This is a genomic window from Aquimixticola soesokkakensis (genome assembly GCF_900172375.1).
Taxonomy (GTDB): domain Bacteria; phylum Pseudomonadota; class Alphaproteobacteria; order Rhodobacterales; family Rhodobacteraceae; genus Aquimixticola; species Aquimixticola soesokkakensis.
This window is the reverse complement of record NZ_FWFS01000007.1, coordinates 170,281-225,501: the sequence shown is the minus strand read 5'-3', so window position 1 is coordinate 225,501 and position 55,221 is coordinate 170,281. Positions and strand designations below refer to the sequence as shown.

At 61.2% G+C, this 55,221-nt stretch carries 58 protein-coding genes (2 of these 58 cut by a window edge); 24 read left to right on the top strand and 34 right to left on the bottom strand.

Annotation, left to right across the window (positions count from 1 at the left end):
• Nucleotides 1-2,128: the 3' portion of a phosphoenolpyruvate--protein phosphotransferase gene (gene ptsP / locus AQS8620_RS10680; protein WP_085836873.1), read on the top strand. 137 nt of this gene lie to the left of the window's left edge; the window shows 2,128 of its 2,265 coding nt (coding positions 138-2,265); its start codon lies beyond the left edge, outside the window; it ends in the stop codon at nucleotides 2,126-2,128.
• Between the two features lie 114 nt (nucleotides 2,129-2,242).
• Here ptsP and AQS8620_RS10675 read toward each other — a convergent pair whose 3' ends face one another.
• Entirely contained in the window at nucleotides 2,243-3,061 is an 819-nt protein-coding gene (locus AQS8620_RS10675) for an EcsC family protein (RefSeq protein WP_234990450.1), read from the bottom strand.
• Between the two features lie 69 nt (nucleotides 3,062-3,130).
• Nucleotides 3,131-3,622 carry a GNAT family N-acetyltransferase gene (locus AQS8620_RS10670; RefSeq protein ID WP_085836872.1) on the bottom strand — a complete coding sequence of 164 codons (492 nt, stop codon included), beginning with the start codon at nucleotides 3,620-3,622 and terminating at the stop codon, nucleotides 3,131-3,133.
• Between the two features lie 94 nt (nucleotides 3,623-3,716).
• Here AQS8620_RS10670 and AQS8620_RS10665 point away from each other — a divergent pair, with 94 nt between their 5' ends.
• The gene (locus tag AQS8620_RS10665; RefSeq protein ID WP_085836871.1) at nucleotides 3,717-4,319 is read left to right on the top strand and encodes a flavin reductase family protein; all 603 of its coding nucleotides are present in this window, start codon (nucleotides 3,717-3,719) and stop codon (nucleotides 4,317-4,319) included.
• Between the two features lie 48 nt (nucleotides 4,320-4,367).
• Here the strand turns inward: AQS8620_RS10665 and phaR are convergent, their stop codons facing one another.
• From phaR to AQS8620_RS10650, 3 genes are all read right to left on the bottom strand, one after another.
• Entirely contained in the window at nucleotides 4,368-4,946 is a 579-nt protein-coding gene (gene phaR, locus AQS8620_RS10660) for a polyhydroxyalkanoate synthesis repressor PhaR (protein WP_085836870.1), read from the bottom strand.
• Nucleotides 4,947-5,210: 264 nt separating this feature from the next.
• Nucleotides 5,211-5,660, bottom strand: coding sequence for a phasin family protein (locus AQS8620_RS10655; protein WP_085836869.1), 450 nt, complete (start codon nucleotides 5,658-5,660; stop codon nucleotides 5,211-5,213).
• Nucleotides 5,661-5,883: 223 nt separating this feature from the next.
• Nucleotides 5,884-7,677 (bottom strand): PHA/PHB synthase family protein, encoded by a 1,794-nt coding sequence (locus tag AQS8620_RS10650; RefSeq protein WP_085836868.1) that lies wholly within the window; start codon nucleotides 7,675-7,677, stop codon nucleotides 5,884-5,886.
• A gap of 156 nt (nucleotides 7,678-7,833) precedes the next feature.
• Between AQS8620_RS10650 and phaZ the strand changes: the two genes are divergently transcribed.
• A complete protein-coding gene (gene phaZ, locus AQS8620_RS10645) occupies nucleotides 7,834-9,171 on the top strand; it encodes a polyhydroxyalkanoate depolymerase (protein ID WP_085836867.1) in 1,338 nt (445 codons plus the stop codon).
• 142 nt (nucleotides 9,172-9,313) lie between these two features.
• On the opposite strand, the gene AQS8620_RS10640 is transcribed toward phaZ, so the two are convergent.
• From AQS8620_RS10640 to AQS8620_RS10625, 4 genes are all read right to left on the bottom strand, one after another.
• Nucleotides 9,314-10,033: an alpha/beta fold hydrolase gene (locus AQS8620_RS10640; RefSeq protein WP_085836866.1), complete on the bottom strand. Its 720-nt coding sequence runs from the start codon at nucleotides 10,031-10,033 to the stop codon at nucleotides 9,314-9,316.
• Between the two features lie 88 nt (nucleotides 10,034-10,121).
• The gene (locus tag AQS8620_RS10635; RefSeq protein ID WP_085836865.1) at nucleotides 10,122-10,556 is read right to left on the bottom strand and encodes a VOC family protein; all 435 of its coding nucleotides are present in this window, start codon (nucleotides 10,554-10,556) and stop codon (nucleotides 10,122-10,124) included.
• Nucleotides 10,557-10,583: 27 nt separating this feature from the next.
• Nucleotides 10,584-11,330, bottom strand: a complete 747-nt coding sequence (locus AQS8620_RS10630) for an alpha/beta hydrolase (RefSeq protein ID WP_085836864.1) — start codon at nucleotides 11,328-11,330, stop codon at nucleotides 10,584-10,586.
• A gap of 67 nt (nucleotides 11,331-11,397) precedes the next feature.
• On the bottom strand, nucleotides 11,398-12,714 hold the full coding sequence (locus AQS8620_RS10625) for an MFS transporter (RefSeq protein ID WP_085836863.1): 1,317 nt from the start codon (nucleotides 12,712-12,714) through the stop codon (nucleotides 11,398-11,400).
• A gap of 110 nt (nucleotides 12,715-12,824) precedes the next feature.
• On the opposite strand from AQS8620_RS10625, the gene thrS reads away from it, so the two are divergent.
• On the top strand, nucleotides 12,825-14,771 hold the full coding sequence (gene thrS, locus AQS8620_RS10620) for a threonine--tRNA ligase (protein ID WP_085836910.1): 1,947 nt from the start codon (nucleotides 12,825-12,827) through the stop codon (nucleotides 14,769-14,771).
• 51 nt (nucleotides 14,772-14,822) lie between these two features.
• Here thrS and AQS8620_RS10615 read toward each other — a convergent pair whose 3' ends face one another.
• The 3 genes from AQS8620_RS10615 to AQS8620_RS10605 all read right to left on the bottom strand — a co-directional run bounded on the left by AQS8620_RS10615 (nucleotide 14,823) and on the right by AQS8620_RS10605 (nucleotide 16,396).
• Nucleotides 14,823-15,524 (bottom strand): HTTM domain-containing protein, encoded by a 702-nt coding sequence (locus AQS8620_RS10615; protein ID WP_085836862.1) that lies wholly within the window; start codon nucleotides 15,522-15,524, stop codon nucleotides 14,823-14,825.
• Nucleotides 15,521-16,009 carry a hypothetical protein gene (locus AQS8620_RS10610; RefSeq protein WP_143267499.1) on the bottom strand — a complete coding sequence of 163 codons (489 nt, stop codon included), beginning with the start codon at nucleotides 16,007-16,009 and terminating at the stop codon, nucleotides 15,521-15,523. The genes AQS8620_RS10615 and AQS8620_RS10610 overlap by 4 nt, the downstream gene beginning before the upstream one ends.
• 78 nt (nucleotides 16,010-16,087) lie before the next feature.
• Nucleotides 16,088-16,396 (bottom strand): arsenate reductase family protein, encoded by a 309-nt coding sequence (locus AQS8620_RS10605; RefSeq protein ID WP_085836860.1) that lies wholly within the window; start codon nucleotides 16,394-16,396, stop codon nucleotides 16,088-16,090.
• A gap of 209 nt (nucleotides 16,397-16,605) precedes the next feature.
• Between AQS8620_RS10605 and AQS8620_RS10600 the strand changes: the two genes are divergently transcribed.
• The gene (locus AQS8620_RS10600) at nucleotides 16,606-16,812 is read left to right on the top strand and encodes a cold-shock protein (protein WP_085836859.1); all 207 of its coding nucleotides are present in this window, start codon (nucleotides 16,606-16,608) and stop codon (nucleotides 16,810-16,812) included.
• 184 nt (nucleotides 16,813-16,996) lie between these two features.
• The gene (locus AQS8620_RS10595; protein WP_085836858.1) at nucleotides 16,997-17,644 is read left to right on the top strand and encodes a GDSL-type esterase/lipase family protein; all 648 of its coding nucleotides are present in this window, start codon (nucleotides 16,997-16,999) and stop codon (nucleotides 17,642-17,644) included.
• Here AQS8620_RS10595 and AQS8620_RS10590 read toward each other — a convergent pair.
• From AQS8620_RS10590 to AQS8620_RS10575, 4 genes are all read right to left on the bottom strand, one after another.
• Nucleotides 17,637-18,047, bottom strand: coding sequence for a DUF2177 family protein (locus tag AQS8620_RS10590; RefSeq protein ID WP_085836857.1), 411 nt, complete (start codon nucleotides 18,045-18,047; stop codon nucleotides 17,637-17,639). The two genes, AQS8620_RS10595 and AQS8620_RS10590, sit on opposite strands and share 8 nt — an antisense overlap.
• Nucleotides 18,048-18,119: 72 nt before the next feature.
• Entirely contained in the window at nucleotides 18,120-18,461 is a 342-nt protein-coding gene (locus tag AQS8620_RS10585; RefSeq protein ID WP_085836856.1) for a hypothetical protein, read from the bottom strand.
• A gap of 139 nt (nucleotides 18,462-18,600) precedes the next feature.
• Nucleotides 18,601-19,095, bottom strand: coding sequence for a dihydrofolate reductase (locus AQS8620_RS10580; protein WP_085836855.1), 495 nt, complete (start codon nucleotides 19,093-19,095; stop codon nucleotides 18,601-18,603).
• Between the two features lie 10 nt (nucleotides 19,096-19,105).
• Nucleotides 19,106-19,936: a thymidylate synthase gene (locus tag AQS8620_RS10575; RefSeq protein ID WP_085836854.1), complete on the bottom strand. Its 831-nt coding sequence runs from the start codon at nucleotides 19,934-19,936 to the stop codon at nucleotides 19,106-19,108.
• A 222-nt stretch (nucleotides 19,937-20,158) separates the two neighbouring features.
• On the opposite strand from AQS8620_RS10575, the gene AQS8620_RS10570 reads away from it, so the two are divergent.
• From AQS8620_RS10570 to AQS8620_RS10555, 4 genes are all read left to right on the top strand, one after another.
• Nucleotides 20,159-21,163 carry a hypothetical protein gene (locus AQS8620_RS10570; protein ID WP_085836853.1) on the top strand — a complete coding sequence of 335 codons (1,005 nt, stop codon included), beginning with the start codon at nucleotides 20,159-20,161 and terminating at the stop codon, nucleotides 21,161-21,163.
• A complete protein-coding gene (locus AQS8620_RS10565; protein ID WP_085836852.1) occupies nucleotides 21,144-22,571 on the top strand; it encodes a hypothetical protein in 1,428 nt (475 codons plus the stop codon). Before AQS8620_RS10570 ends, AQS8620_RS10565 begins: the two co-directional genes overlap by 20 nt.
• Nucleotides 22,572-22,632: 61 nt before the next feature.
• Nucleotides 22,633-23,061 carry a VOC family protein gene (locus AQS8620_RS10560; RefSeq protein ID WP_085836851.1) on the top strand — a complete coding sequence of 143 codons (429 nt, stop codon included), beginning with the start codon at nucleotides 22,633-22,635 and terminating at the stop codon, nucleotides 23,059-23,061.
• Entirely contained in the window at nucleotides 23,061-23,951 is an 891-nt protein-coding gene (locus AQS8620_RS10555) for a DUF1194 domain-containing protein (RefSeq protein ID WP_085836850.1), read from the top strand. Before AQS8620_RS10560 ends, AQS8620_RS10555 begins: the two co-directional genes overlap by 1 nt.
• Before the next feature lie 258 nt (nucleotides 23,952-24,209).
• Here the strand turns inward: AQS8620_RS10555 and AQS8620_RS10550 are convergent, their stop codons facing one another.
• Both AQS8620_RS10550 and AQS8620_RS10545 read right to left on the bottom strand, forming a co-directional pair.
• Nucleotides 24,210-24,707, bottom strand: coding sequence for a MarR family winged helix-turn-helix transcriptional regulator (locus AQS8620_RS10550; protein WP_085836909.1), 498 nt, complete (start codon nucleotides 24,705-24,707; stop codon nucleotides 24,210-24,212).
• Nucleotides 24,708-24,810: 103 nt separating this feature from the next.
• Nucleotides 24,811-25,098: a succinate dehydrogenase assembly factor 2 gene (locus AQS8620_RS10545; RefSeq protein WP_085836849.1), complete on the bottom strand. Its 288-nt coding sequence runs from the start codon at nucleotides 25,096-25,098 to the stop codon at nucleotides 24,811-24,813.
• 125 nt (nucleotides 25,099-25,223) lie between these two features.
• Here AQS8620_RS10545 and AQS8620_RS10540 point away from each other — a divergent pair, with 125 nt between their 5' ends.
• Together AQS8620_RS10540 and AQS8620_RS10535 are read left to right on the top strand one after the other, a co-directional pair.
• Nucleotides 25,224-26,426, top strand: coding sequence for a pyridoxal phosphate-dependent aminotransferase (locus AQS8620_RS10540; RefSeq protein ID WP_085836908.1), 1,203 nt, complete (start codon nucleotides 25,224-25,226; stop codon nucleotides 26,424-26,426).
• 47 nt (nucleotides 26,427-26,473) lie between these two features.
• Nucleotides 26,474-26,890, top strand: coding sequence for a hypothetical protein (locus AQS8620_RS10535; protein WP_085836848.1), 417 nt, complete (start codon nucleotides 26,474-26,476; stop codon nucleotides 26,888-26,890).
• Between the two features lie 58 nt (nucleotides 26,891-26,948).
• Here AQS8620_RS10535 and AQS8620_RS10530 read toward each other — a convergent pair whose 3' ends face one another.
• Both AQS8620_RS10530 and AQS8620_RS10525 read right to left on the bottom strand, forming a co-directional pair.
• Complete coding sequence (locus AQS8620_RS10530) at nucleotides 26,949-28,343, bottom strand: MATE family efflux transporter (RefSeq protein ID WP_085836847.1); 1,395 nt, start codon at nucleotides 28,341-28,343, stop codon at nucleotides 26,949-26,951.
• A 282-nt stretch (nucleotides 28,344-28,625) separates the two neighbouring features.
• On the bottom strand, nucleotides 28,626-29,429 hold the full coding sequence (locus AQS8620_RS10525) for a hypothetical protein (protein WP_085836846.1): 804 nt from the start codon (nucleotides 29,427-29,429) through the stop codon (nucleotides 28,626-28,628).
• Between the two features lie 209 nt (nucleotides 29,430-29,638).
• On the opposite strand from AQS8620_RS10525, the gene parE reads away from it, so the two are divergent.
• The 4 genes from parE to AQS8620_RS10510 all read left to right on the top strand — a co-directional run bounded on the left by parE (nucleotide 29,639) and on the right by AQS8620_RS10510 (nucleotide 32,819).
• Nucleotides 29,639-31,594: a DNA topoisomerase IV subunit B gene (gene parE / locus AQS8620_RS10520; RefSeq protein WP_085836845.1), complete on the top strand. Its 1,956-nt coding sequence runs from the start codon at nucleotides 29,639-29,641 to the stop codon at nucleotides 31,592-31,594.
• 32 nt (nucleotides 31,595-31,626) lie between these two features.
• Nucleotides 31,627-31,761 (top strand): hypothetical protein, encoded by a 135-nt coding sequence (locus tag AQS8620_RS17270; protein ID WP_268805438.1) that lies wholly within the window; start codon nucleotides 31,627-31,629, stop codon nucleotides 31,759-31,761.
• 88 nt (nucleotides 31,762-31,849) lie between these two features.
• Complete coding sequence (locus AQS8620_RS10515; protein ID WP_085836844.1) at nucleotides 31,850-32,356, top strand: restriction endonuclease; 507 nt, start codon at nucleotides 31,850-31,852, stop codon at nucleotides 32,354-32,356.
• 109 nt (nucleotides 32,357-32,465) lie between these two features.
• A complete protein-coding gene (locus AQS8620_RS10510; RefSeq protein ID WP_085836843.1) occupies nucleotides 32,466-32,819 on the top strand; it encodes an RcnB family protein in 354 nt (117 codons plus the stop codon).
• A 19-nt stretch (nucleotides 32,820-32,838) separates the two neighbouring features.
• Here the strand turns inward: AQS8620_RS10510 and AQS8620_RS10505 are convergent, their stop codons facing one another.
• The 4 genes from AQS8620_RS10505 to proS all read right to left on the bottom strand — a co-directional run bounded on the left by AQS8620_RS10505 (nucleotide 32,839) and on the right by proS (nucleotide 36,914).
• Nucleotides 32,839-33,519, bottom strand: coding sequence for an ABC transporter ATP-binding protein (locus AQS8620_RS10505; protein ID WP_085836842.1), 681 nt, complete (start codon nucleotides 33,517-33,519; stop codon nucleotides 32,839-32,841).
• A complete protein-coding gene (locus tag AQS8620_RS10500) occupies nucleotides 33,512-34,822 on the bottom strand; it encodes a lipoprotein-releasing ABC transporter permease subunit (RefSeq protein ID WP_085836907.1) in 1,311 nt (436 codons plus the stop codon). Before AQS8620_RS10500 ends, AQS8620_RS10505 begins: the two co-directional genes overlap by 8 nt.
• A gap of 132 nt (nucleotides 34,823-34,954) precedes the next feature.
• Nucleotides 34,955-35,479, bottom strand: coding sequence for a DUF2937 family protein (locus tag AQS8620_RS10495; protein WP_085836841.1), 525 nt, complete (start codon nucleotides 35,477-35,479; stop codon nucleotides 34,955-34,957).
• A 97-nt stretch (nucleotides 35,480-35,576) separates the two neighbouring features.
• Nucleotides 35,577-36,914: a proline--tRNA ligase gene (gene proS / locus AQS8620_RS10490; protein WP_085836906.1), complete on the bottom strand. Its 1,338-nt coding sequence runs from the start codon at nucleotides 36,912-36,914 to the stop codon at nucleotides 35,577-35,579.
• A gap of 166 nt (nucleotides 36,915-37,080) precedes the next feature.
• Here proS and AQS8620_RS10485 point away from each other — a divergent pair, with 166 nt between their 5' ends.
• The 6 genes from AQS8620_RS10485 (at nucleotide 37,081) to AQS8620_RS10460 (ending at nucleotide 44,949) form a co-directional block, all read left to right on the top strand.
• Nucleotides 37,081-37,389 carry a hypothetical protein gene (locus tag AQS8620_RS10485; protein ID WP_085836840.1) on the top strand — a complete coding sequence of 103 codons (309 nt, stop codon included), beginning with the start codon at nucleotides 37,081-37,083 and terminating at the stop codon, nucleotides 37,387-37,389.
• The gene (locus tag AQS8620_RS10480) at nucleotides 37,382-39,118 is read left to right on the top strand and encodes a methyl-accepting chemotaxis protein (protein WP_085836839.1); all 1,737 of its coding nucleotides are present in this window, start codon (nucleotides 37,382-37,384) and stop codon (nucleotides 39,116-39,118) included. The genes AQS8620_RS10485 and AQS8620_RS10480 overlap by 8 nt, the downstream gene beginning before the upstream one ends.
• Nucleotides 39,119-39,289: 171 nt before the next feature.
• Nucleotides 39,290-40,384: an AI-2E family transporter gene (locus tag AQS8620_RS10475; RefSeq protein ID WP_085836905.1), complete on the top strand. Its 1,095-nt coding sequence runs from the start codon at nucleotides 39,290-39,292 to the stop codon at nucleotides 40,382-40,384.
• Between the two features lies 1 nt (nucleotide 40,385).
• Complete coding sequence (locus AQS8620_RS10470) at nucleotides 40,386-41,069, top strand: DnaA/Hda family protein (RefSeq protein ID WP_085836838.1); 684 nt, start codon at nucleotides 40,386-40,388, stop codon at nucleotides 41,067-41,069.
• Between the two features lie 28 nt (nucleotides 41,070-41,097).
• Nucleotides 41,098-43,344, top strand: coding sequence for an RNA degradosome polyphosphate kinase (locus AQS8620_RS10465; protein WP_085836837.1), 2,247 nt, complete (start codon nucleotides 41,098-41,100; stop codon nucleotides 43,342-43,344).
• 51 nt (nucleotides 43,345-43,395) lie between these two features.
• Nucleotides 43,396-44,949, top strand: a complete 1,554-nt coding sequence (locus tag AQS8620_RS10460) for a Ppx/GppA family phosphatase (RefSeq protein ID WP_085836836.1) — start codon at nucleotides 43,396-43,398, stop codon at nucleotides 44,947-44,949.
• 6 nt (nucleotides 44,950-44,955) lie between these two features.
• Here the strand turns inward: AQS8620_RS10460 and AQS8620_RS10455 are convergent, their stop codons facing one another.
• Nucleotides 44,956-45,639, bottom strand: coding sequence for a J domain-containing protein (locus tag AQS8620_RS10455; RefSeq protein WP_085836835.1), 684 nt, complete (start codon nucleotides 45,637-45,639; stop codon nucleotides 44,956-44,958).
• Between the two features lie 72 nt (nucleotides 45,640-45,711).
• Entirely contained in the window at nucleotides 45,712-46,203 is a 492-nt protein-coding gene (locus AQS8620_RS10450) for a GNAT family N-acetyltransferase (RefSeq protein WP_085836834.1), read from the bottom strand.
• Nucleotides 46,204-46,366: 163 nt separating this feature from the next.
• Here AQS8620_RS10450 and nhaA point away from each other — a divergent pair, with 163 nt between their 5' ends.
• Nucleotides 46,367-47,605, top strand: a complete 1,239-nt coding sequence (gene nhaA / locus AQS8620_RS10445) for a Na+/H+ antiporter NhaA (protein ID WP_085836833.1) — start codon at nucleotides 46,367-46,369, stop codon at nucleotides 47,603-47,605.
• Between the two features lie 32 nt (nucleotides 47,606-47,637).
• Here nhaA and scpA read toward each other — a convergent pair whose 3' ends face one another.
• On the bottom strand, nucleotides 47,638-49,764 hold the full coding sequence (scpA, locus tag AQS8620_RS10440) for a methylmalonyl-CoA mutase (protein ID WP_085836832.1): 2,127 nt from the start codon (nucleotides 49,762-49,764) through the stop codon (nucleotides 47,638-47,640).
• A gap of 78 nt (nucleotides 49,765-49,842) precedes the next feature.
• Between scpA and AQS8620_RS10435 the strand changes: the two genes are divergently transcribed.
• Nucleotides 49,843-50,349 carry a DUF4174 domain-containing protein gene (locus AQS8620_RS10435; RefSeq protein ID WP_085836831.1) on the top strand — a complete coding sequence of 169 codons (507 nt, stop codon included), beginning with the start codon at nucleotides 49,843-49,845 and terminating at the stop codon, nucleotides 50,347-50,349.
• A 16-nt stretch (nucleotides 50,350-50,365) separates the two neighbouring features.
• Here the strand turns inward: AQS8620_RS10435 and AQS8620_RS10430 are convergent, their stop codons facing one another.
• From AQS8620_RS10430 to AQS8620_RS10400, 7 genes are all read right to left on the bottom strand, one after another.
• On the bottom strand, nucleotides 50,366-52,378 hold the full coding sequence (locus AQS8620_RS10430; RefSeq protein WP_085836830.1) for an acetyl-CoA carboxylase biotin carboxylase subunit: 2,013 nt from the start codon (nucleotides 52,376-52,378) through the stop codon (nucleotides 50,366-50,368).
• A gap of 140 nt (nucleotides 52,379-52,518) precedes the next feature.
• Entirely contained in the window at nucleotides 52,519-52,722 is a 204-nt protein-coding gene (locus AQS8620_RS10425; RefSeq protein WP_085836829.1) for a hypothetical protein, read from the bottom strand.
• A gap of 217 nt (nucleotides 52,723-52,939) precedes the next feature.
• Nucleotides 52,940-53,347 (bottom strand): hypothetical protein, encoded by a 408-nt coding sequence (locus AQS8620_RS10420; RefSeq protein WP_085836904.1) that lies wholly within the window; start codon nucleotides 53,345-53,347, stop codon nucleotides 52,940-52,942.
• Between the two features lie 14 nt (nucleotides 53,348-53,361).
• Nucleotides 53,362-53,766, bottom strand: coding sequence for a RidA family protein (locus AQS8620_RS10415; RefSeq protein WP_085836828.1), 405 nt, complete (start codon nucleotides 53,764-53,766; stop codon nucleotides 53,362-53,364).
• Complete coding sequence (locus AQS8620_RS10410; RefSeq protein WP_234990449.1) at nucleotides 53,766-54,197, bottom strand: DUF6497 family protein; 432 nt, start codon at nucleotides 54,195-54,197, stop codon at nucleotides 53,766-53,768. The genes AQS8620_RS10415 and AQS8620_RS10410 overlap by 1 nt, the downstream gene beginning before the upstream one ends.
• Entirely contained in the window at nucleotides 54,194-54,553 is a 360-nt protein-coding gene (locus tag AQS8620_RS10405; RefSeq protein WP_085836827.1) for a hypothetical protein, read from the bottom strand. The genes AQS8620_RS10410 and AQS8620_RS10405 overlap by 4 nt, the downstream gene beginning before the upstream one ends.
• Nucleotides 54,554-54,563: 10 nt before the next feature.
• Nucleotides 54,564-55,221: the 3' portion of an acyl-CoA carboxylase subunit beta gene (locus AQS8620_RS10400; protein WP_085836826.1), read on the bottom strand. 875 nt of this gene lie beyond the right edge of the window; the window shows 658 of its 1,533 coding nt (coding positions 876-1,533); the start codon falls outside the window, past its right edge — the gene reads right to left on this strand; its stop codon occupies nucleotides 54,564-54,566.

Below are 55,221 nucleotides of genomic sequence, written 5' to 3'. Positions count from 1 at the left end.
CTCTATCTATCTGTTTCGCGACTCCGACACGCTTGAGCTTTGTGCAACAGAGGGGCTCAAGCCCGAGGCGGTTCACGAGACGCGGATGCGGATCGGTGAAGGGCTTGTGGGCCGCGTGGCGCGCACCGCGACCCCCGTCAATTCCGCCGATGCGCCCTCGGAGCGCGGATTTCGCTACATGCCCGAAACGGGCGAGGAAATCTATTCCAGCTTTCTGGGCATTCCGATCCAGCGCTTGGGCGAAACGCTGGGCGTGTTGGTCGTGCAATCCAAAACCGCCCGCAAATATACCAACGACGAGGTCTATGCCCTCGAAGTGGTGGCGATGGTGCTGGCGGAGATGACCGAACTGGGGGCATTTGTCGGGGACGGCGCGGCGTTGAAGGCGCTGCACCAGCAACCGATCCTGTTTCGCGGCACCCAGGGGCAAGAGGGCGTCGCGGAAGGCAACGTCTTTTTGCACGAGCCGCGCGTGGTGGTCACGAATCCCGTCGCCGACGATCCGGCTGTCGAACTGGAGCGGCTGCAAGCGGGGGTTGCGGCGCTGCGCCTGTCGGTCGATGACATGCTCGCGGCGGCACAATCGGGGGATAAAACCGCCGATAAGGACCAGCGCGAGGTGATGGAAGCCTACCGGATGTTTGCCAACTCCAAAAGTTGGGCCAAACGCATGGAGGAAGACATCGAGCTGGGGCTCTCGGCCGAAGCCGCTGTCGAAAAGGAACAGTCCAACGCGCGGCTGCGTCTGGCCACGGCCCCCGATCCCTACCTGCGCGAACGCCTGCACGATCTGGATGACCTGTCCAACCGGTTGCTGCGCATTCTCACGGGCCAAGGCTCGGAAACCGGCGCGGAAATGCCCGAAAACCCCGTGCTGATTGCCCGCAACATCGGTCCGGGCGAATTGCTGGAATACGGGCGCAAGCTGAAGGGCATCGTGCTTGAGCAGGGGTCGGTCGGCAGCCACGCCGCCGTGGTGGCGCGGGCTTTGGCGATTCCGCTGGTCATCCATGCGCGTGGCATCACCACGCAGGCGCTCAACGGCGATGCGATTCTGGTCGATGGCGAACAGGGTGTGGTGCATCTGCGTCCAGAAGAGACCGTTGCCTCTGCCTTTCGCGACAAGATCGCCATGCAGGCCGAGGCGCAAATGCGCTATGCCGACCTGCGCGACAAACCGGCCAGCGACCTCAAAGGCCGCCAGATTTCGCTGCAGATGAATGCCGGCTTGATGGCCGACCTGCCCTCGCTCGAAGGGTCGGGTGCCGAGGGTGTGGGGCTGTTTCGCACCGAATTGCAATTCCTGATCCGCAACAAGGTGCCACGGCGCGCCGAGCTTGCGCGGCTCTACGGGCTGGTGATGGATTCTGCGGGCGACAAGCGTGTTGCCTTTCGCACGCTCGACATCGGGTCGGACAAGGTCCTGCCCTACATGAAGCCACAGGACGAACCCAACCCCGCCATGGGCTGGCGCGCAATCCGTGTGGGGCTGGACAAAAAGGGCGTCATGCGGATGCAGCTTCAGGCGCTGGTGCGCGCTGCACGCGGTCGCCCCCTGTCGATCATGTTCCCCTTCGTGGCACAATTCGACGAGTTTCGCGAAGCCCGTCAGCATTTGATCCATATGATCGAGGGCGAGCGGCGCCTGGGAAACCCCGTGCCCGACTACGACAAAATCAACATTGGCGCGATGCTGGAAACCCCGTCGCTGGCCTTTGCGCCGGACGCGTTTTTCGAAATGGCGGATTTCATCTCCATCGGGGGCAATGACCTCAAACAGTTCTTTTTCGCCGCCGACCGCGAAAACGAACGGGTGCGCCGCCGCTATGACACCCTCAACGTGTCCTTTTTGACCTTCATCGGGATGATTGCCGAGCGCTGCAAAAAATTCGGCACGCCGGTCAGTTTCTGCGGCGAGGATGCGGGCCGCCCCGTCGAGGCCATCTGCCTTGCGGCCATGGGGCTGGACACGCTGTCGATGCGCCCCGCCTCGATCGGTCCGGTGAAACATCTGATCCGGCGGGTGGATTTGGGTGAATTGCGCCGTGTGATCGACGCCTCCTCCGAGCGCGGCGATCAATCCGTGCGCAGCTCGGTGCTGGCGTATCTTGCGGAAATCGAAACCTGAGGCCTGTACACGACAGGCCCCGATCGATTGAGGCGACCGGTTTGACGCGACCGGTTTGACGCGACTGGGCGCTGCGGGCAGGTACATCAGGACAGCAAAGCCGGGACAGGCGAGCTAGGACAGGCGTTTGACCTCGGCGCGCAGCTGCGCTTTGAGCGCATCAAAGCCCAGATCGCTGTCTTCGGCCATGCGCATCAGTCCAAAGGTCACATGCGCCATGTCCTGATAATAGGCCGTGAAGGCGTAATTCGTCGCGGCCCCTGTCACCGCCCCGATCACCGGAACGGTTTGTGCAGCAAGTTTCTGCCCCAAAACCAACGCCAGACGCGGCGCGATTTTGGCGATCAGAGCATGGATCGTTGCCCCCGTCAGGGTCGCGCGCGCCATCACGAACCCAAGGTCGGCACCATCATCCTCCTCCATCGGGCCGGCCGCGGCAAAAACCGTCAGGCAGGCTTTGCGGATGTCGTCGCGCGTGGTGTCAAAACCATAGTCTTCGGCCACAGATTGGATCGCATGCAGCAAAACGGTGGTCGTCACGGGCAATTCGGCCAGCGCCGATGGCACCCCCCCTGCGCCGCCCACCGCGCCCAAGCCGACGCTAACGGCGCGACTGATCGCGGTGTTGCCCTTGACCCCCGCACGGCGCGACCGCGACGCGCCCGCAAAGCTGATGTTGAGGGCGCGCATCGTGGCATCCTCGATGCCGTGACGCAGGGCTTTGGGCAGGCCGGCGGTCAATGTTTCGGCCGAGCCGCCCGCCGCGTTCATCAATTTGATCACCGGGTTGGACGCGCGCCGATAGCGTTTGGCAAGATCGGTGATCGCGGCCGCGGTGGGCGCTTGCAGCACGATATGACCGTCATCCGCCGTCAGCGCACCCACGGTTTTTCGCGTCGATTTTCCCGCTGCCTTGTCATCGCCTCTGGCCACGTCTCTGCCCTCGCCTCTCCACCGCAACTCTTGCCTTATCTGGGGGCGCTGCGCGGTGAACTCAAGCCCTCAGGGGTCGATGTCGCGCGTCACATCGCCCGTGACCCCCGCCCATGCCTCCTCGCCCAGTGACAGGCCCAACACCCGGTCGGGGTTGGTGGGGGGCGGCATGATCACGCCCTCGCGTTTGCTGAATCCGAAACGCTGGTAGTAGGGCGCATCGCCCACCAGCAACACCCTTTGCCAACCGAGCGCGGCCGCGCGTTCCAGACTGTCCTGGATCAGCAGCGCGGCAAGCCCTTCGCCCTGACGTGTGGGGTGCACGGCCACCGGCCCGAGCAGCAGAACCCGCGTTGAGGCAACGCGCACCGGCCAATAGCGAATTGCGCCCGCCAGCACATTGCCCTCGTCGCGCGCCAGCAGGCTCAGCTCGGCAATTTTGGGCACATCGTCGCGCAGCCGATAGGACGACAGAAGCTCGCGTCCGGGGGCAAAGCAGGTATCATAGAGGGCTTCGACCTCCCATAAATCTGCTGCTGTCTCGGTCGTGATGCGGTACAAACCCTGCCCCCATGCGTTGCGGCGTCCAGTCTCGTCAATGGCCTAGCACGGCGCTAGAATAGGGGCAACGCAGCCGCGAACCCGAAAGGTCCCAATGTTTTACACCCCCGCCACCGGCCATGGCCTTGCGCATAATCCCTTCAACGCCATCGTGTCGCCCCGCCCTATCGGCTGGATTTCGACCCGCGATGCAGCAGGGCGCGACAACCTTGCCCCCTATTCGTTTTTCAACGCCATTGCCTATACCCCGCCGCAGGTGATGTTTTCCTCGCTGTCGCGCAAAGCGGATCGCGGCGACACCAAAGACAGCCTTGCGCAGATCCGGGAGACGGGGGTGTTTTGCGTCAATATCGTGGAATACGGCGCGCGCGCGGCGATGAATGCCTCCAGCGCCCCTTTGGCCGCCGGGGTCGATGAATTCGCGCAGGCGGGCATTGCCAAGCGTGCTTGTGAAACCATCGACTGTGCGCGCGTGGCGGGGGCGCCGGCGGCGCTGGAATGCGTGCTGCGACAGATCATCCCGCTGGAAGGCGCGTCGAATTTCATGGTGCTCGGGGAAGTAACCGGCGTCCATATGCGCGACGATTGCCTGCGCGACGGGCGCTTTGACATCACCGCCTTCCAGCCCCTCGCGCGCTGCGGCTACAAAGACTATGCGGTGGTGCGCGAGCTGTTCGAACTGGAGCGCCCGACCTGACGGCCCGCCAAACACATCGGCGGGCCTTTTGGCGCATTTTGGGACGGCTTAGCTGAGTTTGGACAGCTTGGCCTGCAATTCAGCGAGCTGTTTCTTGATCGTCGCGAGATCCTCGGGGCTTTCATCCGCATCGGAGGCCGGGCCGGACCAGTTTTTCCCCATGGCAGGAAGGCCCGAGGTCATCGCTTTGAGGAAGGCTTCTTGTTGGGCCTGCATCGCCTCAAGCCCCGGCATGGTGGGCAGGCCGGCAAGGGTCGGCATGGCAGGCATCGGGTTTTTCCCCAGATTTTCCATCATCTTGGCCTGCCCGTCCCGCAGCATATCAAAGGACATTGCCAAAAACTGCGGCACCACAGACTGCACCTCGGTGGTGTAGCTGCGCACAAGGTCGGTCAGCACGCCCAGTGGCAGCACGCTTTCGCCCTTGCTCTCGTTCTCGGCAATGATCTGCAAAAGGTACTGGCGCGTGAGGTCATCGCCGGACTTGAGGTCCACGATCTGCACTTCGCGCCCCGCACGGATAAAGCGCGAGATATCCTCAAGCGTGACGTAATCGGATGTCTCTGTGTTGTAGAGCCTGCGCGAGGCGTAGCGTTTTATCAGAAGCGGCGCATTTGTGTCGGCCATCTTTTATCCTCCCCTTTTGTATCTGCCTTTGCAAAAAGCCTATGCGAGACGGTTTGAAATGCAAAGGTAATTTGCAGGTGCGGCATCCGCGCCAAGACGCGCGCGGGCCGAGAGTGCGCGCGGGCGGGGGTGCGGGCGGGGGTGCGAGCTGGGTGAAAACCGGGTGTGCATTGGCGCCTGGAAACAAAAAGACGGGCACCGAAGTGCCCGCCAGAGGAGTGCGCCGTCAGGGAGGAGGAAGCGGCGCGCTAAAATTCCTCGAACTTATTTCGCAGCTGCGGTCGCTTTTTTGGTCGCAGCGGTCATGTCGGACGTCGCTTTTTTGGTTGCGGCCGTCATGTCTTCGGACATGTCCTTGCCAGCAGCCATGACGAGTTCCATGGTTTCCATCTGAACTTTTTTCGCAACTTCAGCGAAAGCAGCCATGTGCTCGGATGCGACTTCGGCCTGCGCGGAGGCAAAATCGGTCATCGCTTTGGAGTAGTCTGCGGGCTCGTCTTTCACGGAGGAGAGGTCCGAAAGTTTGGCCAGCGTTTCTTTGGTCCATTTGGTGGAAATCTCGGTGGATTTCTCAGCCGCGCCCAGCGCAACTTTGGACAATTTCTCGCCGAAAGCGGCTTGGGTTTTGAAGCCGTCCTGCATGGCGCTCATGTCCACGGGAAATGCGCCCATCATGTCTTTCATCATCTTGGTGAAGTCTTCAGTAGTCGCCACGATACATCTCCGATCGTTGAAGCAGGTGGAACACTCCACCCCTGTCGCAGTCGGGCTCTGCCCCGAGGAGTGATCCATCCGGCCACTCTCTCTGCGCTTGAGATGAATATGCTTTCTGCACTGCAGCAAATCAAGAGGGAAATGCTGCAGTGCAGCAACAAATCTGTTACAAAGACAAGAATGCTGGCAAAATCAATCAACTACAGGGAGAAAAAACTTTCCCTCATAGCTTGGGATTTGCCGTTACGTAAGTCCCGGGGGCGGCGCAAATCACCGGATGGGTCGAATCGCCGGGCGTGCGCGCCTTGACCATCGCGCCCGACTTTGCCGCCAGCCAGCTTTCCCAGCGCGGCCACCAGGAGCCTTCGTTGAAATCGGCGCCCGCGCGCCAGTCCTCGGAGGCAAGCGTGAGGTCGGGATTGGTGTAATGCCCGTATTTCTTCTTGCTGGGCGGATTGATGATGCCCGCGATATGGCCCGACTGGCTGAGAATGAAGGTCTTGTTCTTGGAGCCCATCTTGCGCACACCACTATAAGAGGCGCGCCACGTCGCGATATGGTCGGTTTCGCATGCCACCGCGCAGAGCGGCACATCGACATCCTTGATATTCACCGGCGCGCCAAACAGCCGATAGCCCGAGGTCACGAATTCATTGCGCTGGCACAGGCCGCGCAAATATTCCACCGCCAGCTTTCCGGGCAGGTTCGTGCCGTCGGAATTCCAGTACAGCAGATCAAAGGCCGGCGGCGCCTCCCCCATCATGTAGGTGCGGATTGCAGGCGTGTAGATCAGGTCGCGCGAGCGCAGGTAGGAAAAGGTTCGCGACATGAACAGGCTTTTCATCACGCCATTCTGCGCGGCTTCCGCTTCCAGCCCCCCCAGAAAATCCTCATCCAGAAAGACGCCCACTTCGCCCGTGTCCGAAAAATCCGTGAGCGTGGTGAAAAATGTCGCCGATTTGACGGATTTATCGCCAATGCGTTTGAGATGGGCGAGCGTCAGCGACAGGGTCGTGCCCGCGATGCAATAGCCGGTGACGTTGATCTTTTGCTCGCCGGTGATGGTTTTGACCTGATCGATGGCCTCCAGAAACCCGTGTTCGACGTAGTTCTCGAGCGTCACATCCTTAAAGCTGGCATCGGGGTTGATCCAGCTCACAACGAACAGCGTGTAGCCCTGATCGACCACCCATTTGACCAGAGAATTGCGCTCGGTCATGTCCAGAATGTAGTATTTGTTGATCCAGGGCGGAAAAATCAGCATCGGGGTGCGATGCACTTTTGGCGTGGTCGGAGCGTATTGGATCAGCTCGAAATAGGCGTTGCGATAGACAACGGACCCTTGGGTGGTGGCAAGGTTTTCACCCACCGTAAACGCGCTTTTGTCGGCGAGCGACACCACGACCTCGCCATCATTGGCCTCAAGGTCGCGGACAAAGTTTTCCAACCCGTCCACAAGGCTTTGGCCCTCGGTTTTCAAGGCCTGTTCCAACGCATCGGGGTTGGTGGCCAGAAAATTGGTGGGGGCCATCATATCGACGATCTGGCGGGTGAAATAATCCAGACGTTTGCGATCTTTTTCGTCCATTGCCTCGGTATCGGCGACGACATTCACCATCGCTTCAGAGTTCATCATGTACTGTTGCTTGATGAAGTTGAAGAAAGGATGGGTCTCCCACAAGGGATTCGAGAACCGCCGGTCCGTGGGCGTCTCGTCAGGGGGCGGGGTCATATCGCCGCGCGCAAGACGCTTTTGCGCCTCTGCATAATGCGACAGGGTCTTGCCCCACCAGCCGACCTGATGCTCAACCATCCGCGTGGGATTGTTCATCGTTTCCGACATCCACGCAGCGGCGGCTTTCAGGAACAGATCCTGCCCCGGTCCCTGCAGGTCCGTGCGGATCGGTTTGCGTTTGGCCAAAGCTTTTGCCATGCGCTCTTGCAGGGCCTCAAGTTTCGCAAGGTTCGCGCTCATCACGTCGATCTCACGGTCCGAGACTTTTTGCTCGCTTGTCATTCCCTGGCTCCCCCCTCAATTTACTTTGCAAGTGCAGCATAATCTGCCTAACCTGAATAAATATGACGATAGCCCGTGCAGGAGCGTCTTGAAAGCTCCCCGTGCTCTCGCATGATGTGTTTTATCCCCGCCGATGCGCGGGAGTGAGGAGTTCCCATGAACATCATGGCATCCTACGATTTGATGGAAACGATCCGCACGACAAACCAATGGCTTGGCGCGTCGGCGCAGGCGATGGGGTCCTATCCGGCCATGTCGATGTTCCCCAATCCCGCCGTCCAGTGGATGGCCGCCTGGGGCGAGGTCACGGAGCGGTCGTTTTCGCGCATGGTGGTCAAGCCCGACTGGGGAATCGGTTCGGTTGTGGGGGATGACGGTCGCGACCATGTGGTCACCGTCGAAACCACCGTCGAAAAAGATTTCGGCGATCTGATCCACTTCAAAGTGCAAGGCCGGCGCGAAATGAACCGCCGTGTTTTGCTGGTTGCGCCGATGTCGGGGCACTATGCCACGCTGTTGCGCTCGACGGTCGTCTCCCTGCTGCCCGATTGTGATGTCTACATCACCGATTGGCGCAATGCGCGCGACATTCCCGTCTCTGCCGGCAAGTTCGATATCGAGGACTATACCCTTTACCTCGTTGATTTCATGAAAGAACTTGGGCCAAACACCCATGTGATTGCCGTGTGCCAACCCGCGCCGCTCACCCTTGCCGCCGCCGCCTATCTGGCCGAGGAAGAGCCCGCCGCACAGCCGCGCTCGCTGACGCTGATCGGCGGTCCCATCGACCCCGATGCCACCCCTACCGACGTCACGGATTTTGGCAAACGCGTCACCATGGGCCAGCTTGAAGCCTCGATGATCCAGCGTGTCGGTTTCAAATATAAAGGTGTGGGGCGCAAGGTCTACCCGGGCTTGTTGCAGCTGTTGTCCTTCATCTCGATGAACGGCGAAACCCACTCGAAAGCGTTCCAGAACCAGATCAGCCGCGTTGCCAAAAGCGAAGCCAGCGATGCGGATAAACACAATAAATTCTACGATGAATATCTCGCCGTGATGGATATGACGGCGGAATTCTATCTCTCTACGGTCGAGCGGATTTTCAAAGGTCTCGAAATCGCGAAGAACGAATTTGTCGTGGCCGGAAAGAAGGTCGATCTGGGCAAGATCACCGATATCGCCGTCAAAACCGTCGAGGGCGAGAAGGACGATATCTCCGCGCCGGGGCAATGTGTGGCTGCGCTGGACCTCTGCACCGGCCTGCCTGATTCGATGAAAGCGGCCCATCTGGAACCCGGGGCCGGCCATTACGGCATTTTTGCCGGCTCGTCTTGGCGCAAGAATATCCGCCCGCTCGTGCTGGAATTCATCGACGCAAATTCCGGCCCGCGGGTTGTGGGCGGCACCGCTGCCGCCAAACCTGCCGCCGCGAAAGCCGCTGTCGTGGATGCCCCCGCCGACGCTCCCAAGGGCGACAAGGCGATGCCGGTTTAACGCTGCCCTACCCGTGATGGGGGCCGCGTTGTGGGCAAGGCCATCAAAAGACGGCCAGAGAGACGGCCAGAGAGACGGCCAGAGAGACGCCCTGAAAGACACAGCCAACGCGCGCGAAGGACAGCTTCGCGCGCGTTTTGCCTTAGCGCAGCACCAGCGGTGCGGGCGTATCAAGCCAGTCCACCAAGGCGCGCGTCAGCGACTTTGGCGCTTCCCACATCGGCAGATGCCCTGCCCCCTCGATCACCACCAATTCGGCATAGGGCATAAGCTGGGCGATGAATTCGGCGCGCCGCACCGGATTGATCGTATCCGACGCCCCGGCCACGATCAGCGCGGGCAGGCGTGCGCGGCGCAAAACGGCTTGGGCGTCGGGGCGGCGCTGCGCGATGCGGCTCAGGCGCAGATACGCATCCGGCCCCACCTCAAGCGCCATTTCATACCACATCGACAGAATTTCCGAGCGATGCGGCCCGTCGTGCAGGTGGCTGGCGTTCAATTCCTGGCGCAAGACATCGCCAAAGCGTCCGGTCTTCACCGCAACCATCCGCGGCTCGCGCGCGGCCGCCCCCACAGGTGTTTCACCCTGCGCATTGCCACAGATCAGCGCGATGCGGGTCACGCGCTCGGGCGCACGGCGCAAAATATCGGTTGCCACGGCAGCGCCCAGATCATGGCCGACCAGCGCAAAACGCGCCGGCGCATTGTCGAGAATTCCGGTCGAAATCTCTTCCAGCGTGTCGCCCACCATCGGCGCGACGCTCACCATGCGGGTGCGGCTCAGGTCGGGCACCTGCCCCATCCACAGCCGCGCATCGGCCATAAAGCCGGACAACAGCAGCACAGGTTCGGATGGAGTCATGGAAAAATCCTTGCGTTCGCGCCCAAGTTGACTGAACCGCGTCCGCCGTCAAGCGGATCACCGCCCGCGCGCCATATCACAGGCGAAATTACGCCTCAGGCGCGGCTTCCCACTGAAACGCCCCATCGGCATGGGGCGGGGCCATCGGGTTCCACGCCAGTTCCCAAACATGCCCGTCCGGGTCGGCCAGATAGGCAATATACCCGCCCCAAAACACCTCATGTGGCGGCTTGAGAACTGTGGCACCGGCATCGATCATGCGCTGCGCCAATCCGTCTACCTCGTCCTTTTCGCGCAGATTATGCGCCAAAGTCATGCCGCCGTGTCCCAGGGTTTCAACAGGCACCCCCATGTCGCGCGCCAGTTCATCGCGCGGATACAGGCCCAAGGCCTGCCCGAGCAGGTTGAAGGCCACGATCCCCGCATGTTCGGACACATCGCGCCAGCCAAGCGCCGCGTAAAACGCTTTGGCGCGCGCAAGGTCGGCCACCGACAGCGTGATTAAAGAGACCCGTTGTTCCATCGCTGCACTCCTGTTTTGGCCAAAAGCCTATTCCAAACGCTCCAGCACCCGCTCGGCGGAAAAGGAAATCTGCCCCAACTCGCGCACGCTGCTAAAGCGGTGATCGGCGCCCTTGACCAAAAGCAGGCGAATGTCCGCGCCGCTTGCGTGTTCAAACAGGCGCATCGCGGTTTGCACCGAGACCGAGGTATCGGCGGTGCCCTGCAACATCAGCACAGGCAGATCGAGTGTCAAAGGCGTGCGCAGCACAAGCTGGTTGCGCCCGTCCTCGATCAGCCGTTTGGTGATCGGATAGGGCGCATCGTAATCCGACGGCACAAGCACCCGCCCCGTGCGCGCCAGTTCAGCGCGCTGCTCGGCCGTGAACCCCGCCCAGAACCCGTCTTCGGTAAAATCGGGCGCGGCGGCGATGGTGACAAGCCCGCCCACGCGTGCGCCCAGCCGTTTCGTCATCAACAGCGAAATCCAGCCGCCCATCGACGAGCCGATCAGCACCTGCGGACCATGTGTCAGCGCCTCGATCACGGCCTGCGCGTCCTGCGCCCAATCCCCGATGCAGCCCTCCTCGAACGCGCCGCTGCTTTCACCGTGCCCCGAGTAGTCGAACCGCAAAAACGGGCGGCCTTCGCGGCGGGCCCAATCTTCCAGATAGAGCGCCTTTGACCCTTCCATATCCGACATGAAGCCGCCCAGAAACACGACACCAACCCCCGCACCTTCGGTCTGGTTATAGGCGATGGAGCGGCCTTGCGGTGTGGTAAGAAAGCGCGACATAGGGCAACCTGCAAAGTTGAGTGGCGAATGGAATATTCCCCAAGCCTAAGCCGCAGCGGCGCGGGCTTCAACCGCCCGTAACGGTGCCAAAGCCCGTCTCGACCTCGCGCAGGCGCCACGCCACCCCCGCCCCGCCCAGCGCCATCAGCGCAAACACCCCCAGCGTGATCTGCGGCCCGACCATCGCGGCCAGCGCGCCGATCACCCCGGACCCAAGCAAGATCACCCCGATAAGGGTATTGGCCACCGCCGTGTATTGGGGGCGCTGATCCTCGGGCGCAAGATCGACGAGATAGGTCGACCGCCCCTGCCGCACGCCGTAATAGCAAATCATCAACAAAAACAACGTGCCCGGAATGGCCCAAATCGTGCCCGACACGCCCGCAAGGTCCACCGCGACCGCCAAAAACAGGGCGACAGCGCCAAAGATCCCCGAAAGGGCCAGAACGGTCTTGGACGAGCGATCCGAGAGCCGCCCCCAGAGATAACTCGACACGAAAGAGGCCAGCGCCGAGGCCAGAACCGAGGCCCCCAGCGCCTCAAATGCGCCGTTTCCGGCGGTCGAGCCCAGCAAGATGAGGTAGGGCGGGGCCAGCGCCGTGCCCGTCAACAACCCGCGCGCGACGATAAAACGCGCCAGATCAGGGTCGCGGCGCAGCAGGCCCAATTGGGTTTTGAACGACACGGGCGCGGCCTGTTCGAGGTCCTGCGCCTCCTCATCGAGCGTCGCAAACAAGGCAGCCGCCCCAATCCACAACAGCGCCGCGAGGCCCAAGGCCCCCATCACGATGGCAAAGCGCTCGATGGGGGCAACCATCAACGCCAGCGCAAAGAGGAAAATCACAACGGAGGCGCTTGAGGCCGCAAGCCCGGTCGCGGCGCCGCGGCGCGCCTTGCCCACGGTTTTGCCCAGCACATCCTTGTAGCTGACAGAGGCAACCGAGCGCGACAGCGCCAGCAGGGCCACGACCGCGCAGGCAGCACTCCCCGCCGCCGCCCCCGTCAAGGTGACGCCGATCAGCACGATCAGCGCCGCAGCAATCCCCTGCCCCAGCGAGGCCGCCGCCCAGGCCCATTTGCGCCGCGACAGGGCGTGGATACGCGCGGCGGTGAACAGTTGCGGCAACAGGGCCCCTGCTTCGCGGATCGGCACCAACAGCCCGATCCAAAAGGCCCCTGCCCCCAAATGGGACAAAAGCCACGACAACACCAGCTTGGGGTCAAACAACCCGTCAGCGGACTTGCTCATCGACAGGGAGGCCGCATGTTTGAGAAAGTTCGACGCTTCGGCCTGTTGTGCGTGTTCGGAAAGACTTTCGGCCTTGCCCCGGGCGCCTGTAAGCGCCTCGAATGCCTCTTTTTGCCAGCCTGTGTGCCTTGCCATGCGCCGCGCCTTTCGTGATTGACTTTGACCCTTTGAACAGGGACATAGAGCGCGAAACCCAACCCGCAACCGGGCGCACGCGTTGGCGCCAAACTGACGAGGAGGACGACATGTCCCAGATCACCCTCACCTTCCCCGATGGCAATTCGCGCGACTATGCGGCGGGCGTGACGCCTGCCGAAGTGGCCGCCTCCATTGCGCCCTCGCTTGCCAAAAAGGCAATCTCTGCCACTGTGAATGGCGCGCATTGGGATCTGGCCTGGCCGATCCCCACGGACGCCGCCATCGCCATCAACACCATGGCCGACGATGCGCCCGCGCTTGAACTCATTCGCCACGACCTTGCCCATATCATGGCGCGCGCCGTGCAAGCGATCTGGCCCGATGTCAAAGTGACGATCGGCCCCGTGCGCGACTACGGCTGGTTCTATGATTTCGACCGCGCCGAGCCGTTTACCCCCGAGGACCTCGGCCAGATCGAAGCGGAGATGAAGAAAATCATCAACGCCCGCGACGAGGTCACAACCGAAGTCTGGGACCGCGCCCGCGCGATCCGGCACTATGAGGACAAGGGCGAGCCGTTCAAGGTCGAGCTGATCAACCGCATCCCCGAGGGCGAGGACCTGCGGATGTATTGGCATGGCGACTGGCAGGATCTCTGCCGCGGTCCGCATTTGCAAAACACCGGCCAGGTGCCTGCCGATGGCTTCAAACTGACCCATGTGGCGGGGGCCTATTGGCTGGGCGACAGTTCGCGCCCGATGTTGCAGCGCATCTACGGCGTGGCGTTCAAGAACCGCAACGACCTGAAAGCCCATATGACCATGCTGGAGGAGGCCGCCAAACGCGACCACCGCAAGCTGGGCCGCGAAATGGACCTCTTTCACATGCAGGAAGAAGCACCGGGCCAGATTTTCTGGCATGCCAACGGCTGGAAAATCTACACCACGCTGCAGGACTACATGCGCCGCCAGCAGGAAAAGGACGGCTACGTCGAGGTGAACACCCCGCAAGTGGTCAACCGCAAGCTCTGGGAAGCCTCCGGTCACTGGGACAGCTATCAGGAAAACATGTTCATCGTCGAAGTGGACGAGGATCACGCGCGCGAAAAGACCGTGAACGCGCTCAAACCGATGAACTGCCCCTGCCACGTGCAGGTGTTCAACCACGGGCTGAAATCCTACCGCGATCTGCCGCTGCGCATGGCCGAATTCGGTTCGTGCAACCGCTACGAGCCTTCGGGCGCGCTGCATGGCATCATGCGCGTGCGCGGCTTTACCCAAGATGACGCGCATATTTTCTGCACCGATGCTCAGATCGAGCCGGAGACCAAAAAGTTCATCGAGTTCCTGTCGAAAATCTACGCCGAATTGGGCTTTCACGACTGGAAGATCAAACTGTCGACCCGCCCCGAAAAGCGGATCGGCACCGATGAAAGCTGGGATCAGGCCGAGGCGGCTTTGGGCAATGCCTGCCGCGCAGCGGGCTACGACTACGAATTGCAGCCCGGAGAAGGGGCGTTCTACGGCCCCAAACTGGAATTCGTTCTGACCGATGCGATCGGGCGCGACTGGCAGTGCGGCACGCTGCAAGTGGACCCCAACCTGCCCGAGCGGCTGGATGCAAGCTATATCGCAGCGGATGGTGAAAAGCACCGCCCGCTCATGCTGCACCGTGCGGTTCTGGGCAGTTTCGAGCGGTTCATCGGCATTCTGATCGAAAGCCACGCCGGCAAGCTGCCGTTCTGGATTGCGCCGCGTCAGGTCGTTGTCGCGTCGATCGTCTCCGAAGCCGATGACTATGTGAACGACGTGGTTGCCGCCCTCAAAGCGCGCGGTGTGCGTGCCGAGGCCGACACCCGCAACGAAAAGATCAACTACAAGGTCCGCGAGCACAGCCTTGGCAAGGTTCCGGTGATCTTGGCCGTGGGGAAGCGCGAGGTCGAGGAGCGCACCCTCTCCGTGCGGCGTCTGGGGGATAAGAACACCTCCGTCGAGACGCTCGACTCGATGCTGGACGCCCTTGCGATCGAGGCCACCGCGCCCGACCTGCGCTAGGATCCAAGACCCCCAAAGGGCCTCGCACTGCGGGGCCCTTTTGCGTTGCGCCTAAAGGCCCAGCAGGCGCGCTTGCAACCAGATGAGCGCCGGAAAGGCCGCAATCCACGCCCAAAAGAAGCGGTTCAACCCGAACAGACAGGCGTTCGCTGCGTGAAACAGGGCCGCAAGCGCGAGGCCCCAGAGCAGCGCGCGGGGCTGCAAAAGCGTCAGGGGGAACAAGACCTCAAACCCGATGACCGCCCAACTCATGGCCCACAGCAGGCGCGGATGTTGTGCCCAGCCGCGCAATCCTTCGCTCACGGGATAGGCCGAATAGGCAAACACATCGCGCAACGCCGCCCCGCTGCGCCAGTCGGGGTTGATCAGCTTGATCCAGCCCGACACAAGGTAGGACAGCACCAATTGCGCCGCGAGATAGGCCAGCGCCAGTTCCTGCCCCCCGCGCGTGGGCAAAACATGCGCAAGCCAGAGGGCAAAAAGCGCCAAGCTGCGCATTTTGTCGCTGCCGCCGTTGTAGGGGCCATTAAACCGCCACAGCGTCGCGCAGCTGGTGATGAGCAAGGCGCTCAGGACGACCGCAGGGGCAAGCCCGCCCAGCAAGGCGACAGAGAAAACGCCCTGCGCGGCAAAGAGGCGGCGCGTGCGCGGGCCATCCCCATTCCCGACCACATGTTCCAGCGCTTGCAAGACCAGTGCCACCGCCAGCAAGAGATCGCACAGCCGGCGCGCCTGATCGAAATCAAGGCTCACGCGCGGGCATCGAGCGCGATCAGATCGGACGTGAAATCCACGTCATGGCGCAACTCTTGCCCAGCGCGCCAGATGAAAATCAGACGAAACCGGAAGGCGGCGAGCGGCGCGCGCCCGGTGCGGGGCGCCTGCCAGAGCGCCTCCGACAGGCGGGCAGAAATTTCGTTGAAGCTGCGCGCACAGCGCCGTCCCTCTTCTTGGGCGGCAATCATGCGTTCGGCGCAGCTCACCAGATAGAGTTGCGCATTGCGATCGGGGTTCCAAAAAATCTGTGCAACCAGCGCCCCAAACGAGAGGCGGCGCGGCGCGGGGCGAAAGGCCTGCCAGTCCTGGACCTGCACCCATGCCCCATCGCTGCCCCGTTCAAAGCGCGCCACCTCGATCCGCGGCGAGGGGGCGACGGTTTTGAAAAACCGCCACGAGGGCAATAGCACCGGCAACAGCAATGAAAAAAGAAAGCTGAGATTGTTCAAAGACTGTCGCATGTTGCCGCCTGTCGCGCTTGGGAGCTTCTGTCCCTACGCCTAGCAAAACAACCTTAACGAAGCGTTTTTAGCGACCGTTCAGGTCAGCGCAGCCTGCACATCCTTACCCCATCCCAGCCAAAGCTGTCCCTTTGCCTCGATCACAGGGCGCTTCATCAACGCCGGATGCGCGATGATCAGATCAAGCGGATCCAGCGCGCGTTCCTCTTGCGACAAGCCCCGCCACGTCGTCGAGCGTGTGTTCAGTAGCGCCGCCCCGAAAGCGGCCTGAAACCGTTCCAGATCCGGGCGCGACACCGGGGTCTCGCGCACATCCTGCACGCCCACGCCAAGCATTTTCGACGCTTTGCGACAGGTGTCGCAGTTTTTCAGCCCATAAATCAGCATTTGCACAAGCCCTCGGCATCCCGACGCCAACCTTTGAGCGTCATCATTTTGTTGCTTGATTTTATAAAAGGATTCTCCAAACTTTAAATGGTGACCGCAGACTTTCTGGAATGACCGCCCTGATTTCGGGCAGACTACCTGTTTGGAAGACCCGCCGCACCGGACCGCCACATGTCGTGGGCGGCGTTACTTTGAGGAGACGACCCGCAATGCCTACCGGAACCGTGAAGTGGTTTAACACCACCAAAGGCTACGGCTTTATTGCCCCTGACGATGGTGGATCGGACGTTTTCGTCCATATTTCCGCCGTCGAACGCGCCGGAATGACCGGCCTCGCCGACAATATGAAGATCGGCTACGAGCTGCGTGAAGGCCGTGATGGCCGCGCATCTGCCACCGATCTTGAGGCCATCTGATCCGCCCTGCGGCTGATCAGGAAGCCCGTTCCCGAGACCGTCAGACCGCCGTCTTCCTCAAGCGCGGCGCAAAGATACCCCTCTGACACCACAAGGGCTTGACGATTTCACACCCCGCAGCACAAGTTGCGGGGTGTTTTATGCTGCGCTGCGATGCTGCGCGCCGGTCAGGAAAGGCCCCCACATGCCCCGTCTGCTTACCTTTGGCGATAGCAACACCTTTGGCACGCCCCCCGCCGATGTCTACGCCGAGGGCCAGCGCCTGCCCGAAGGCGCGCGCTGGCCACAGGTCTGCGCACAGGCGTTGGGACAAGCAGGCGTTGCTTGGGACCTTGTCGAGCAGGGCCTGCCCGGACGCACGACCGGACTGCCCGATCCGTTGATGGGCCCCCATATGGACGGGCGAATCGGGCTGTTCATCGCTCTTGAAAGCTGCGGACCGATTGATGCGGTGACGCTGATGCTCGGGACCAACGACTTCAAAACGCAATTTGATTCGCCTGCCCAAGACATCGCCGCGCGCATGGCCTTTCTGATCGAAGTCTGCCTCTCGGAGGAAATGCAGAACCGTCACGGCGGATTCGAGTGCTTCCTGATCTGCCCGCCTGCCGTCACGGATAATCCCGAATTTTCGGGGGCGGGGGAAAAATCACGCCTTCTGGCGCGGCTTTATGCGAGCTTGGCCGAACAATACGACATCCCTTTTCTCGATGCGGGAATGCATATCACGGTCAGCGATATCGACGGTGTCCATTTCGACGGTGCCGCCCATGCCACGCTGGGCAAAGCCGTCGCCGCCCATATTCTGGACGAGATCGAACAGCCTAGTTGAACAGCCCCAACAGAGCGCGGGTGATCATCACACCGCCCCAAGCCGACAGGCCGGTGACAAAAATGCCCCAAGCCACATCGACGTAGACCATGTGCGGCGACCAGCGTGCCATCACCGCATAGCTGGTGAATTCATAGGTGCCATAGGCCATCGCCCCGATCAGCGCCCCCTTCCACAGCGCAGGCCAGGCACTGCCCTCGCGCAGAGCCGGAAGAGAGGCGAGGATCAAAATTCCCGCGATGTAGAACAGGTAAAAGACGGCGGCCGGGCCGAGGCGAAAATCCTCGGCAAGCTGATCCCCCAAGGAGCGCACGAAGAGCGGGCGCATCACATGTTTGAGCATCACCGCGTCACAGCCCAAAAAAATCAGCGCCGTGGAAAAATAAAGAATGATGTACTGCACGTTGGGCCTCCGCCGATGACTGTTACGTCAGAGGATACGCAGCCCGACGGGAAACGGTTCAAAAATAACCGCTTACATTCCGTCCATTGCGGCGGGGACGCTGCCCATCTCGATCACGGTGGGGCTGGGCGCAAAGCTGTAGCTTTGCGTGGCGGGCATCACGACAGGCGCGACAGCCACCGCGGCGGACCCGCTGCGATCCACATACCCAAAGGCGTTGGGCGTGCCGCAGGCCACACTGCCAAAGCTGCGCACCGGCTGCAAACCGGCCGGGCAAAAATTCTCGACACCCGCCTCATAGGCGAAGGTTTTGACCGAAGGGTCGTAGGGCTGCGTCATATCCTGGGCGAAAGCGGGCGCGCCCAGCGTTGCGACACAGGCCATGACCAACACGGGTTTGAAAATAGACGTCATCTGAAAGCAACCTCCGGTAACTTGTTGCGCGCACGGGTTATCCACAGGTTAACCATAGCGCCCCGTGGAGGTAAAGCCGTGCAGGCTCAAGCGGTGCGAAACAATCTGGAGCTGTTGTTTCTGCACCCGACAAAATACCTCAGGCGCGCAGCAGCTCGCGCATCACGCAGGGCGGCCCTGCGTCCTGTGCGCCGCCCGCGCGCAGAACCTGCCGCCCGACCTCGCGCCACGCCTCCGCGTCAAAATCGGGGAAAAACGTATCCGCATCGGGCACCTCAAGGTCCACTTCCGAGACCAGCAAGCGATCCGCCTGCGGCAAAAGCGCGGCGTAAATCGCCTGCCCCCCCATGCCGTAAATCCGGTGATAGCCTGCGTCGCGCGCGACACACAGCGCCGCCTCAAGGCTGGTGCAACTGGCCCCGGCCCCGACGACCTCACTGCGCGAGACAACGATATTAAACCGGCTTTTCAAGGGCTTGACGGGCAGGCTTTCCCAAGTTCTGCGTCCCATGATCACCGCGCCCCCCATGGTTTCACGCCAAAATGCCTTGAGGTCTTCGGGAATATCCCATGGAATATCCCCGCCCCGCCCGATGGCCCCACCGCGCGCGCGCGCGACAATCAAAGAAATCATATCGCTCTCCTCAGACCGCGACGGGCGCTTTGATGGCAGGGTGCGGATCATAGCCCTCGAACTCGAAATCCTCGTAGCGGAAATCAAACAGGCTCTCGACCTTGCGCTTGATTTTCAACCTGGGCAACGGGCGGCTGTCGCGCGCCAATTGGGTTTCGACCTGTTCGACATGGTTGCTGTAAATATGCGCATCGCCCATCGAATGCACGAAATCCCCCGCCTCATAGCCGGTCACATGCGCCAGCATTTCCAGCAGCAAGGCGTAGGAGGCAATGTTGAAGGGCACCCCCAGAAACATGTCCGCCGAGCGCTGGTAGAGCTGCAAATGCAGCTTGCCGCCGAGCACGCGCACCTGCCACAGGGTATGACAGGGCGGCAGCGCCATTTGATCCACTTCTCCCGGATTCCACGCCGAGACGATCATGCGCCGGCTGTCGGGTTTGGTGCGGATCGTGGTCAGCAAATCCTTGATCTGATCGACCTCGCCCATCAAGGCGCGGGTGCCTGTGTCATCTCCGACCACCTCAAGCACCTTGGGAAAATGGCGCCACTGATGGCCATAGACCGGCCCCAGATCGCCGTTCTCATCCGCCCATTCGTCCCAGATGCGCACCCCGTTGTCCTTGAGGTATTTGATGTTGGTATCACCCGACAGAAACCACAAAAGTTCATGGATGATGGAGCGCAGGTGCAGCTTTTTCGTCGTAACCAGCGGAAAGCCGTCGGACAGGCGATACCGCTGTTGCAGGCCGAAATAGGAAATCGTGCCGGTGCCCGTGCGGTCTGTCGAAACAATCCCATGATCGCGCACGGTGCGCAAAGCGTCCAAATATTGCTGCATGTGATCTCCTTTCGCGCTCCAGTCTCGCGCCTGCTTGGCCCAATTCGCTTCAGACCTGCAAGCCCCAAAGCCCCCGTTGAAGGCCTTGAACGAGGCGCGCGATGCCCGCGCCACGTCACTCTTCTGCCACACAGCACTGTGAAAGACCAAGGCCCTTTGCGCCTCTGGTTGTGCCGCTACGCTGCCGTTGTAGGGTATGCGAAAGAATTATCGGGTGCCCCTATGTCGAATACAAAATACCTTCTGCTCGCTGCTCTTTTTCTCGGCGCGTGCGATTCCTCAACCAACCCGATTTTCTACGATGAGACCGCTGTGGATGACAGCGCGACCGGCGACACCACAGAAGACCCCAGCGGAATCACGGGAGATGATTTGCCGGCGGGAACCGCCTCCCCCTCGAAAAACAGCGCGATTATTCGCACCGCGGTTGACGGGGAAGCCGATGTGGTAAGTTACGACGCGAGCACCCGGGTCCTGACGATCGAAAACCTGCCCTTCGATGGCGACGGGAATTACCAGCGCTCCGCCGACTATGACACCGGAGCGACCGGGGGCGCCGGGACAACGGCCGGCGGCTACGGCGTTTTTGAAAACGCCAATATCGAGGAACGCCGCGCGTATCATGCGATCTATGGCACGGGCGATACCGGCACGCGCTTTGCCATCGTGGGCACGGGGGCCTATGAAGACTACGGATATAGCGGTTACACATACCAGCGCGACGCCGGCATCACGATCCCGACCAGTGGTCAGGCCACGTTCAACGGGGGCTACGCGGGCATCATGGTGTTCGACACCTCCAATGATGACGATTCAACCAATAACGTGCCGCTGCATTTCACCGAAGGAAACGTGTCCTTTACCGCCGATTTCACGGATTTTATCGCAAGCGACGCAGTCGAAGGCGTGGTGACTGACCGTTACCTCTACGATCAGAACGGCAACACCATTGCGACGATGGATGACCTGTTTTTGCAAGGGTCGGGGATTACGGCTGCGGGTGAAATGACATCGACCATAAGCTTGGAAGACACCACAACCGATGTCGCCGGAAACGATGGCAACTGGTACGCCCTGCTTTCGGGGGATCCCTCCCTCGGCGGCGCGGAACTTGTCGGGATCATCACGCTGAACGGCACTGTGATCAGCGGGACCAGCAACGGGCAGGACCTGAGCGGCTTTGACTTCAACGAGACCGGGGGCTTCATTGCTGTTCAACAGGAGTGATCGACACCGCTCCTGCCGGCTTGCACGCCCGATCCGCAGCCTTGTTTTATGCGCCACGCTCGGCCTTGGTGCCCTGCCCGCCCAAGCGACAGAACCCCTGCGCCTGAGCCCTGTCGCCACGCTGCAGCTGGGCGGCGAGAGCTTGGCAAACGGGGATGCCCGCACCGCGCTCTTCCTTGCAAATGCCTATCTCGACAATATCGGCGAGTCCTTTCTGGCGCGGTTTTTGCAAGCGCGTGCAGCGGGCGAGCTTGGCACATGGGACACCGCGCTGATTGGCGCAAAACGGGCCTATGCCCTTGCCAGCACCGACGGTGAGCGCCGCAACTCGGCCCGCCTTGCCGGACGCGCCGCCGCCAAGCTGGATCGCAACTTTTCCTCGAAAATCTGGCTGCGGCGGGCCTTTCAAAACAGCGCGACCCCCTTTGAAAAAGCCCGCGACCTTGCAGATTTTCGCATTATCGACGCGCGCGACCCGATCACGCGCCATATTTCGTTCGGGATCGCGCCCAATTCAAACATCAACAACGGCGCACAATCGCCCGCTTTGACGATAGACGGGTATCCCGACCTTGGGTGGGAAATTTCCAACACGGGCCAAGCCCTGTCGGGAACCACCGCAAGTATTGACGCAGCGCTTGGGTTTCAGATCGCGCGCAGGGAGCGCACCCGCCTGAGTTTGGGGGTCCACGGCGCAACACGGCTCAATCGCCTTTCGAAATCCGCGCGCGCTCTGGCGCCGATGGCCAAAGGATCGGATTTCGACACCAGCCTTTTGGGGCTGCGTTTCGACCTCGTGCATCTGCTCGCTCTGGGCGCCCAGCCCTACCAGATATCGCTGTACACGGATGCCTCCACACAAAACTTTGGACATCGCCCCTACAAAACGGCGCTGACCGTCGGGGGCCAAGTGCAAACGCGTGTCGGGACCGCAACGCAGGGCCTTGCCGCCTCCCTCAGCCGCGAAACCGCGCAGCGTGCGGACACGCCTGCGCGGTTTGTCCTGCGCGCCTCGCCCTTTGTTGCCGTCAAACAGCCCGGCGGCACGCTCACCGTCACCGCCAATGTCGAACAGGTCCGCAGCGCGGCGCGGGCTCAGCAAAGCTTTCTCGCCGGTGGGAGCGTCAGTTTCGATCTGGCCGAAAACATCGGCCCGCTGCACCTGCGCTTTGGGGTCGCGGCCTACCGGCGCGAGACGCCGCATTATGCGCAGTTTCCCTTTGGCGAAATTGAAGGCGGGCGGAGCGATATGACGACCTCGGCCCAGATCAATGCCACCTTCAGCGATACAAGCTACTATGGCTTCTCGCCCGAGCTTGGCCTTGTGTATCGGCACACCAATTCCAATGTGTCGCGCTATGACACGTCGGAAATCGGCCTTGGCCTGTCCTTTCGCTCGGCCTTTTGAGGCTGCGCTGGTTTTTGGCAATAAACGCGCTAGGCTGTGCCTGACACAACAGGAGTTTGCCATGACCACCCGCTACTTGCACACGATGGTGCGCGTTCTTGACCTCGAGAAAACCATGGCGTTTTTCGCCCTGCTCGGCCTGCGCGAAATCCGTCGGATCGACAACGAAAAGGGCCGCTTCAGCCTTATTTTCATGGCCGCGGAGGGACAGGACGAATGCCCCGTTGAGCTGACCTACAATTGGGATGGCGATGATGCACTGCCCGATGACAGCCGCCATTTCGGCCATCTCGCCTATGCGGTCGACAATATTTACGACATGTGCGAGACGCTGCAAAAAGCCGGTGTGGTGATCAACCGCCCGCCGCGCGACGGGCATATGGCCTTTGTGCGTTCGCCCGACAATGTGTCCATCGAGCTGCTGCAAGCTGGTGATGCCCTGCCCGCGCAAGAGCCTTGGGCCTCGATGGAAAACACCGGACATTGGTAATGGCGGGGCGCGCGCGGCCTGCTTCAGCGCTGCGCGCCTCGTGCTGCGCACTGGCGCGCTTCAAACTGGCGCGCTTCAAACTGGCCCGCTGCGCACTCGTTTGGGGGGCGCTGGCGTTGGGGGCTGTGACGGGCGGCGCGCTGCCCGCGCAGGCCGCCTGCCGCCAGGCCCTTGCGCTTGGGCTGGATGTCTCGGGCTCGGTCGATGCGGACGAATGGCGCCACCAGATGGACGGGTTGGCGCAAGCCTTGGGCGATCCGGACGTGATACGCGCCTTTACGGCGCACCCGGACGCGCCGGTGGCTCTCTATATTTATGAGTGGGCGGGGATCGGCAGTCGACGGGTGTTGAGCGACTGGCGCGATGTGACCTCCGCGCAGGTCTTGGGCGATATCGCCGCGACCCTGCGCGCGACACCCCGCCAGCCCCATGATCCCGCGACCGCCCTTGGAGAGGCCATGGCATTTGGCGCCAGCGCCCTTTTGCAGCGCAGCGACTGTTGGCAACTCACTCTGGACATCTCCGCCGATGGCGCATCGAATGCGGGACCGCGCCCGCGCGATATCCGCGCGCAACGCCCGCTTCAAAACATCACCATAAACGGCCTGCTCGTCGGGGACCCTGTTGGGGAGCCGGTCGGGGAGACAGCCGCGGGCAGCCTCAGCGCCTATTTCAACGCCGAAGTGATCCAGGGTCTCGACGCGTTTGTCGAAACGGCAGCCGGATATCGCGCCTATCGCGCGGCGATGACCCGCAAACTGCTGCGCGAATTGCAAACCGTCCCCATGGGTCGGGCCCCGACAGGCGCTGTCCCAAAACAGCAGGCACAGTCCGCGACACGACCACAGGCCCAACCACAGGCCCGACCACAGGCACACGACGACACATAAGCGACAGTGTGCAAACACCTGCCAGGATGTGACGCCACAGGCGCACAGCGCAGGCCCGGTGCAGGTCATCACCAGCAACAGCTACAACAGTCCAATGTCAGGGTGGGGGCGGAAACATTCGTGCAGGTTTTGGCGTCGTCCTGAGGAAACAGGCAGGGCCGAAAACGCAGCGGTTCCGGTCTATGTGATCCGACGGCCGTTCTGGCGTCGCGATCTTGGCTGACCTCGCGTTCAACACGCAGGTCCGCGCAGTTTGGCTTAGTAAATGTAACGGATCTGGTCCGTCCAATACCGCTCGACACGGCGCAGCGAGGTGTTGATGCTGTCGATACCGTCTTGTGACAGAACCCCGCGTCCCTCAAGGCCCTCTGCGTGGCGCTCGAACAGATCGGCCACCGTATCGCGGACATGGCAGCCCTTTTCGGTCAGTTTGACGCGCACCGAACGCCGGTCGATTTCGCAGCGTTGATGGTGCATATACCCCATATCAACCAGCTTCTTGAGGTTATAGCTGACGTTCGAGCCTTGATAGTAACCACGGGTTTTCAATTCGCCCGCCGTCACTTCGTTCTCGCCGATGTTGAACAACAACAGGGCTTGCACCGCGTTGATCTCCAGAACGCCCACGCGTTCGAATTCATCCTTGATCACGTCAAGAAGCAGACGATGCAGCCGTTCCACAAGGGACAGCGCATCAAGATATTGGTTCATGAAGCTTGCGTCGGCAGGCTTTGGAATTGGTGAATGCATACTCATATATTTCTCCGGCATGACTGCTCAGATCATATATTCGCCGCAATTTCCCAAAATTCAGTTAAACCAAACCAAGTATTAGAATTTTTTCATTTTTTCCTGATTTCTAAGCTCCGCGCGGCGTGCCGCTGGTGGTTGTCACGGCAAAATTCTTGAGCTTTGTCAGCATGGGGGCCAGCTCTGCGGGCATCTCGGATTGTCCAGTCATCCACGACAGCAAATCCTGATCATGCTCGTTCATCGCCGTCTCGAACTCATCCAGTTCCGCCGGGCTCATCGTTGCCAGATGCGCATCCGCGTAGCCGCCGATCACCAGATCCATTTCCTTGATCCCGCGACGCCACGCCCGGATTTTCAAGCGTTTGACGCGTGTCTCGGTGGTTTCTGTGGTCATGGGGGCCTCCTGTCAGCTTTCTCTTCCTAGCCTGCACATGGATCGCGTTCAAGACACAGCAAGCGCCTTGAACGCGCGCGTGCCGCGTCTTAGGAATGAACAAAACCACAATGCGCGAGAATGCCATGTCCTTTTTGTCCAACAGCCTGTCGCGCGTCAAACCCTCCCCCACGATGGCGATTACGGGCCTTGCGCAGGAATTGCAGGCGGCAGGGCGCGATATCATCGGCCTCTCGGCGGGCGAGCCGGATTTCGACACGCCCGATCATATCGCGCGCGCAGGCATCGCCGCGATCGAAGCCGGCAAGACGCGCTACACGGCGGTCGATGGCACCAGCGAGTTGAAACAGGCGATCTGTGCCAAATTCGCGCGTGACAACGATCTGACGTATCACCCCGACCAGATCACCATTTCCTCGGGCGGCAAACAGGTGCTGTTCAACGCGCTCAAAGCCACGCTGAACGCGGGCGACGAGGTGGTGATCCCCGCGCCCTATTGGGTGTCCTACCCCGACATGGTGGAAATGTGCGGCGGCACGCCGGTAATCGTCCCTTGCCCGATCGAGACGCGGTTCAAACTGACACCGGCGCAGCTGCGCAACGCGATCACGCCAAAAACCAAATGGCTGATCTTCAACTCGCCCTCCAATCCCACGGGCGCGGGCTACACGCGCGCGGAGTTGCAGGCACTGACGGATGTGCTGCTGGACTTTCCCCATGTCTGGGTGATGAGCGACGACATGTACGAACATCTCGCCTTTGACGGCTTCGAGTTCTGCACGCCTGCGCAGGTCGAGCCGCAGCTTTTCGAGCGCACCCTGACAGTGAACGGCATGTCCAAAGCCTATTGCATGACCGGCTGGCGTATCGGCTACGCGGGCGGTCCCAAAGTGCTGATCGACGCCATGCGCAAGGTGCAAAGCCAGACCACATCTAACCCCTGTTCGATTTCGCAAGCCGCCTCGGTGGCGGGTCTGAACGGACCGCATGATTTCATCGCGCGCCACAACGAGGCCTTTGTGCGGCGGCGCAATCTGGTGGTCGCGCGGCTGAACGCCATCGACGGGATCGCCTGCCCTACCCCTGAAGGCGCGTTCTACGTGTATCCCGACATTTCCGGCCTGATGGGCAAGACCAGCGCGGGCGGCAAATTCATGGCCACGGATGAGGATTTCGCCACGGCCCTGTTGGAAGAAACCGGCGTGGCGGTGGTGTTTGGCGCGGCCTTCGGGCTTTCGCCCAACTTTCGCATCAGCTACGCTACTTCGGATGACGCCTTGGCCGAGGCCTGCACGCGGATCGAAACCTTTTGCGCAGGACTGACCTGACGCCACTTTTCCCAAAGGGGACCGCCCCGCAAAGGACGACTGACCGCATGAGCGCCGACCTTCCCGAATTCTATTTCCGCGTCCGTGAAAACGGCGCCTTCGTGTTTCGCGTGGACACCGAAAACCGCCAGCGCCGGATCGAAATGGACCAGATCGCGGTGATCAACATCAAAAACGGCGAAGTCAAACCCCACGGCGGGCGCAGCCTGTCGGAGGAGGAATTGCGCGTCATCGACGACTGGGTGAAGGAGCGCACCGATCTTTTGGCGAAGCGCGACATCGACGATCTGATGCGCGCGGTGGACTATCTGAATTTCACCGCCCATTGGGCGCAAAGCCGCGCCACGGACGCGCAGCTTGAGGATGTCACGGACGCGATTTTGCTGGCCATGCACGACCTGCGCACGGTTCTGGTGCGCAAGAAAGCCGATCGTATGCTGCGTGCACAGGACACGCAGGGTTAGTCGCTTGCGTGCGCAAGACACGCAGGATTAAAGCTTTGCGTGCGCAAGACACGCAGGGTTAACGGATTACGCCGACCTTGGGCACTTGGATGACCCAAAAGCGGTGCATCAGGAACACGCCCGCCACCAAAAGCCCCACCGCAAGGCCAAGCCAGACCCCGACAGCGCCCAGCCCGAGCGGAAAGCCGAACACATAGCTCGCGCTCAAGCCAACGCCCCAATAGGAAAAGATCGCAAAGGCCATCGGCACTCTGGTGTCCTGCATCCCGCGCAACAGATTGACAGCCGTCACCTGGAGCGCATCGCCCAACTGGAACAGTGCCGCCATCCCCAGCAACACCGTGCCCGTCGCCAACACCGCGCCGTACTGCGGGTCGTCACGGCTGAGGAAAACGCTGACCAGATGTTCACCGACCCCCAAAAAGAGCACGATGACCAGCACAGCGACCGCCCCCGCCAGCAAGAGCGCCGCACGCGCGACGCGCTTCAGTCCCTCGGCATCGTCGCGCCCGAATGCCGCGCCAGCGCGCACCGTGGCCGCTTGGGCAAGGCCGATGTGCAGCATGAAACAGGCGGCGGCAATATCCAGCGCGATCCCATGCGCGGCCAGTTCGATCACACCGATCCATCCGACCAGAATCGACGCCGCCGTGAACAGGCCCACTTCGGCAACCGAGGTCAGCCCGATGGGCCAGCCCAATTTGAACACCAGCCCCATTTCGTGCCAGTCGGGACGCCAGAACCGCACCCACAACTGGTGCTCGGGGCGCACGCGCCCCGCGTAGATCGCCAGCAACAGCATCGAAACGGTCTGGGCAATGACGCTGGCCAGGGCCGCGCCCTGCACGCCCATCTCCGGCGCGCCCCAATTGCCGAAAATCAGCGCGTAGTTCATCAGCCCGTTGGCAACCAGCGCCCCCACCGTCAGCCAGAGCGAGACGGCCGTTTTTTCCAGCGCCGCGAGGTAGGATTTCAACACGGCGATGACCAGCGCAGGGATGACGCCAAAGGCAAAGATGCGCAGATAGTCCTGCGCGAGGGCCGCGACTTCGGGCTTTTGCCCCAAAGCGCGCAGAATCGCCCCGCCCTGCCACATGATCGGCAACACCGCGAGGCCACAGCCCACCGACAGCCAGATCGCCATACGGGTGGCGCGCCGGATCACGACTTCGTCGCCGCGCGCCTCGGCCGCCGCAACGATCGGCATCAAGGCAAAGCCGAAACCGAACAGCGTGATCAAAAACACAAAGGCCAACCCGCCGCCGACAACACTCGCCGCCAGGGCGGTCACATCGTACCAGCCAAGCATGATGGTATCGAGCAATTTGACCCCGAATTGCGCCAGTTGCACGCCGACAAGCGGCAGGCCCAGCACCAAAAGGGCGCGCAGGTCGTCGCGCTTTACCAGCGGCGCGCGCGAAGAACGGGGGGCAGGATCGGGCAACACGGTCATCTCGGATCTCACATTTCAAGCAAACAGGGCAGCCCCCCCAAAGGGCGGTTGCAAAGGCACAGACGGGCGGGGCAAGAACGCGCAAGCCACGTCGGGCCGCGCGTGATAGCCCAAGCGCGCCCGCACACCAAGCGCGATCCGCGCAAGAGCGCTCTCGCCCTCCTAGCGTTTTTTATCAATCAGTCAAGAAAACACTGCCCCTCAGGAGAACACTGCCCCTCAGGAAATCTCTGGCCGTCGGGAAATCCGGGGCTGCGGGGGGCGCAGCATCGGGACAGATTGCTACTGGATGCCCGCGTAGCGGTGGCCCAAACGCAGCGGCGTGTAGCGGTCGCGCGCCAGCATCGTGCTTGCATTGCCCCCCACCGGCACAACGTAGCGGATGTAACCGGTCAGGTCGTTGTAACCATCCTCATCGCGGTAGCTCCACGGCGCTTGTGTCCACTCCAACCCGAAGAAATAGGGCGAATGGAACAGCTTGAGTTCCGCCGAACCGGTCACAAGCACGCCGCTTTCATCAACCATCGTCCCGGCACGCACGACCAGATCGTCGAAATAATACCAACTCTTTTCCGCCAGAGCATAGGCCGTCAACGCATCGCGCCCCGCCACGCGTTCAGGCTGTGCCAAGGCACCGATGCCCGCCATCAATCGCAGCGACGAACGCTCCTCAAAGGTCTGGCGCGCATAAAACCCGTCCAACGTAACGGTGCGGTCCTGCGCCCAGTCAAGCCGCCCGCCCCAGCCGCTTTGCACGTGGCCCTCTGTGCCAAAGCTCAGGTATTCGGCGGCGGCAAGCGGCGGGTAGGTGCCGGTCCAATCCTCGTTGCGCACGCCTGTGCGGATTTTGACGCGCACCCCGTCGCGCGGATCGCTTGGCGAGCGCCACGTCAGCCCGCTATCGAGGGCAAAAATATCGTTATCCGAGCGGTCTCCGCCCTCGTAATTTGCCCCCGGGGCCGGCACGGTGGTGCGCGCCGTATAGATCGTCGTGGTGTCGAGTTCCTGCGCACAGGCCATGCCGCCCGCAATGGCCGCCGCGCCCAACATCACACCCGCGCCCACCAATGTCCGCAACTTGCCCATGCCTTGCTCTCCGAAAAAGATTCCAACCGTAGGGCATAGCCTAGCGTGCGCCGCGCCGACCGCCAGAGGCCGCGCCAGAAATTCATCCAGCGTTGCCCGCCTGCCGCCGCCAAGCTGCCGCGCCACAAAAGCCGGTTCCCTCGGCGCAACGGCGCGACTAGAATGCCCCGACAAAAGTCACAACGACCAGAACGAGAGCGAGCAGCCCGATGTCCGACGATCTCCTTGGCGGCAACACGCCCACCTATGACGCCTCCTCCATCGAAGTCCTCGAAGGGCTGGAACCCGTGCGCAAACGTCCGGGCATGTATATCGGCGGCACGGACGAGCGCGCGCTGCACCACCTTGTGGCGGAAATCCTCGACAACTCGATGGACGAAGCCGTTGCGGGCCATGCCAACCGCATCGAACTGACGCTTCATGCCGATTACTCTGTCACCGTGACCGACAACGGGCGCGGCATCCCGATTGACCCCCACCCCAAATTCCCCGGCAAATCGGCGCTGGAGGTTATCCTCTGCACGCTGCACGCGGGGGGCAAGTTTTCGGGCGATGCCTATGCGACCTCGGGCGGTCTGCACGGCGTCGGCTCGTCTGTGGTAAACGCGCTGTCCGACAGTCTGATCGTGCAGGTCGCCAAGAACAAAGAACTGTTCGAGCAGCGGTTTTCGCGGGGTATCCCCTTGGGGCCAGTGGAAAAAATCGGCGCAGCGCCCAACAAGCGCGGCACCTTTGTCACCTTCCATGCCGACGAGCAAATCTTTGGCAAGCACCGCTTCAAACCCAAGCGGCTGTTCCAACTGGCGCGCTCCAAAGCCTACCTGTTCTCGGGCGTCGAAATCCGCTGGAAATCGGAAATCGACGACTCCGAAACCCCGATGGAGGCCACCTTCCACTTTCCCGGCGGCCTTGCGGATTACCTCAACGAGACCCTCGCAAAATCGACAACCTACGCCGACAAACCCTTTGCGGGCACCGTGGAATTCGGCGCGCGCTTTGGCGTTCCGGGCAAGGTGGAATGGGCGATCAACTGGACGCCCATGCGCGACGGCTTCATCCAGTCCTACTGTAACACCGTGCCCACGCCCGAGGGCGGCACCCACGAACAGGGCTTCTGGGCGGCGATTCTCAAGGGGATTCGCGCCTACGGCGAGCTGACCAACAACCGCAAGGCCAAGGACATCACCCGCGACGACCTGATCGTGGGGGGCTGCGCCTTGGTGTCGTGCTTTATCCGCGAGCCGGAATTTGTCGGCCAGACCAAGGACCGGCTTGCCACGACCGAAGCCGCGCGGCTGGTCGAGGGGGCGGTTCGCGACCACTTTGACAACTGGCTGGCGGCAGATACGAAATCCGCCGGGGCCATTCTGGACTTTCTGATCCTGCGCGCTGAGGAACGCCTGCGGCGGCGTCAGGAAAAGGAAACCCAGCGCAAATCTGCGACCAAAAAGCTGCGCCTGCCGGGCAAGCTGACCGATTGCACGGCCAAAAACCGCGCCAATACCGAGTTGTTCATCGTTGAGGGCGATTCTGCGGGCGGGTCGGCCAAGGGCGCACGCAAGCGCGAAACCCAAGCGCTGCTGCCACTGAAAGGCAAAATCCTGAACGTGCTGGGCGCGGCTTCCGGGAAACTGAGTTCCAATCAGGAAATTTCCGATATTTGCGAAGCACTTGGCGTTGGCATGGGCACCCGTTTCAACGTCGAGGACCTGCGCTACGACAAGATCATCATCATGACCGACGCCGATGTCGATGGCGCGCATATCGCATCGCTGTTGATGACGTTCTTCTTCACGCAAATGCGCCCGCTGATCGACCATGGGCACCTGTACCTTGCCTGTCCGCCCCTGTTCCGCCTGACCCAGGGCGCGCGGCGCGTCTATTGCCTTGACGAGGCGGAAAAAGAGGAATGGCTGAAAAAGGGCTTGGGCGGCAAAGGCAAGATCGACGTCTCGCGGTTCAAGGGGTTGGGCGAAATGGACGCCAAAGACCTGAAGGAAACCACGATGGACCCCGCCTCGCGCAAATTGATCCGCGTGACGATCGACGAGGACGAACCGGGCGAAACCGGTGATCTGGTAGAGCGCCTGATGGGCAAAAAACCGGAACTGCGTTTTCAATACATTCAGGAGAACGCGCAATTCGTCGAAGAGCTTGATGTTTAAACCGTCACGCCTGCTTAAAGAGAGATATGTTGATGCCGGTACCTGACTACCAGACCCTGATGCTGCCGGTCTTAACGCTCTTTGCATCGGGAAAGACCAGCGTCGCTGAGTGTATTCCGGAACTGAAGCTAAAATTCGCCATCACATCGGCGTTGTTGCAAAACTGATGCCTGATGCGTGCTGTCCCCTTCGACTAAAGATCAAATAACGCTCGAAGCTGTTGCCTCGCAAGAGGATCAGACACCCGAAGACGCAATGCAAGCTGCTCACAAGGTTCTAAACGCCGCCTTACGCAATGAATTGCTCGCTGCGCTGCGGCAGGTTTCTCCTATTCGCTTTGAACACCTTATTTTGGACCTGCTGTCACAAATGGGGTTTGGCAAGGGAAAATCCGAGAACCACCGTTTGACCCCCGCCAGTGGGGACGGCGGCATTGATGGCATCATAAACGAGGATGCCCTTGGGTTGGACGCGATCTATATTCAGGCGAAACGCTATGCGCCCGAGAATAAAGTCAGCCGACCTGATATTCAGAAATTCGTCGGTTCGCTGACCGGAGAAAGCGCCACCAAAGGCGTATTCGTCACGACTTCCGATTTTTCAAAGGAAGCCGCGGCCTACATCGACCGTGTTCAACAAAGGATCGTCCTGATTAACGGGCAGCGACTCGCGCAGTTGATGATTGAACACAATGTCGGCGTGCGTCCCAGATCCACGTTTCAAATCAAAACACTCGACGAGGACTACTTCGTCGAACAATAGGGCGCGGATTTCCGTCGCCCCCTCCCCACAATCTAACGTGAAGCCCCCCGCGTGAACCTGTTTGCCCCTGCCCGCGTTGTCTTGACAACTGCATCACAGGAGACCCAGGATGACACGCATTTTCTCAAAGACCGCTCTGGCCGCTGTGCTGGCCGCCGCCACTCTTGCAAGCCCCGTGATGGCCAAGGATAACGGCCATAACAACGGCACGGGTTGGGGTGTGGGCCAAGTGCCTCCCGGTCATCAGAAAAAAGCGGCTGCGGCGCATCACGCGGGCCATGCCAAGGGGGATCACCTGACCAACTATACGGTGATCAACAACTACGCCAACTATGGGCTGAGCAAGCCCCCCCGCGGCTACGAATACGTGCTGTCCGATGGCAACATTTACCAGATCGCCATCGAGACCGCGACAATCGCCGCCACGGTCGGACTCGTGTCCGCCCTTTTGAACGCGAATTAAGGGGCTCAGGCGGGCAGGTTCAGGCGGGGACGATGCGCCCCGCTTCAAGCCGCACCATGCGATCCATGCGCGCGGCAAGGTCAAGGTTGTGCGTGGCGATCAGGGCTGAAAGCCCCGCCTCGCGCACCAGTTTCATCAGCGCTCCAAAGACCAGATCAGAGGTCTCTGGATCGAGGTTGCCTGTCGGCTCATCCGCCAGCAACAGCTTGGGATCATTCGCCAAAGCGCGGCAGTAGGCGACGCGCTGCTGTTCGCCCCCTGACAGTTCCGCGGGGCGGTGGCTGGCGCGATGGGCCACGCCGACACTGTCCAGCAACGCCCGCGCCCGCGCCTCTGCCGCCGCTGTCGCAATCCCGTTCGCAAGCTGGGGCAAGGTCACGTTTTCGAGCGCGGTGAATTCCGGCAAGAGGTGATGGAACTGGTAGATAAACCCCACCTCGCGGCGCCGCATCTGGGTGCGCTTGGCGTCGTTGAGGCCCTGCACGCTGTCACCGCCGATGGACAGATCCCCGCCATCCGCCACGTCCAACAACCCTGCAATCTGCAAAAGCGTGGTTTTGCCCGCCCCCGAGGGGGCGACCAGCGCGACCACCTCGCCTTTGGCGACCGAAAGGTCAATCCCGCGCAGCACGGCAATTTCATTGGGTTTGCCTGCGTTATAGGCTTTAACCAACCCGTTGATCTGCAAAACATTATTCATAGCGCAGGGCCTCGACTGGATTCATGCGGGCCGCGCGACGGGCCGGAAAAATGGTGACGATGAACGACAGGCCAAGTGACAGACCAACCGCCGAGAGCACATCCACAAGCTGCAACTTCGCCGGAAGATTATAGATGCCCCGAATGGACGGGTCCCAAACGCCGCCCCCCGCGACATAGTTCACAAGGCTGAAAATCGGATCGATATAGAGCGCGAAAAGACAGCCCAAAATCACCCCCATCAGCGTGCCCGCCAGCCCCGTAAAGGCCCCGCAGATGAAGAACACCCGCAGCACAGAGCCTTCCGACAGGCCGATCGTGCGCAGGATACCGATGTCGCGCCCTTTGTTTTTCACCAGCATAATCAAACCGCTGACAATGTTCATGGCCGCGATCAGCACCAGAATGGACAGGATGACAAACATCACGTTATCCTCCACGTCGAGGGCGCGCAGAAAACTGCCGGAGGCATCGCGCCACGTCCATAGCAGCGTGCGGTCGCTGCCCGCCATCAGCAGATCCATCATCAGATCGTCGACCTCCTCGGGGTCTTCAACCATGATCTCGATCTCATCCGCCACGCCTTCGCGGTTGAAATAGCTCTGCGCCTCGACAAAGGGCATGTAGAGGCGCGTCTTGTCGATGTCGTAGCGTCCGGCGGTGAAAATATAGACCACCTCGTAGCTCGACACGCGCGGCGCGGTGCCAAAGGCGGTTTTGGCCCCTTCGGGGGAAATCAGTTTGATCCGGTCGCCCACAAACACGCCCAGATCGCGCGCCACACCGGACCCGATGGCGACGCCCGCGTCAAAGCGGTTGATGTCCCCGATGGCTTGATCGCTCTGTGCGATGCGCGGAATGGCTTTGAGGTCATCCAGCGCGATCCCGAAAACCTCGACGCCGGCATTGGCCCCCGATTTGGAGGCCATCACCTGCCCCTTGATCAAAGGGGCCGCGCGGGTCACGCCTTCGACGGCCCCCATCCGGTCCGCCCAGTCGCGATAGTCCGAAATGACCCGCGTTGTCTGGCCTGTCTGCGTCTCGTAGCTGGACGAATAGGCGGTGACATGGGCATTGGCCCCCAGAATTGTGTCAACGAATTCAGCGCGAAAACCTGCCCGCACCGACAGGGTCGCAATCAGGGCAAAGACCGCCAACGTGATCCCCGCCAGCGAGATCCACGTCATCACGGAAACGCCGCCTTCGGCACGGCGCGCGCGCAAATACCGCCACGCGATGAGCCATTCAAACCCCGCAAAGGGCGGCGGTGCCTTGGGCGGCTTTTCAGAGGTGGGTTGATCCACGCGGGACTCCTTGGCGACGGAAAAAGGGGAGGAATGATCGCGCCGGACAGTGGCCGCAAGGCCGCCCAAGGTCAAGCAACCTCGCCCCTTGCCCCGCCAACGTTGCCGTGAGAGCGCCAAGGGGCGCGCGCCTCAGGCGTGAAAATCCAGCTTTGTGCCCTGTGCGCGCCGCGTCGGGCGGCGAAAGGGCCAGAGCAGGAATTTCAGCATCAGATAGGCCAGAACATAGCCCCCGATCAGCCCCGCAAACCCCGCCAACAGCCCTTCAACGCTGAGCGGCAGCGCGGGGCGAAAATCGCGCCAGGTGGCGACGGCCAACTCGCTGTCTGCCACGCGTTGGGGCATGGCAAGGCGGGCCATCGCGCTTGCGCTGCGCAACTCGTCGAGGTCCTGTGCAAGCTGTTCCTGACGGGCGATGGTCGCGCGGATATCGCGCCGACGCGCGTCCAGAAACGGCGTGCCGCCCATCTCCGCCAAGGCTTCGTCGCGACTCATGTCTTCGCGCCGCGCCGAGCGGTCGAAATCGGCCACCACAGAGGCAAGCGCCGACACCTGCCCGCCCAATCGTTGCGTATATTGCTGTGTAAATTCAGGATATTGTGACAACAGGGCCGCGCCAAATAGCCCGCCTGCAAATGCCAATGCCCGCATGATCATGCTCTGCCCCTTTTTGGCAAAGCCTACACCCGCGCGGACCGGCCTCTCAACCGGTCCGGCGATTTATGTGCTGAACGCGCAAAAACCCGCCGCGGCCTTACAGCGTGGCGTAGCGTTTTGCGATCGTTTCGACCGCCAGTTCCGGCGTCATTTCTTCGCTTTCGCCGCTGCGGCGCGAGGTTACTTCGACCACACCGTTTTTCAACCCGCGCGGCCCCACCGTGATGCGCCACGGCAGACCGATCAGATCCATCGTTGCGAACTTGCCGCCGGCGCGCTCCTTGCGGTCGTCATAGAGCGGCTCGAGGCCCAGCGCGCTAAAGCTTTTGTACAGCGCATCGCAGGCCGCATCGGCCTCTGCGTCGCCCTGTTTGAGGTTCACGATGCCGACGGGGAAAGGCGTGACACCTTCGGGCCAGATGATGCCTTTCTCGTCGTGGTTCGCTTCGATCAGCGCGCCCAGAAGGCGGCTTACGCCAATGCCGTGGCTGCCCATTTGCACGGGCACGCGCTCGCCCTTGTCATTGACGACCAGCGCGCCCATCGACTCGGAATATTTGGTCCCAAAGAAGAAGATCTGGCCGACTTCGATGCCGCGCGCCACGCGGCGGCGGTCTTCGGGAACCTGCGCAAACAGGTCCGCATCATGGGTCTCGTCGGTGCGTGCGTAGCGGGAGGTGAATTCCTCCATGACCGCGCGGCATTGATCAACATCATCATAGGCAATGTCGCGCTGTCCCAATTTGATATCGGTGACGGCAGAATCGTAGAACACTTCGCTTTCACCTGTCTCGGCGAGCACAAGGAATTCATGGGTATCATCGCCGCCGATGGGGCCGGAATCCGCGCGCATCGGGATTGCTTGCAGGCCCATCCGCTCGTAGGTCCGCAGATAGCTTACAAGGTGGCGATTGTAGGAATGCAGCCCGTCTTCGACGGTCAAATCAAAGGTATAACCGTCTTTCATCAGGAATTCGCGGCCGCGCATCACGCCGAAACGGGGGCGGACCTCGTCGCGGAATTTCCACTGGATTTGATAGAGCGTCATCGGCAGGTCTTTGTAGGACCCGACATGAGACCGAAACACATCCGTGATCATTTCCTCATTCGTCGGCCCATAGAGCATATCACGCCCCTGACGGTCGGTGATGCGCAGCATTTCCTCGCCATAGTCATCATAGCGCCCGCTTTCGCGCCACAAATCCGCAGATTGCAACGTCGGCATCAGCATCGGAATATGGCCGGCGCGCTGCTGTTCCTCGTGCACGATACGCTCGATATTCTTGAGCACACGGTATCCCAGCGGCAACCAGGAATAGATGCCCGCCGATTGCTGGCGAATCATGCCTGCGCGCAACATCAAGCGATGTGAAGCGATCGTCGCATCCGAGGGTGTTTCTTTCAAAACGGGTAAAAAGTAGCGCGACAACCGCATGGGCAGGTCCATTCGAAATAGAGGTCTAACCCCTGTTCTCTAAGGGAATTCGCCCGCGCGGGCAAGGCGAGGCGACGCAAGCGGCACCAAAGCCGTTTCGCGGCATTCGCTTTAACGGCTTGGCAAGGGTCTTGGGCTATCCAGAGGGGAACGAGGAACGGAACCCATGCAGTCACTTTTGATCGGTCTTGTTGCGCTATGCAGCATTTGTATTGCGCCGCTCAGCCTTGTGCTGGGTCCGGTCAGCGGTGCCGATATCGTCGTGGTCGTCGCCCCCCCGTGGCGCGACATCGACCGCGTTGTGAGCCAGGCAGGCGGCGCTGTCGTCGGTCCGCTGCGCGCGCCCTTTGCGGTGCTGGCGCAGTTCGACGCCCCGATCGACGCACATATCACAGCACTGGCGCGCGCCGCAGGTGCCTGGACCCTTCTTGACGGCGATACACTTGCCAGCATCTGCGGAGAGCCGAATGTCTGAACCCAACCTATCCCTTGCGAACCTGCAAACCGACGCCGTGCGCTTTTTGTCCAAAGCCACGATCGCAGCCAGCGTTGCGATCGCGCTGTTTGTCTGGGCTGAGGGGGGGCATCTCGCGATTGCGCTCGGCGGCGGGGCCCTGTTCAGCGCCCTTGCGTTTCTCAGCACGCGTCTGGCAAATCAGCGCCTGGCGCGCATCACCGTGTCGCAGGCGCTTGTGGGCACCGCCATTACGATGAACGCGGCGCTGATTGGCAATGCCATGCAGCTCGACAGCCATATGTTCTATTTCGCCGTTCTGGCGATGATCGTGATGACCAACGGGTTGCGGGCCTTGCTGATCGCGGCCGCGACCATTGCCGTGCATCACGTCGTGCTGACGCTGGTCTTTCCGCACCTCGTCTATCCCTCGCAGGATCTGATGCTCAACATCCAGCGCAGCGTCTTTCACGCGGTCATTGTGGTGATCGAAACCGGTGTGCTGGCCTATATGATCATCCGGCGCACCCAGACCGACGCCGCTCTGGCCGCAGCCCATGCGCAGGCCCAGGATGCCATTGCCCAGGCGCAAAATGCTTTGGCCGATGCCCAGGCCCAGCGCAGCGCCGCCGAAGCCGCCCTGCAAGAGGCAGAGCGCGCGCGCATGACCTCCGAACAGGCACATCAGGCCACAGAGGCCGCGCATGAACAGGCCCGCGTCACCGAAGAAGAAAAGCGCGCCACGGAAGCCGCCGCAAATCAGGCCCGCTCTGAGCGCGAAGCCCAGCTTCAGCGACTGGTAAGCGTCTTTCGCCACCACCTTGCACAGCTGGCCACCGGCGATGTGTCCTCGCGCATTTCCCAAGACCTTGGCCCCGATTACCGCGATCTGCGCGACAGCTATAACGAGGCCTGCGCCCGTCTCGAAACGGCCCTGAGCGAAGTCCAATCGCAAACGGAAACCATCCAGAACCAGTCGCGCGAAATTTCCTCCTCGGCCAATGATCTCTCGGGGCGCACCGAACGTCAGGCCGCCACGCTCGCACAGATTGCCGCCTCGCTTGACCAGCTGACGCGCACGATTCAAAGCGTTGCGCGCGACTCAAACGATGCGCAAACCTTGGCCGAAACAACATCCTCGGACGCCAATGAGGGCACCGAAATTATGACCCGCGCCGTGCGCGCGATGCAGGAAATCGAATCCTCCTCGATGGAAATCCAGAAGATCACCGGCGTGATTGACGATATCGCCTTTCAAACCAACCTCTTGGCGCTCAATGCCGGTGTCGAGGCCGCGCGGGCGGGCGAAGCGGGCCGTGGCTTTGCCGTCGTCGCCTCCGAAGTGCGCGCCCTTGCACAGCGCTCCTCGGATGCCGCGCGCGAAATAAACGGGTTGATCAACTCCTCGGTCACCCAAGTGGCCAATGGCGCCAAGGTGGTCAACCAGACCGGCGATGCGCTGACGGGCATTCAGGCGTCGGTCGATAAAATCACCTCCCGCCTGCGCTCGATTGCCGAAAGCACCTCCGATCAGTCGCAAGGAATCTCAGAGGTCAATGACGCGATTTCCAAACTCGAAGCCGTCACGCAGCAAAACGCCGCAATGTTCGAGGAAACCACCGCCGCGAACGGGCTTTTGTTCAAGGGCACTGCCGAACTTGCCGATCTCGTTGCGACCTTCAACACCAGCGGCGTGCCCTCCGCCGGTGCCCCGCCAAGCGATTTTGCCCGGCCCCGCCTTGCCTCGTAAGGACGCCTTCTGAGGAGGCGGAACAGCCTGCCAACGGGGCACGGCTTGCCGCACCTGCCAAAACGACACAGCACAAACGGCACACCGCCACTGGCCCGACGCGAGCATTTGCTTGAAGTCATCCCCCGCCACTGCAATATGCAAGGGGAATGCAAAAAGGGGCTTTACGCGATGCCGGTGAAAAACCAACTCAAATATTGGGGACTGGCCGCGCTTGTTTTCCTTGTGGTGCTCTGGGTTCTGGGCGGGGTGATCCTTCCCTTCATCATCGCCATGGCGGTTGCCTATATGCTTGATCCGGTCGCTGACCGTTTGGAACAAATCGGGTTTAGCCGGATTTTGGCCACGGTCACGATCACGCTTGTCGCCATCGTCCTCTTTATCCTTGCCGCCTTGCTGATTGTGCCCACGTTGATCCAGCAAGCCGGCGAATTGATCCAAACCGCGCCAAGCCTGTTTTCGCAATTGCAGGCCTTTCTGGTCGCACGGTTTCCCGAGCTACTCGATCAAGGCAGCCAGTTGCGCCAGACCCTTGAAAGCATCGGCGCGACGATCCAGTCAAAGGGCGGCGAGGTATTGAACGGTGTTCTCAGCTCGGCCATGTCCCTGCTCAACGTGGTGGTGCTGCTCGTGCTCGTTCCTGTTATCACCTTCTATTTGTTGATGGATTGGGACCGTATGGTCGCGCGCATCGATAGTCTTCTGCCACGCGACCACGCGCCCACAATCCGCGGCCTCGCACATGACATCGACAAAACGCTGGCCTCCTTCATTCGCGGCCAAGGCACAGTATGCCTGATTTTGGGCACGTTCTACGCCGTCTCGCTGATGCTCTTGGGCCTGCAATTCGGCCTTGTTGCGGGCGCCGTTGCGGGGGCGCTGACATTCATTCCCTATGTCGGGGCGATCGTCGGGGGCGGCCTGTCCATCGGCCTTGCGCTCTTCCAGTTCTGGGGCGAATGGGGCATGATCGCCGCCGTGATCGCGGTTTTTGCCTTTGGACAATTCGTGGAGGGCAACATCCTGACCCCCAAATTGGTGGGCACGTCCATTGGTCTCCATCCCGTCTGGCTGATTTTTGCGCTTTCGGCTTTTGGCACCTTGTTCGGCTTTGTCGGGATGCTGGTCGCGGTACCGGTCGCCGCCTCGCTTGGCGTTGTCGCGCGTTTTTTTATCGACCGCTACAAAGACAGCCGCCTCTACAACGGGATCAGCGCCGATATGACCGAAGAGTCGCAAGAATTTCTACACGACACGGATATCTGACATGAACCGCCAGCTTGTTTTCGATCTGCCGGTGCGCGAAGCGCTCGGGCTGGAGGATTTCTTTGTCTCCCCCTCCAACAGCCTTGCGCTGGCCGCGCTGGAAGGCTGGCAAAACTGGCCATCGGGCAAGCTGGCACTCATTGGACCAGAGGGCGCGGGCAAAACACATCTGGCACATGTTTGGGCAAGCGATACCGGCGCTCAAATCATTTCAGCACAAAGCCTGATCCATGCCGAAATCCCTGCCCTCTCGGCCAAACGCTATGTCGTCGTGGAAGATTTACAAAAGCTCGCAGGCCGTCAAAGCGAGGAAGCCCTCTTTCATCTGCACAACCTCGTGTTGGCCGAGGGCGGGCGGCTGTTGTTCACCGCCACCTCTGCCCCCGCGCGCTGGCTGTTGAGCCTGCCGGACCTGCGCAGCCGGATGGAAGGCACCTCGGTCGCGCGCATCGACGCCCCCGATGACAAGCTGCTCGCCGCGATGCTTGCCAAACAGTTCAACGATCGCCAAAGCGTGGTGCCCAACACCTTGATCCCCTACATCGTGCCCCGCATGGAACGCAGCGCCCGCGATGCACGCCGCATCGTCGAGGCGCTCGACGCCCAGGCCGTTGCCGAGCGGCGGCCGATATCTGTGCAAATGGCGGGCAAGCTGCTGGACAATCTGGCCAGCGACGCAGAATAATCCCCGCGAGGATGCGTGAAGAGACCCCATGACTGAAACCGATTTCCTGTCAGCGCCGTTTCCCGCCCCCGTCAGCCTGTCCGCCGCCAAGCGCACCGGCCCAAGACGGTTTTTCAACCGTGAACTCAGCTGGCTGGCGTTCAATTGGCGCGTGCTGGAAGAAGCCGAAAACCCCCGCGTGCCGCTGTTGGAGCGCCTGCGGTTCGTGTCGATTTCTGCGACCAATCTGGACGAATTTTACACGGTCCGGGTCGCAGGGCTTCGTGAATTGGCCCATGCGGGCAACACCAACCCCGCTGCGGACGGGCGCACCCCTGCCGAACAGCTGCGTTTGATCCGGCTTGAGGCCCGCCGCCTGATGGCCGCTCAATTGCGGACATGGTTTCGCATCAAACGCGAAATGGAAGCGGCAGGTATTTCAATCCTCACCCTGTCCAAGCTGAACAAGGGCGACCAGAAACATCTTGCGCATTTGTTCATGGATCAGGTCTTTCCGGTGCTCTCGCCGCTGGCCATCGACCCTGCGCATCCCTTTCCCTTCATTCCCAACACCGGCTATGTTCTGGCCTTGCAAATGGAGCGCGTCACCGACGGGCGCGGCTTGCAGGCACTCTTGCCGATCCCCGCGCAAATCCCACGGTTTGTGCGCCTGCCCGACAAACGCGGCAAAGCCCGTTTTCTGCCGCTTGAGGATCTGTTGCTGCTCAACGCCGATGTGCTGTTCCCGGGCTACAGTGTCACGGGGTCTTGTACCTTTCGCGTGCTGCGCGACAGCGATCTGGAGGTCGAGGACGAGGCGGAGGACCTTGTGCGCGAATTCGAGGTCGCCCTGAAACGGCGCCGGCGCGGCGAGGTGGTGCGCCTCAAGATATCATCCAACGCACCGGACTTGCTTGCGGATGTGATCAAACAGGAACTCAACGTTAGCGAAGACGAAGTCATCCCCGTCCACGGCATGATCGGTCTGGCCGACCTCAAGGAACTGGTGCTCGACGAGCGGCGGGACCTGCAATGGCCCGCCTATGCGCCGCGCGTCCCCGAACGGGTGCAGGATCACGAGGGGGATATGTTTGCCGCAATCCGTCAAAAGGATATGCTGCTGCATCACCCCTATGAGACCTTCGATCTGGTCATCCGCTTTCTCAAACAGGCGGCAAATGACCCCGATGTGGTCGCGATCAAACAGACGCTCTATCGCACCTCACAAGACAGCCCCATCGTCGCCGCTTTGTGCGAGGCCGCAGAAAACGGCAAGACCGTCACCGCCCTTGTCGAGCTGAAGGCGCGCTTTGACGAAGCCGCAAATATCCGCCAATCGCGCCGACTCGAACGCGCAGGTGCCCATGTTACCTACGGGTTTACCAGCTACAAAACCCACGCAAAAATATCCACCGTGGTGCGGCGTGAAGGCACGCAGCTGGTGACCTACACCCATTACGGCACAGGAAACTATCACCCGATTACGGCGCGGATTTACACCGACCTCAGCTTTTTCACCTGTGATGCGGCACTGGGGCGCGATGCGACCAAAGTGTTCAACTATGTAGGCGGCTATGCGCCCCCGGCCGCGCTGGAAAATCTGTCCATTTCGCCCCTAAGCCTGAAAGCCGACATCATCGCATGTATCGCCCATGAGGCGGATCTGGCGCGCGCGGGCAAACCCGCCGCGATCTGGGTCAAAATGAATTCCCTGATGGAACCGGACGTGATCGATGCGCTCTACGGCGCGTCACAGGCCGGCGTCAAAATCGAGCTGGTGATCCGCGGCATTTGTGGCGTGCGGCCGGGGGTCAAAGGCCTTTCGGAAAACATCCGCGTCAAATCCGTTGTGGGCCGGTTTTTGGAACATTCGCGCATTGCCTGCTTTGGCAATGGCGGCGGGTTGCCGTCGAAAAAGGCGCGGGTGTTCATATCCTCTGCGGATTGGATGGGCCGCAACCTGAACCGCCGCGTCGAGACGCTGGTGGAAATCACCAACCCCACCGTCAAGGCGCAGATCGTCGACCAGATCATGGCGGCCAACATGCATGACGTGGCGCAAAGCTGGGTACTGCGGCCCGATGGCAAATGGGAACGGCCCGCCGAGGCCATGCAAGGCCATCCGTTTTCCTGCCACCGCTTTTTCATGGAACATCCCTCGCTGTCGGGGCGCGGGTCGGCGGGTGTGGGCGATGTCCCCGCCCTCACCCACAGCCACGATCCCGCCAGTGCCCCTGCCACCGGGGCGCCGCCCCCGTCATCGCCCCCGTCACCGCCCACCAAAGCGTCGGATTGACCTTGCGCCAGTGGCGCGCTTAACGTCGACAGCAATGAACAGGAATCACCCGTGACCAGCCAGACCGAACCCGAAACGCCGACCAGCGGCGAAGATTGGGGGCCCTTCGGTCGCCCGCTTTTTCTCGATGAAAGCGCGCGCGCCCTGTCGCGCGTGGGCGTGGTCGATGTCGGCTCCAATTCGGTGCGGATGGTGGTCTTTGACGGCGCGGCGCGCTCACCCGCCTATTTTTACAATGAAAAAATCCTCTGTGGGCTTGGCGCGGGACTGGGCGAAACCGGTCATCTCAACCCCGAAGGCAAACGCCGCGCCATGGCCGCGCTCAAGCGGTTTCAAAAGCTGGCCGAAGGGATGGGCATTCCACCGCTCACCGCTGTTGCGACCGCCGCCATGCGCGAAGCCTCTGATGGCCCTGCCTTTCGCGAGGAGATTTTGCGCGAGACGGGCCTGCCGCTTTGGGTGATCGACGGCGAAGAGGAGGCCCGCCTGTCCGCGCAGGGCGTACTGTTGGGCTGGCCCGAAGCCGACGGGTTGATTTGCGACATCGGCGGCTCGTCCATGGAGCTTGCCGAATTGCACGCAGGCCATGTCGGCAAACGGGTGACTTCCCCCCTTGGCCCCCTAAAACTGCAAGACATAAAAGGCGGGCGCAAAGGGCTAAAGACCCATATCAAACCCATTATCGACGGCCTCGCCGACACGATGGGCACTGATAACAAACGTATTTTTCTGGTGGGCGGCTCGTGGCGCGCGATTGCCCGCATCGACATGGAACGGCGCGGCTATCCGCTGCATGTTTTACATGAATACCGGATTTCGCGCAAAAGCCTTTCGGCCACGTTGAAGTTTATCCGCGCATCGAACATGGACGAGCTGCGCGCCAAGACCGGCACTTCGGCCGCGCGGATGGCATTGGTGCCGCTGGCCGCGGAGGTCCTTGGACAGCTTGTCACCACTTTCAAACCCAAGGAAATCTGCATTTCTTCCTATGGCATCCGCGAGGGGTTGCTGTACGAACAAATGCCCGCGCGCGCCCGCGCGCGTGATCCGCTGATCGAATCCTGCCGCTTTGCCGAAATGAAAGACGCGCGCAATCCGGGCTTTGGCAAAAAGCTCTTTGCGTTTATCTCTCCGATTTTCAAATCCGCCTCAGAGGACCAAAAGCGCCTCGTGAAGGCAGCCTGCCTGTTGCATGACGTGACGTGGCGGGCCCATCCCGACTATCGCGCGGAAGTCTGTTTTGACAATGCGACCCGCGCCAACCTGGGCGGTCTCGACCACGAGGAGCGCATCTTTTTAGGTCTGGCGCTGCTGCATCGCTACAAGAATTCGCGCGATGGCACCCCCTTTGAATCCCTCATCGCCCTGCTCGACCCGACCGCGATCAAGCGGGCGGAAGTCTTGGGAAAAGCGATGCGGTTTGGCGCGATGTTTGCCTGCGACGATCCCGAAGCAATGGCGAACATCCAGTTGTTTCCAAAGAAAAAAGTTCTGCGCTTGGTGCTCTCGGCGGAGGCGCGTGATCTCTTTGGCGAGGTGACACTGGCGCGCTTCAATTCCTTGGCAAACGCGCTTTCGGTGACGCCAGAAATCATCCAGCGCTAAAGATGCTCAGGCGGCGTGAACCGCCTCGATCTCTTCCCAAGCGGCATTGAGTTTGGCCATGCGATCATTGGCCATGCGCACCGCCTCTTCGGGAACCCCGCGCGCAATCATCCGGTCAGGATGGCTGTCGATGACCGCTGCATGCCAGGCACGTTTGATCTGGGCGAGGTTCATGTCGGGGCTCACGCCCAAGACCGCGTAGGGATCGGGGGTGGCATCGGGCACCAGCCGCGCGCGCATCGCGCGAAATTTCACCTCGGGGATGGCGAAAATCTCGGCCACCCGCGCCAGATAGGCATCTTCGGCTTCGTGATAATCGCCATCGGCCAGCGCGATGTGGAACAAACCTTCGAGCAGATCACACAGGGGCGCGCAGTCGTCCCCGAACATGCGTTTGACAGAGCGCGCGTAGTCCTCGAACCCCGCCACATCGTGGCGCGCAAGATTGAACACCCGCGCCGCTGCCGCCTCATCCGCAGGCGCAATCGCAAAGACCTCACGAAAGGCGGTGACTTCGGCGCGGGTCACCTGCCCGTCGGCCTTGGCCATTTTCGCGCCCAAACCGATCACGGCAATGGCAAAGCCCACCCGTTTTTCAGGGGCATTGCGCAGTTTCTCAAACACCATCGACAGGCTTTCGCCTGCGCGCAGCGCTGCAATTGCGTCCAATATGCGGGTCCAAATCGACATGGGCGCTACCTTAGACTGCCCGACGCCGACTGTCAGCCCGCGCAATGACGCCATCACAAAAACAAGCTGTGATCAGAGGAATTTCTGCATGAATTGCAGGTCCAGCCAGCGCCCGAATTTATAGCCCGACTGCGCGACAAGGCCGGATTTCTCAAAGCCAAGCGCTTGATGGAAGGCAATAGACCCGATGTTTTGCGCATCAATCCCTGCAATCAGGGAGTGGATATCATGGCGGCGCGCGTGCTCTTCCAGCCGATGCATCAACGCCCGCCCAGCCCCTTTGCCCTGCGCAACAGGGGCCAGATAAACCGAATGTTCCATCGTAAAGCGATAGCCGGAATTCCCAGCGCGAAACTGATCGTAAGTGGCATAGCCCGCGCAAATCCCGTCGATCTCGGCCACCACAAACGGGCGGTCGGCCTCTGCACGGGCGGCAATCATCGCGCGCCACCCCTCCGGCGAACGCTCTTCGTCGGAAAATGAGGCGGTGGTCTCGCGGATCACAGGCGCCATGATCGCCCGCAGGGCCTCAATATCGCGCGTTTGAACATCTCTGATCAGCATCGTGTCATTCTTTCCGGCTCTCGTGCCCTGCGCACACACATGTGCGGCCTAAAATTTCCCATCGGTGCAAATCTGCACATCTCAACCTGCGCGAAGGGCGTTGAATTTCAACGCCATTCGGCCATTTTGCAGTGCAACAAAATAGAGAAAGATCCCAAATACAATGCTCCTTCGTTCCCTTGAGGATTTTTTCGACAGCGACACAGCCGGCGGCCTTGTGCTTGTCGCTTCAGCCGTTGCGGCGCTCGCCATCGCCAACTCGTCGCTCTACCCCTATTACGAGGGGCTTTTATCGGCACCTTTCACCATCGCCCTCGGGGATGCGGAGCTTTCCAAGTCGTTGTTATTGTGGATCAACGACGGGTTAATGGCGGTGTTTTTCCTGCTTGTGGGCCTGGAATTGAAACGCGAGCGCCTAGAAGGAAAACTGCGCAACCCGTCAGATATCGTCCTGCCCGGCGTCGCCGCCTTGGGTGGGATGATGGTGCCCGCGCTGATCTTTGCCGCCATAAATTGGCATAGCGCCGATACGCTGTCGGGCTGGGCCATCCCTTCGGCCACCGACATCGCATTCGCGGTGGGCGTCATGGCCTTGGTGGGACAACGGCTGCCCGGGTCCTTGCGGGTGTTTTTGCTGACGCTCGCCATCCTTGACGACCTCGGCGCCATTCTCATCATCGCGTTTTTCTATGCCAGCGATTTGCAGGTCGATTACCTGTTCCTAGCGATCATCCCGTTGTTTTTCATGTGGTATCTCAACCGCGCAGCGATCCACCGTCCCGCGTTGATCATCATGCTTGGCATCGTTCTTTGGGTGTTGATCTTACAGTCGGGAATCGAGGCGACCTTGGCGGGTGTGATCACCGCCTTCTTCATCCCCATGCGCGACAAATGGGGCAAATCGCCGGCCCATGCGCTTGAAAATGCGCTCTCGCCCTATGTGTTTTTCCTGATTGTCCCGATTTTCGTTCTGGCCAATGCAGGAGTCGTTTTGAGCGGCTTTCGCTGGTCCATCTACGGCAATCCGATCGTGCTTGGCGTCGCTTTGGGCCTCTTTGTGGGCAAGCAGCTCGGGGTGTTTGGCACCACGTGGTTGCTGATCAAATTCGGGATCGCCCGCAAGCCCTTTGGCGCAACATGGCGGCAGGTTTACGGCGTCGCGGTGCTGGCGGGGATCGGCTTTACCATGTCGCTGTTCATCGGCGGGCTCTCCTATTCAAGCACCGACCTTATGAACCAAGTGCGCATCGGTGTGCTGACAGGCTCGATCGGTTCCGCCGTGATCGGCTATCTGATCCTGCGCCTTGCCCCTCTCAGCCAAGAACAGCAGGCCGCCATCGCGCGCGGCGAAACAGAGGCACGGCTGGACATCGAACCGCAACGCCAACATGAAAGCGCCTGAGCCCGTAGGGCGGGGGGCAATTTCGCGCCCCCTCACGGGGCGCTTGAAATCAGATCAAGGATTTTCCGGGCCGCCTCGGGAATATTCGTTCCCGGGCCGAAAATCGCTTTGACGCCGGATTTGTACAGGAAATCATAGTCTTGCTGCGGGATGACGCCCCCGCAGATGACGATGATTTCCCCCGCCCCTTCCGCCTGCAACGCCTCGATCAGCTTTGGCGCGAGGGTCTTGTGACCCGCTGCCTGCGACGAAATCCCGACGATATGCACATCATTGTCGATGGCATCCTGCGCGGCCTCTTCAGGGGTCTGGAACAGCGGCCCGACGTCCACGTCAAAGCCGATATCAGCAAAGGCGGTGGCGATCACCTTGGCGCCGCGATCATGCCCGTCCTGACCCATTTTAACGACCAGCATACGCGGGCGGCGGCCCTCTTTTTCGGCAAATATTTCAACGTCTTTCTGGATTTGTGCAAAGCCTTCATCGCCCTCGTAGGCCGCGCCATAGACACCGGCGAGGGTCTTGACCTCCGCGCGGTGGCGGCCAAAGGATTTTTCCATCGCCATTGAAATCTCTCCCACGGTTGCGCGCGCGCGCGCGGCCTCGACCGCCAAGGCCAAGAGGTTGCCTGTTCCACTGCTGGCGGCGGCTTCGAGGTCGCCCAGCGTCCGTGCGACCTGCGCCTCGTCGCGCGTGGCGCGAATGCGCTCCAGGCGCGCGACTTGCGACACGCGCACCGCCACGTTGTCCACGTCCAGAATGTCGATCGGGTCTTCATTGTCCTTGCGGTATTTGTTCACGCCGACAATGACTTCGGTGCCGCGATCAATTCCCGCCTGACGCCGCGCGGCGGTTTCTTCGATCCGCAGTTTGGGCATGCCGGAGGCGACGGCCTTGGTCATGCCGCCCATTTGCTCGACTTCTTCCATCAGCGCCCAGGCTTTATCCGCCAATTCCGCCGTCAGGCTTTCGACATAATAGCTGCCCGCAAGGGGATCGACGACATTGGTCACACCAGTTTCTTCCTGCAAAATCAACTGGGTGTTGCGCGCAATGCGGGCAGAGAAGTCGGTGGGCAGCGCAATCGCCTCATCCAGCGCGTTGGTGTGCAGGCTTTGTGTGCCCCCCAGCACCGCCGACATCGCCTCATAGGCCGTGCGGATCACGTTGTTGTAGGGATCTTGTTCTTGCAAGCTGACACCAGAGGTCTGGCAATGGGTGCGCAGCATTTTCGAGCCGGGCTTTTTGGGGTCGAATTCATCCATCACACGGCTCCAAAGCAGCCGCGCGGCGCGCAGCTTGGCCGCTTCCATGAAAAAATTCATGCCGATGGCGAAAAAGAACGACAAGCGCCCTGCGAACACATCGACATCCATGCCGCGCGCAATCGCCGCGCGCACATATTCGCGCCCGTCGGCCAGCGTGAAAGCAAGCTCCTGCACGAGGTTCGCGCCCGCCTCCTGCATGTGGTAGCCGGAAATCGAGATCGAGTTGAATTTCGGCATCTGCGCAGACGTATATTCGATGATATCCGCGATGATCCGCATCGAGGGGTCGGGCGGATAGATATAGGTGTTGCGGACCATGAATTCCTTGAGGATATCGTTCTGGATCGTCCCCGACAGCACCGCGCGATCATGGCCCTGCTCTTCGCCCGTCACGATAAAATTGGCCAGAATCGGGATCACCGCGCCGTTCATCGTCATGGAAACGCTGACTTTATCCAGCGGGATGCCGTCAAACAGTACCTTCATATCCTCGACGCTGTCGATCGCCACGCCCGCCTTGCCCACATCCCCGACGACGCGCGGATGATCGCTGTCGTAGCCGCGGTGCGTTGCCAGATCGAAAGCCACAGAAACCCCCTGCTGCCCCGCGGCAAGCGCGCGGCGATAAAAGGCGTTGCTTTCTTCGGCGGTGGAAAAGCCCGCATACTGGCGGATGGTCCAGGGGCGCCCGGCATACATGGTTGCGCGCACACCGCGCGTGAACGGTGCCACCCCCGGCGTGCCGCCAAGGTGGTCCATGCCCGCCAAATCATCCTCGCCGTACAGCGGCTTGACGCGGATGCCCTCCAGCGTCTCCCACTCGAGGCTTTCACGCGGCTTGCCCCGCAGTTCTTTCTGGGCCAGCGCCTCCCAAGCGTTCCGGTCGGTCATGGTTTTCTCCTCCCCTCGGGCGCATGGCCCTTCTGCCCGCGCCATTCCGTCCCTATATTGAGAGGAATGGGAGGCACGATGTTCAAATCTTTGCTCTTGGCGGTGGCCGTGATCACAGCGCCGCTTGCCGTCGACGCGCAGGAGGCCATCCTGCCAGAGACGCTTGACGTTTTCGACGGGACCCAAGTGGCGCTTGACGATCTGAAATGGGTCGCACGCCCCGTGGTGGTCTTTGCCGACAGCCCGCTTGACCCAAGCTTTACCGAACAGCTTGCGCTTCTGGCCGCACGTCCCGATGCGCTGGCCGCGCGCGATGTGGTGGTTATCGCCGACACCGACCCGGACGAACGTTCCGAGCTGCGCACCAAGCTGCGACCGCGCGGCTTTGCGCTGGTGGTGATCGACAAGGACGCGCAGGTGATGCTGCGCAAGCCAACCCCTTGGGACGTGCGCGAAATCACCCGCGCCATCGATAAAACACCCCTGCGCCAACAGGAGATCCGCGACGGCACGGGGGGGCTGTTGGAAGTCCGCGCGCTGGAGCTTGCCCGATACGCAGCGCGCATCGAGCAGCTTGGCGAGTAGAGATCGTTGGAACCGGTCACTCGAACTCCATGATCACTTCGTCAACCGCAAGGCTGTCGCCCGCCGTCGCGTTGATTTTGCTGACTTTTCCACGCCGTTCCGCGCGCAGGATGTTTTCCATCTTCATCGCTTCGATCGTGCAAAGCGCCTGGCCGTCCTGCACCTCGTCGCCCACTTCGACCGCCATTTTCACCACCAGCCCCGGCATGGGGCACAGCAGCAGCTTGGAGGTGTCGGGCGGCAGCTTTTCCAACATATGCCTGGACAGATCCGCGGCGCGCGGGCTGCGCACAAAGACCTTCAGCTCGGCACCGCGATTGCGCACCCGAAAGCCGCCGGGCAATTTCGCGAGCTTGAGCGTCAAGGGCGCGCCATCGAGCGTCATCTGCGCAAGGCTCGCGCCGGGCACCCAATCGCCCTCGACGCGCAGGGATTTTCCTGCCACCGACACGAATGCTCCGGCCTTGTCGGCATCGATATGCACCACAATATCGCGCGCGGGCGTGCCATGGCCGCTGACCTGCACCACCCAATCGGCCGCAACATGGCGTTCGTGGTTGTCCATGCGCCCCGACACGCGGGTACGGCGGATTTCCGACATGCGATACATCGCAGCGCAGGCGGCGGCGATACGATCCACATGCGCCTCGGGCAATGTCGCCCCCTCGAAGCCCTCGGGGTATTCCTCGGCAATGAAGGCCGTGGTGATGTCGCCCGCACCGAATTTCGCATGATCCATCACGGCCGACAGGAACGGCAGGTTGTGCCCGATACCCTCGACCTCGAAGGCGTCCAGCGCGTGGCGCATATGTTCGATGGCTTCAGGTCGTGACGGTCCCCAGGTGCACAGTTTGGCAATCATCGGATCGTAGAACATCGAAATTTCGCCCCCCTCATAGACGCCTGTGTCGTTGCGCACGACGCGGGTCTCCTCGACCACCTCGGCAGGGGGGCGATAGCGGGTAAGCCGCCCGATAGAGGGCAAAAAGTTGCGATAGGGATCTTCGGCGTAGAGGCGGCATTCCATCGCCCAGCCGTTGATTTTTACATCTTCCTGGGTGATCGACAGCGGCTGGCCATGGGCAACGCGGATCATCTGTTCGACCAGATCGATGCCCGTGATCAACTCGGTCACAGGGTGTTCCACCTGCAACCGCGTATTCATTTCAAGAAAGTAGAAGTTGCGATCGCCGTCGACGATGAATTCCACAGTCCCCGCAGAGGTGTAGCCCACGGCTTGCGCCAATGCGACCGCCTGCTCCCCCATCGCCTTGCGGGTCGCATCGTCAAGAAAGGGCGAGGGCGCTTCTTCGATGACCTTCTGGTTGCGTCGCTGGATCGAACATTCGCGCTCGGCCAGATAGATGCCGTTGCCATGGGCGTCACACAGCACCTGAATTTCGATGTGGCGCGGTTGGGTCACGAACTTCTCGATGAAAATCCGATCATCGCCAAAGCTGCTGGCGGCTTCGTTTTTCGACGACTGAAACCCCTCGCGCGCCTCGGCGTCATTCCAGGCGATGCGCATGCCCTTGCCGCCGCCCCCCGCAGAGGCCTTGATCATCACCGGATAGCCGATTTCGCCGGAAATTTTCACCGCCTCTTCGGCGTCATTGATCAATCCCATGTAGCCCGGAACAGTGCTGACACCGGCCTCCTGCGCCAGCTTTTTCGACGTGATCTTGTCGCCCATCGCCTCGATGGCCCCCACAGGCGGGCCGACAAAGGCAACGCCGGCGGCCGACAGAGCTTCGGCAAATTTCGCATTTTCCGACAAGAACCCATAGCCCGGATGCACGGCCTGCGCGCCGGAGGCTTTTACCGCTTCCATCACCTTGTCGATGACGATGTAGGACTGGTTTGCAGGCGAGGGACCGATGTGGATCGCCTCATCGGCCATCTGCACATGCAGCGCCCGCCGGTCGGCGTCCGAATACAGCGCAACGGTTTTGATCCCCATCTTGCGCGCTGTTTTGATCACCCGACAGGCAATTTCCCCGCGGTTCGCGATTGCGATCTTGTCGAACATGTTTTCGTCCCTCTTCCCTTTTTCGTGCCCCGAGCCATCCGCCGGAGCGCAAACACGAAAAAGGCCCCCGCGCCGCAAAGCACGAGAGCCTTCAAATCTATAGATGCCAGCCGCCCTGAAACGGGCGACGTGCTACGCGATCAGCAACGCGACGGGTAGGTGCGGCAGTATGCGATGTTGGCAGCGCCGCCAACAACGGCACCGGTTGCCACATCGCCACCAACGGCAGCAGCAGAGCCTGCGCCAACAGCAGCACCCAGCACGGCTTGTTCGCCGAAGGTGTCACCACAAGCCGAGAGGCCAAGAGCGGCCACGACGCCGACGATCCAGATCTTGTTACGCATGGAATAATCCTTTGAGTTTTATCGCTGTTAAGGACGTAACGCAGCCCGCAGCAAATGGGTTCCGCAAAATGTGAATTGATGTGCGTGCGGCAAGAGATTGCCGAGGCAGACAGCCGCGCAGACGCAATTCCGCCGATCCGCGCGCCAGTGTGGACAAAAGACCACAGGGCAGCCGAACAAAACAGCGAAATTCTGCGCGCGACATATCCACGAGTGCCTACCAATCCTCCTCCTCATCAGCGTCCGGCCAATCGTCCTCATCCTCTTCCAGGGGCTCTTCCTCTGCGAAGATTTCCGGAAAGGAGACTTGGGCTTTGGCCACGTCGATTCTGAGCAATGCTTCGTAATTGGCAGGATCGAACGGCTCCTCTGCGGGCACGACTTCGCGCCCGAACAGCCAGCTGATCCGACCGGCGTCAAGGTTGCCCCGCTCGAAAGGCTCCGCGCCGAAATGTTCCCAAAGCGCGGCCAGAAACGCAGCATCCACGCGCTTGTCGAGAGTCTTGCGATCCGCGTAACGCTCAAGCCGTTTGAGCGGCGTCACGCCCTTGGCGTTCGCACGGCGGATAACGAATTGGAAATCCGATCCGGCAAAACGCCCCGGAAATCCCTTGTGTTTTGTCATGTAGTCGCGAGCCATCAAATGTCCTCCGGTCTGCGGGCCACGCAGTCGATCTCGACCAGCGCGCCAACGGCCAGCGCCGTCACACCGATCGTGGTGCGGGCGGGCAGTCTATCGGAGGGGAAATAGCTCTTGTAGGTGTCGTTGAACACTGGGTAATCGCGCTCGAATGCCGTCAAATAGGCCCGACATTGCACAACATGCGACAGATCGAGGCCCAATTGCCCCAAAATCAGTGCAAGATTGTCCATCACCCGCGCGGTTTGCGCCGCGATCCCGTCCGGCAACGGCGCATCGGGGGCATCGGGGTCGGTCGGCATTTGCCCCGTCAACAGCACCCAGCCGTCGCTTTCAACCGCATGGGAAAACGGCGCAACGGGGCGCGGTCCCTGGGCAAAGAGGTGAAACTGCGCAGCAGGCATCAAAACGGCTCCCAAACGCAGGTGTCACCGTCGATGGAATAGGCCTCGAACACCTGCTCGATGTTGGGATTCGCCTCGCCAAAGGGGGTTTCGGCTTCGCTCAGAGAAATGATCAGCTGGCTGGGGCGCGGGCCGACATTGGACAGGCGGGGCAAGGCATAGCTGCGACACAGATGCGCCAGATCGGCCTCCAGCGCCTCATAGGAATGGGTCATCAACAGCGCGCGCAATTGCGGCGCGATGAAGCGGTAGCGATACACAAGCCCCATCGCGGGGGCATCTGTTATCACCTCGTAAAAGGTCAGGGGTTGGCCTGAGGGCACCGCAAAGGCAACATCGTCAGGCACAAGCCCGTCAGCGACAGGTGTGAGCGGCGAAACGGCCTCAAAGGCATCAAGCGAAAGCGGGGTGTGAGACTGCTGTGTGATCATGGCTCGAGCCTAGCATGGGCCAGCCAACGGGCACGCTTTTTCGCATCCCCAAGCAGGGTTTGCACGGTGTCTTGTGCCAAAGCGCGCGGGAATTGACCCGCAACAGCCCCCCCTGCCCGCACGATAAGCATGCCCTCCTGCGCGCCACTGCCTTTGCGCAGTTCAACCACGGGAGAAAAGCCGCGCAAATGCTGCAAGGCACGCCACATATCCTGACGGATCAGATGCGCCAGCCGCCCGCGCCGCAACAGCGGAAATTCGGCCTGCGCAGCAAAGTCAAAGCGCGCAGGCAGGCTGCGCGACAGGGTCAAAACCCCCGCGTCATCGCACCGCATATGCCAGCCTGCCTTGCGCATCAGATCCTCCTTACAACGGAATATTGTCGTGCTTTTTCCACGGGTTCTGAAGGCTCTTGCCCCTAAGGGAGGCAAAGGCGCGCGCAACGCGGCGCCGCGTGGAGCGCGGCTGGATCACCTCGTCGATAAAGCCCTTTTCAGCCGCTACGAACGGGTTGGCAAAACGATCCTCATAGTCGGCGGTGTGCTGGGCGATTTTTTCAGCGTCCTTGAGGTCGGCGCGGTGAATGATCTCGGTCGCGCCCTTGGCGCCCATCACGGCGATTTCCGCCGTCGGCCACGCGTAGTTGAAATCGCCGCGCAGATGCTTGGACGCCATCACGTCATAGGCCCCGCCATAGGCTTTGCGCGTGATCACGGTCACCTTGGGCACCGTCGCTTCACCATAGGCAAACAGAAGTTTTGCCCCGTGTTTGATCACACCACCATATTCCTGCCCCGTCCCCGGCAGAAAGCCCGGCACGTCGACCAAGGTCAGGATCGGGATCTCGAAAGCATCGCAAAAGCGCACGAACCGCGCGGCCTTGCGCGAACTGTCGATGTCAAGACACCCCGCCAGAACCATCGGCTGATTGGCAACCACGCCCACCGTTTGCCCCTCGAGGCGCAGGAAGCCGGTCAGGATGTTCTTGGCGAACTCTGCCTGAATTTCATAGAAATCGCCCTCG

Bases quoted from the DNA above. Each gene is read 5' to 3' on its own strand.
- AQS8620_RS10665 (WP_085836871.1), top strand. From the start codon at position 3,717: ATGTTTTACACCCCCGCCACCGGCCATGGCCTTGCGCATAATCCCTTC.
- phaR (WP_085836870.1), bottom strand. From the start codon at position 4,946: ATGGCCGACACAAATGCGCCGCTTCTGATAAAACGCTACGCCTCGCGC.
- AQS8620_RS10650 (WP_085836868.1), bottom strand. From the start codon at position 7,677: ATGACAAGCGAGCAAAAAGTCTCGGACCGTGAGATCGACGTGATGAGC.
- phaZ (WP_085836867.1), top strand. From the start codon at position 7,834: ATGAACATCATGGCATCCTACGATTTGATGGAAACGATCCGCACGACA.
- AQS8620_RS10640 (WP_085836866.1), bottom strand. From the start codon at position 10,033: ATGACTCCATCCGAACCTGTGCTGCTGTTGTCCGGCTTTATGGCCGAT.
- AQS8620_RS10635 (WP_085836865.1), bottom strand. From the start codon at position 10,556: ATGGAACAACGGGTCTCTTTAATCACGCTGTCGGTGGCCGACCTTGCG.
- AQS8620_RS10630 (WP_085836864.1), bottom strand. From the start codon at position 11,330: ATGTCGCGCTTTCTTACCACACCGCAAGGCCGCTCCATCGCCTATAAC.
- AQS8620_RS10625 (WP_085836863.1), bottom strand. From the start codon at position 12,714: ATGGCAAGGCACACAGGCTGGCAAAAAGAGGCATTCGAGGCGCTTACA.
- thrS (WP_085836910.1), top strand. From the start codon at position 12,825: ATGTCCCAGATCACCCTCACCTTCCCCGATGGCAATTCGCGCGACTAT.
- AQS8620_RS10610 (WP_143267499.1), bottom strand. From the start codon at position 16,009: ATGCGACAGTCTTTGAACAATCTCAGCTTTCTTTTTTCATTGCTGTTG.
- AQS8620_RS10605 (WP_085836860.1), bottom strand. From the start codon at position 16,396: ATGCTGATTTATGGGCTGAAAAACTGCGACACCTGTCGCAAAGCGTCG.
- AQS8620_RS10600 (WP_085836859.1), top strand. From the start codon at position 16,606: ATGCCTACCGGAACCGTGAAGTGGTTTAACACCACCAAAGGCTACGGC.
- AQS8620_RS10595 (WP_085836858.1), top strand. From the start codon at position 16,997: ATGCCCCGTCTGCTTACCTTTGGCGATAGCAACACCTTTGGCACGCCC.
- AQS8620_RS10585 (WP_085836856.1), bottom strand. From the start codon at position 18,461: ATGACGTCTATTTTCAAACCCGTGTTGGTCATGGCCTGTGTCGCAACG.
- AQS8620_RS10580 (WP_085836855.1), bottom strand. From the start codon at position 19,095: ATGATTTCTTTGATTGTCGCGCGCGCGCGCGGTGGGGCCATCGGGCGG.
- AQS8620_RS10575 (WP_085836854.1), bottom strand. From the start codon at position 19,936: ATGCAGCAATATTTGGACGCTTTGCGCACCGTGCGCGATCATGGGATT.
- AQS8620_RS10570 (WP_085836853.1), top strand. From the start codon at position 20,159: ATGTCGAATACAAAATACCTTCTGCTCGCTGCTCTTTTTCTCGGCGCG.
- AQS8620_RS10560 (WP_085836851.1), top strand. From the start codon at position 22,633: ATGACCACCCGCTACTTGCACACGATGGTGCGCGTTCTTGACCTCGAG.
- AQS8620_RS10555 (WP_085836850.1), top strand. From the start codon at position 23,061: ATGGCGGGGCGCGCGCGGCCTGCTTCAGCGCTGCGCGCCTCGTGCTGC.
- AQS8620_RS10550 (WP_085836909.1), bottom strand. From the start codon at position 24,707: ATGAGTATGCATTCACCAATTCCAAAGCCTGCCGACGCAAGCTTCATG.
- AQS8620_RS10545 (WP_085836849.1), bottom strand. From the start codon at position 25,098: ATGACCACAGAAACCACCGAGACACGCGTCAAACGCTTGAAAATCCGG.
- AQS8620_RS10540 (WP_085836908.1), top strand. From the start codon at position 25,224: ATGTCCTTTTTGTCCAACAGCCTGTCGCGCGTCAAACCCTCCCCCACG.
- AQS8620_RS10535 (WP_085836848.1), top strand. From the start codon at position 26,474: ATGAGCGCCGACCTTCCCGAATTCTATTTCCGCGTCCGTGAAAACGGC.
- AQS8620_RS10530 (WP_085836847.1), bottom strand. From the start codon at position 28,343: ATGACCGTGTTGCCCGATCCTGCCCCCCGTTCTTCGCGCGCGCCGCTG.
- AQS8620_RS10525 (WP_085836846.1), bottom strand. From the start codon at position 29,429: ATGGGCAAGTTGCGGACATTGGTGGGCGCGGGTGTGATGTTGGGCGCG.
- parE (WP_085836845.1), top strand. From the start codon at position 29,639: ATGTCCGACGATCTCCTTGGCGGCAACACGCCCACCTATGACGCCTCC.
- AQS8620_RS17270 (WP_268805438.1), top strand. From the start codon at position 31,627: ATGCCGGTACCTGACTACCAGACCCTGATGCTGCCGGTCTTAACGCTC.
- AQS8620_RS10515 (WP_085836844.1), top strand. From the start codon at position 31,850: ATGCAAGCTGCTCACAAGGTTCTAAACGCCGCCTTACGCAATGAATTG.
- AQS8620_RS10510 (WP_085836843.1), top strand. From the start codon at position 32,466: ATGACACGCATTTTCTCAAAGACCGCTCTGGCCGCTGTGCTGGCCGCC.
- AQS8620_RS10505 (WP_085836842.1), bottom strand. From the start codon at position 33,519: ATGAATAATGTTTTGCAGATCAACGGGTTGGTTAAAGCCTATAACGCA.
- AQS8620_RS10495 (WP_085836841.1), bottom strand. From the start codon at position 35,479: ATGATCATGCGGGCATTGGCATTTGCAGGCGGGCTATTTGGCGCGGCC.
- proS (WP_085836906.1), bottom strand. From the start codon at position 36,914: ATGCGGTTGTCGCGCTACTTTTTACCCGTTTTGAAAGAAACACCCTCG.
- AQS8620_RS10485 (WP_085836840.1), top strand. From the start codon at position 37,081: ATGCAGTCACTTTTGATCGGTCTTGTTGCGCTATGCAGCATTTGTATT.
- AQS8620_RS10480 (WP_085836839.1), top strand. From the start codon at position 37,382: ATGTCTGAACCCAACCTATCCCTTGCGAACCTGCAAACCGACGCCGTG.
- AQS8620_RS10475 (WP_085836905.1), top strand. From the start codon at position 39,290: ATGCCGGTGAAAAACCAACTCAAATATTGGGGACTGGCCGCGCTTGTT.
- AQS8620_RS10470 (WP_085836838.1), top strand. From the start codon at position 40,386: ATGAACCGCCAGCTTGTTTTCGATCTGCCGGTGCGCGAAGCGCTCGGG.
- AQS8620_RS10465 (WP_085836837.1), top strand. From the start codon at position 41,098: ATGACTGAAACCGATTTCCTGTCAGCGCCGTTTCCCGCCCCCGTCAGC.
- AQS8620_RS10455 (WP_085836835.1), bottom strand. From the start codon at position 45,639: ATGTCGATTTGGACCCGCATATTGGACGCAATTGCAGCGCTGCGCGCA.
- AQS8620_RS10450 (WP_085836834.1), bottom strand. From the start codon at position 46,203: ATGCTGATCAGAGATGTTCAAACGCGCGATATTGAGGCCCTGCGGGCG.
- nhaA (WP_085836833.1), top strand. From the start codon at position 46,367: ATGCTCCTTCGTTCCCTTGAGGATTTTTTCGACAGCGACACAGCCGGC.
- scpA (WP_085836832.1), bottom strand. From the start codon at position 49,764: ATGACCGACCGGAACGCTTGGGAGGCGCTGGCCCAGAAAGAACTGCGG.
- AQS8620_RS10435 (WP_085836831.1), top strand. From the start codon at position 49,843: ATGTTCAAATCTTTGCTCTTGGCGGTGGCCGTGATCACAGCGCCGCTT.
- AQS8620_RS10430 (WP_085836830.1), bottom strand. From the start codon at position 52,378: ATGTTCGACAAGATCGCAATCGCGAACCGCGGGGAAATTGCCTGTCGG.
- AQS8620_RS10425 (WP_085836829.1), bottom strand. From the start codon at position 52,722: ATGCGTAACAAGATCTGGATCGTCGGCGTCGTGGCCGCTCTTGGCCTC.
- AQS8620_RS10420 (WP_085836904.1), bottom strand. From the start codon at position 53,347: ATGACAAAACACAAGGGATTTCCGGGGCGTTTTGCCGGATCGGATTTC.
- AQS8620_RS10415 (WP_085836828.1), bottom strand. From the start codon at position 53,766: ATGCCTGCTGCGCAGTTTCACCTCTTTGCCCAGGGACCGCGCCCCGTT.
- AQS8620_RS10410 (WP_234990449.1), bottom strand. From the start codon at position 54,197: ATGATCACACAGCAGTCTCACACCCCGCTTTCGCTTGATGCCTTTGAG.
- AQS8620_RS10405 (WP_085836827.1), bottom strand. From the start codon at position 54,553: ATGCGCAAGGCAGGCTGGCATATGCGGTGCGATGACGCGGGGGTTTTG.